The organism is Planktothrix mougeotii LEGE 06226 (assembly GCF_015207485.1).
Taxonomy (GTDB): Bacteria; Cyanobacteriota; Cyanobacteriia; order Cyanobacteriales; family Microcoleaceae; genus Planktothrix.
The window spans coordinates 1-57671 of sequence record NZ_JADEWU010000023.1 but is presented as its reverse complement, the minus strand read 5'-3'; the positions used below and the strand labels follow the sequence as shown (position 1 = coordinate 57671).

General features: G+C 38.3%; 41 protein-coding genes and 1 pseudogene (1 of these 42 running past the window's edge). 15 read left to right on the top strand and 27 right to left on the bottom strand.

Annotation, left to right across the window (positions count from 1 at the left end; genetic code table 11):
• The 3 genes from IQ236_RS12225 to IQ236_RS12215 form a co-directional block, all read right to left on the bottom strand.
• Positions 1–118: the beginning of a Uma2 family endonuclease gene (locus IQ236_RS12225; RefSeq protein WP_193869510.1), read on the bottom strand. 494 nt of this gene lie to the left of the window's left edge; only the first 118 of its 612 coding nucleotides appear in the window; the start codon lies at positions 116–118; the stop codon falls past the left edge of the window.
• Between the two features lie 129 nt (positions 119–247).
• Complete coding sequence (locus IQ236_RS12220) at positions 248–697, bottom strand: DUF29 domain-containing protein (RefSeq protein ID WP_193869509.1); 450 nt, start codon at positions 695–697, stop codon at positions 248–250.
• Positions 698–730: 33 nt separating this feature from the next.
• The gene (locus IQ236_RS12215) at positions 731–1348 is read right to left on the bottom strand and encodes an aspartyl protease family protein (RefSeq protein WP_193869508.1); all 618 of its coding nucleotides are present in this window, start codon (positions 1346–1348) and stop codon (positions 731–733) included.
• Between the two features lie 223 nt (positions 1349–1571).
• Here IQ236_RS12215 and IQ236_RS12210 point away from each other — a divergent pair, with 223 nt between their 5' ends.
• The 3 genes from IQ236_RS12210 (at position 1572) to IQ236_RS12200 (ending at position 7371) form a co-directional block, all read left to right on the top strand.
• Positions 1572–2117 carry a hypothetical protein gene (locus tag IQ236_RS12210; RefSeq protein ID WP_193869507.1) on the top strand — a complete coding sequence of 182 codons (546 nt, stop codon included), beginning with the start codon at positions 1572–1574 and terminating at the stop codon, positions 2115–2117.
• Positions 2118–2264: 147 nt separating this feature from the next.
• Entirely contained in the window at positions 2265–4685 is a 2421-nt protein-coding gene (locus IQ236_RS12205; protein ID WP_193869506.1) for a tetratricopeptide repeat protein, read from the top strand.
• Between the two features lie 64 nt (positions 4686–4749).
• Entirely contained in the window at positions 4750–7371 is a 2622-nt protein-coding gene (locus IQ236_RS12200; RefSeq protein ID WP_193869505.1) for a glycosyltransferase, read from the top strand.
• A gap of 89 nt (positions 7372–7460) precedes the next feature.
• Here IQ236_RS12200 and IQ236_RS12195 read toward each other — a convergent pair whose 3' ends face one another.
• Complete coding sequence (locus tag IQ236_RS12195; protein WP_193869504.1) at positions 7461–8396, bottom strand: NAD-dependent epimerase/dehydratase family protein; 936 nt, start codon at positions 8394–8396, stop codon at positions 7461–7463.
• Positions 8397–8549: 153 nt separating this feature from the next.
• Here IQ236_RS12195 and IQ236_RS12190 point away from each other — a divergent pair, with 153 nt between their 5' ends.
• On the top strand, positions 8550–9260 hold the full coding sequence (locus IQ236_RS12190) for a class I SAM-dependent methyltransferase (RefSeq protein ID WP_193869503.1): 711 nt from the start codon (positions 8550–8552) through the stop codon (positions 9258–9260).
• Between the two features lie 93 nt (positions 9261–9353).
• The gene (locus IQ236_RS12185) at positions 9354–10973 is read left to right on the top strand and encodes a tetratricopeptide repeat protein (protein WP_193869502.1); all 1620 of its coding nucleotides are present in this window, start codon (positions 9354–9356) and stop codon (positions 10971–10973) included.
• Between the two features lie 129 nt (positions 10974–11102).
• On the opposite strand, the gene IQ236_RS12180 is transcribed toward IQ236_RS12185, so the two are convergent.
• The 10 genes from IQ236_RS12180 to IQ236_RS12135 form a co-directional block, all read right to left on the bottom strand.
• Positions 11103–13640 (bottom strand): glycosyltransferase, encoded by a 2538-nt coding sequence (locus IQ236_RS12180; RefSeq protein WP_193869501.1) that lies wholly within the window; start codon positions 13638–13640, stop codon positions 11103–11105.
• A gap of 7 nt (positions 13641–13647) precedes the next feature.
• On the bottom strand, positions 13648–14217 hold the full coding sequence (locus IQ236_RS12175; protein WP_193869500.1) for a Uma2 family endonuclease: 570 nt from the start codon (positions 14215–14217) through the stop codon (positions 13648–13650).
• Between the two features lie 44 nt (positions 14218–14261).
• On the bottom strand, positions 14262–15014 hold the full coding sequence (locus IQ236_RS12170; protein ID WP_193869499.1) for an SDR family NAD(P)-dependent oxidoreductase: 753 nt from the start codon (positions 15012–15014) through the stop codon (positions 14262–14264).
• Positions 15014–15346 (bottom strand): type II toxin-antitoxin system PemK/MazF family toxin, encoded by a 333-nt coding sequence (locus IQ236_RS12165; protein WP_193869498.1) that lies wholly within the window; start codon positions 15344–15346, stop codon positions 15014–15016. The genes IQ236_RS12170 and IQ236_RS12165 overlap by 1 nt, the downstream gene beginning before the upstream one ends.
• Positions 15324–15527 carry a hypothetical protein gene (locus tag IQ236_RS12160; protein ID WP_193869497.1) on the bottom strand — a complete coding sequence of 68 codons (204 nt, stop codon included), beginning with the start codon at positions 15525–15527 and terminating at the stop codon, positions 15324–15326. Before IQ236_RS12160 ends, IQ236_RS12165 begins: the two co-directional genes overlap by 23 nt.
• Positions 15528–15576: 49 nt before the next feature.
• Positions 15577–16203, bottom strand: a complete 627-nt coding sequence (locus IQ236_RS12155; RefSeq protein ID WP_193869496.1) for a Uma2 family endonuclease — start codon at positions 16201–16203, stop codon at positions 15577–15579.
• A 281-nt stretch (positions 16204–16484) separates the two neighbouring features.
• The gene (locus IQ236_RS12150) at positions 16485–17438 is read right to left on the bottom strand and encodes a phosphoglycerate dehydrogenase (RefSeq protein WP_193869495.1); all 954 of its coding nucleotides are present in this window, start codon (positions 17436–17438) and stop codon (positions 16485–16487) included.
• Positions 17439–17444: 6 nt separating this feature from the next.
• Positions 17445–18122 (bottom strand): acylneuraminate cytidylyltransferase family protein, encoded by a 678-nt coding sequence (locus tag IQ236_RS12145; protein ID WP_193869494.1) that lies wholly within the window; start codon positions 18120–18122, stop codon positions 17445–17447.
• A gap of 20 nt (positions 18123–18142) precedes the next feature.
• Complete coding sequence (locus tag IQ236_RS12140) at positions 18143–18784, bottom strand: cyclase family protein (protein WP_193869493.1); 642 nt, start codon at positions 18782–18784, stop codon at positions 18143–18145.
• A complete protein-coding gene (locus tag IQ236_RS12135; protein ID WP_193869492.1) occupies positions 18768–19748 on the bottom strand; it encodes a glycosyltransferase family 2 protein in 981 nt (326 codons plus the stop codon). Before IQ236_RS12135 ends, IQ236_RS12140 begins: the two co-directional genes overlap by 17 nt.
• A gap of 94 nt (positions 19749–19842) precedes the next feature.
• Here IQ236_RS12135 and IQ236_RS12130 point away from each other — a divergent pair, with 94 nt between their 5' ends.
• Together IQ236_RS12130 and IQ236_RS12125 are read left to right on the top strand one after the other, a co-directional pair.
• On the top strand, positions 19843–21567 hold the full coding sequence (locus tag IQ236_RS12130; protein ID WP_193869491.1) for a tetratricopeptide repeat protein: 1725 nt from the start codon (positions 19843–19845) through the stop codon (positions 21565–21567).
• A 44-nt stretch (positions 21568–21611) separates the two neighbouring features.
• A complete protein-coding gene (locus IQ236_RS12125; RefSeq protein ID WP_193869490.1) occupies positions 21612–23099 on the top strand; it encodes a tetratricopeptide repeat protein in 1488 nt (495 codons plus the stop codon).
• Between the two features lie 86 nt (positions 23100–23185).
• On the opposite strand, the gene IQ236_RS12120 is transcribed toward IQ236_RS12125, so the two are convergent.
• Entirely contained in the window at positions 23186–23647 is a 462-nt protein-coding gene (locus IQ236_RS12120) for a DUF29 domain-containing protein (protein WP_193869489.1), read from the bottom strand.
• A 49-nt stretch (positions 23648–23696) separates the two neighbouring features.
• Positions 23697–24171 (bottom strand): annotated as a pseudogene (locus IQ236_RS12115) (hypothetical protein); the annotation flags it as partial.
• 190 nt (positions 24172–24361) lie between these two features.
• Between IQ236_RS12115 and IQ236_RS12110 the strand changes: the two are divergent.
• On the top strand, positions 24362–25999 hold the full coding sequence (locus tag IQ236_RS12110) for an FkbM family methyltransferase (protein ID WP_193869488.1): 1638 nt from the start codon (positions 24362–24364) through the stop codon (positions 25997–25999).
• A gap of 12 nt (positions 26000–26011) precedes the next feature.
• Positions 26012–27709 carry a glycosyltransferase family 2 protein gene (locus tag IQ236_RS12105; protein ID WP_193869487.1) on the top strand — a complete coding sequence of 566 codons (1698 nt, stop codon included), beginning with the start codon at positions 26012–26014 and terminating at the stop codon, positions 27707–27709.
• A gap of 354 nt (positions 27710–28063) precedes the next feature.
• On the opposite strand, the gene IQ236_RS12100 is transcribed toward IQ236_RS12105, so the two are convergent.
• Entirely contained in the window at positions 28064–28273 is a 210-nt protein-coding gene (locus tag IQ236_RS12100; RefSeq protein ID WP_193869486.1) for a tetratricopeptide repeat protein, read from the bottom strand.
• A gap of 28 nt (positions 28274–28301) precedes the next feature.
• Positions 28302–29891, bottom strand: a complete 1590-nt coding sequence (locus tag IQ236_RS12095) for a tetratricopeptide repeat protein (protein ID WP_193869485.1) — start codon at positions 29889–29891, stop codon at positions 28302–28304.
• 103 nt (positions 29892–29994) lie between these two features.
• Between IQ236_RS12095 and IQ236_RS12090 the strand changes: the two genes are divergently transcribed.
• Positions 29995–31065 (top strand): glycosyltransferase family protein, encoded by a 1071-nt coding sequence (locus IQ236_RS12090; RefSeq protein ID WP_193869484.1) that lies wholly within the window; start codon positions 29995–29997, stop codon positions 31063–31065.
• A gap of 42 nt (positions 31066–31107) precedes the next feature.
• Complete coding sequence (locus IQ236_RS12085) at positions 31108–33354, top strand: sulfotransferase (protein ID WP_193869483.1); 2247 nt, start codon at positions 31108–31110, stop codon at positions 33352–33354.
• An 84-nt stretch (positions 33355–33438) separates the two neighbouring features.
• Here the strand turns inward: IQ236_RS12085 and IQ236_RS12080 are convergent, their stop codons facing one another.
• Complete coding sequence (locus tag IQ236_RS12080; RefSeq protein WP_193869482.1) at positions 33439–34710, bottom strand: tetratricopeptide repeat protein; 1272 nt, start codon at positions 34708–34710, stop codon at positions 33439–33441.
• A gap of 175 nt (positions 34711–34885) precedes the next feature.
• Here IQ236_RS12080 and IQ236_RS12075 point away from each other — a divergent pair, with 175 nt between their 5' ends.
• Both IQ236_RS12075 and IQ236_RS12070 read left to right on the top strand, forming a co-directional pair.
• Positions 34886–35887 (top strand): STELLO glycosyltransferase family protein, encoded by a 1002-nt coding sequence (locus IQ236_RS12075; RefSeq protein ID WP_193869481.1) that lies wholly within the window; start codon positions 34886–34888, stop codon positions 35885–35887.
• Between the two features lie 69 nt (positions 35888–35956).
• Positions 35957–39427 carry a tetratricopeptide repeat protein gene (locus IQ236_RS12070; RefSeq protein WP_228041577.1) on the top strand — a complete coding sequence of 1157 codons (3471 nt, stop codon included), beginning with the start codon at positions 35957–35959 and terminating at the stop codon, positions 39425–39427.
• Positions 39428–39463: 36 nt separating this feature from the next.
• Here the strand turns inward: IQ236_RS12070 and IQ236_RS12065 are convergent, their stop codons facing one another.
• The 8 genes from IQ236_RS12065 to ctpB all read right to left on the bottom strand — a co-directional run bounded on the left by IQ236_RS12065 (position 39464) and on the right by ctpB (position 53967).
• Positions 39464–40150, bottom strand: coding sequence for a methyltransferase domain-containing protein (locus IQ236_RS12065; protein WP_193869479.1), 687 nt, complete (start codon positions 40148–40150; stop codon positions 39464–39466).
• A gap of 75 nt (positions 40151–40225) precedes the next feature.
• Positions 40226–43684: a tetratricopeptide repeat protein gene (locus tag IQ236_RS12060; RefSeq protein ID WP_193869478.1), complete on the bottom strand. Its 3459-nt coding sequence runs from the start codon at positions 43682–43684 to the stop codon at positions 40226–40228.
• A 163-nt stretch (positions 43685–43847) separates the two neighbouring features.
• Positions 43848–45812: a glycosyltransferase family 2 protein gene (locus tag IQ236_RS12055; RefSeq protein WP_193869477.1), complete on the bottom strand. Its 1965-nt coding sequence runs from the start codon at positions 45810–45812 to the stop codon at positions 43848–43850.
• A gap of 341 nt (positions 45813–46153) precedes the next feature.
• Entirely contained in the window at positions 46154–48679 is a 2526-nt protein-coding gene (locus tag IQ236_RS12050) for a tetratricopeptide repeat protein (RefSeq protein ID WP_193869476.1), read from the bottom strand.
• A 141-nt stretch (positions 48680–48820) separates the two neighbouring features.
• Entirely contained in the window at positions 48821–51592 is a 2772-nt protein-coding gene (locus tag IQ236_RS28200) for a tetratricopeptide repeat protein (protein ID WP_193869475.1), read from the bottom strand.
• Between the two features lie 118 nt (positions 51593–51710).
• Positions 51711–52079: a type II toxin-antitoxin system PemK/MazF family toxin gene (locus tag IQ236_RS12040; protein WP_193869474.1), complete on the bottom strand. Its 369-nt coding sequence runs from the start codon at positions 52077–52079 to the stop codon at positions 51711–51713.
• 2 nt (positions 52080–52081) lie between these two features.
• A complete protein-coding gene (locus tag IQ236_RS12035; protein ID WP_193869473.1) occupies positions 52082–52312 on the bottom strand; it encodes a hypothetical protein in 231 nt (76 codons plus the stop codon).
• 356 nt (positions 52313–52668) lie between these two features.
• Positions 52669–53967 carry a carboxyl-terminal processing protease CtpB gene (ctpB, locus tag IQ236_RS12030; RefSeq protein WP_193869472.1) on the bottom strand — a complete coding sequence of 433 codons (1299 nt, stop codon included), beginning with the start codon at positions 53965–53967 and terminating at the stop codon, positions 52669–52671.
• A gap of 427 nt (positions 53968–54394) precedes the next feature.
• Here ctpB and IQ236_RS12025 point away from each other — a divergent pair, with 427 nt between their 5' ends.
• Both IQ236_RS12025 and IQ236_RS12020 read left to right on the top strand, forming a co-directional pair.
• A complete protein-coding gene (locus IQ236_RS12025) occupies positions 54395–55294 on the top strand; it encodes a hypothetical protein (protein ID WP_228041576.1) in 900 nt (299 codons plus the stop codon).
• 321 nt (positions 55295–55615) lie between these two features.
• Complete coding sequence (locus IQ236_RS12020) at positions 55616–57427, top strand: response regulator (RefSeq protein ID WP_193869471.1); 1812 nt, start codon at positions 55616–55618, stop codon at positions 57425–57427.
• Positions 57428–57671 lie beyond the last annotated feature (244 nt).

The window sequence follows — 57671 nt, the reverse complement described above, 5'->3', positions numbered from 1 at the left end:
TTCCTAAAGGCATTTCTACAATTCTTCCATTGTGTAGTTCATAGTTGCAGGTTGTATTTTCTGGATACCAGACCACAAATTCATCAAAGGAGATAGGTTTAGTAAGCGTCTGAATCATAATTCTCCTTAATCGTGGGATTCAAAAATTTATTTTATATTGATTTCTGTAATTAACCTATTGTATCATTAATTTTCAAAAATGGTGTTCATCGGGTAGAGACGTGCCATGGCGCGTCTCTACCGGGGGTTATGGCAAAAAATCAGAATCCAACAACTGATCAGCTTTAAAAGGACAATATTCAGGAAATATTGCAGCCGGAAGATCGGTTTTTTTAATCACTTGCTTTCGGGCTTTGGGATAAATTTCTTCCATCTCCTGCAAAAAATAATTATACAGGGTTTTGGACTTTAATAATAATTCTAGTTCAAACCGAAAATTATCAATTTCAGTTTGCCAACCTTTACCACAACGCTCTCGTTCTGCTTCCCAATATTGGTAAAGCAATAAATGAATTAGTAATTGTCTCAAATAACTAGAAACCTTGCGCTTTTGTTCATTCCCCAAAGCCAATATTTCCTCCATTAAATGTCTTAAATCAAGTCCATTTATGTCTTTTTTTTCTAACTTTTGATAAGTGTCTTGTAACCAGAGATAATAATCTTGTTCATAAAGACTATAATTCTCGATATTGTTCATGGAATCACCTTTATTTTTGGGATTATTAACTACTTATGCTTGACCGCCACGCCATTTAAAAATGATCGTCTCCTCAGCCTGCTTAAACTCGATATCAAACAAATCAAACACTACCTCTCTACCCAACAAAACTTCTTCACAAAAATCACTTTGTATCCACGCCACAGGAGCCATAAAACGATGACCTTCTATCTCTATTTCCACCTGTCTTAATAGATATTCAATACTGCCACCAATTCCTTCACCACTACCCAGATTTTCTCCCTCTCCTTTAGTGTAGCCTAATCGCTCACCAAGCTGTCTAGTAATTAAGCTAAAATCAGCCCCAGAGTCCACTAAAATTTTGACTTTTTCTGTGTTTTGAAATTTTAAAACTAATTCATACTTTGGCTGCCAATCGTGAGCTTTTAGCGATCGCATTCTCACCGGATAAAACTTAGCGGGTTCAATAAATTCACTTTCATATATCCGCTCAATCACATAACTTAATTTAGGAGTATCAGAGGGGATAGCATCTATCATTTTTCTGAAATCTCGATCATGACTAATTACCCCTTTATTAGTATAAGCGATCCATTGACCCCGATATATTTTTAATTTAGGGCGATTGGCTTTATACCAATCATTAGTTGTGGTATATTCGGGTTCCATTATTAATACTCTCCCTTGAATAAGATCCAGAAAAAGTTGAATACTTGAAGATGATAAGCTAAGATTAGCATATAATTAGGTTAATGGCATAGTCGCCTTGTCCCAAAGCCAGAATCCGATTCAGTCTATAGTAGTCAACACAATTTGGCTTTGATCTTGCCCTACAATTAGGTAAAATAACAAGATCAGTTTTGACGACTAACTAAGGATTTAGCACCCAGACATGAAAAAACTAATTGATATTTTAGAAGTGATTAATGTTCCTCTCATCGATTGTCAAGGGTTATTGGCGTTTAATCTGGACGCACCAGAAACCGGAAGCCAAATTGATGCAGATGCGGTTGAGTTTCGAGGTTGGGTTTTAGGGAAAATGTCTCCGGCGATCGCCGTTGAAGTTGTAGCTCAGGGGAGAGTGATCAAAACCATTGCGGTGAATGTTCCTCGTCCTGATGTTCTGATTAGTTATCCTCAAGTAGCAGAAGCAGGAATTAGTGGGTTTCGAGCCACCCTAGATTTGAGTAAAATCATTGATCAGCAAGACCAGTTAACAATATATGGGATTTTACGGGATCAGAGTTTGGTTAAGATGGCAGAAGTCAGGGTTAAATTGGGATCAGACTCCTCTATTATGGGGGTTCCCTTACCTCAACAGGATGCTGACTCAGGGTTAGAGGGCATACAGTTGAAGTTACAACGAATTCAAGCGGATTTAGAGCGTTCTAAGGTGTTTGTACAGACGGTGAAGACCGATTTGCAAAACCGTACATAGCTAAATGGTTAAAAGTTGGGAACTTTTCAGGCTGTGAATTGTCCTGTAGCAAGTTCCTCCTCTCCATTTTAATGTTGAGATTGTGATACGATACTTTAAGTTTACCAACCCCCTGGCAAGCAACCCTTAGTTTTTAGAGTGAAATCTATGACGGTGACAGCCTTTCAGCAAGCAAATCAGTTGTTAAGAGAAGGAAAGTTAGAAGAAGCGGTGGTCGCTTATCGTCAAGCGATTGACGAGAATCCGCAATTTTATGGAGCTTATCAGAATTTAGGTGAAACGTTGGGGCAGTTGAGGCAGTTTGAGGAAGCAAAACAAGCATTTCATAAAGCTATTGAGTTAAAGCCTTCTGCTGCTTGGTCTTATTTTAGCTTAGGTAAGGTATTAGAGCAATTGGGGAAACAAGAAGAAGCCCAGGTTTATTTCCTGCAATCTGTTAATTTAGATCCAAAACTTGATAGTTCAAAGTCTATCCCCTTACAAAGTATATACTTCCCTGAAAAATTACAAACCCCAAATTTAAGTTCAACTGGACAATCCGATGAAAATTTCTATAACTTAGCACAGACTCTAGTTAAAGAAGGAAAATTAAATGAAGCGGTTACTTATTATCAAAAAGCGATTCAGATTCATCCTGAAAACCTAAATTGTTACCAAGATTTAGGAGATTTATTCAAAAGACTAGGAAAGTTAGATGAAGCAATTAATGCTTACAATCAAATCATAACTTTAAAGCCTGATAGTAATTTGTTGGTTTACAAAAAATTAGGTAATCTATTATTAACAAGGAATGAATTAACTGACTTATCAACATCTCCGGAGAATAATAATCACTCCATTAACCATCCAGAAAATAAACAAAAGAATGACATTAAAAATAATCCAGAAGTCAAAATCTCCTTTGGAATTAAGACAAATAGAAAAAATGAGTTCAAAACAATTGCTGTTATTTTTAGTATTTTATCTCAAAATATCAACTCGGAAAATTTTGAAATTTTAATTACTGGAGACACTGACTTTAAGTATATTCCTGAGACCATATTTAAATCTTATAAAATCAGACTAATTAAAGATATAGAGTCCGCCAATAACGGAAAATTGGCTACAATGTTAAACACGATAGTTAGAGAGGCTAGATACGATTATGTATGCTCCTGCGATGATGACATTATATTTACAGACGGGTGGTACCAAAAATTATGTATTTTTTTAAAAAACAATCCTTCTTCAAAGATTATCAGCTTTCCAATTAAAAATACAGATGGTAGTCGCTTCTGGGACTGGGCGTATAATGATAGCCAATCAGGGTCACAGCTAGCCAACTTGGGGGAGAAATCAAATCAAGTTTATGTTACGGGGGGAATGGTTGTACTGCACAAGCAGGTTTGGCAAACAGTTAAGTGGGATGATAGTAAAGGATTCTATCAGAAAGAGGATGTTGATTGGTCAGAACGAGTCAGAAAAGCCGGATACACCATAGAGTTTTGTACCCACGCTAGCGTCCTTCATAATGACTGGCGTTACTTTCAAAGTGGAACAAAAGTTATTAAATCTAAAAAGCTGGAAGAAATTTTAGATCACACTCCCCTTGCTTTTCAATTTGGGAGTTTAGCAGCCAATTCACCTAGTTATACTTCAATAGAGGAAAAGGGAAGATGGCCGATCGCTCCTGAAAGGATTTTAGGACTGAAAAACAAGTACAAAAATCAGAGATGTTTTATTGTTGGTAATGGGCCCTCTTTAAATTTGCATGACTTACGGCTTTTAGAGTCGGAAATAACATTTGGTGTGAATGGAATTTTCTACAAGACAGATGAAATGGGTTTTAAGCCAACCTTCTATGTTGTAGAAGACAAAGCTGTCATGAGAGATAATGTAGATAAAATTAATCAGTATAAAGGGGTCATCAAAATTTTTCCGACTGATTATTATGATTTGATTGACGACGATAATAAAGACTCTGTGATTTGGTTTAAAATGAACCAAGGATATTATGAAGGAAAAAGTCCAAATTTCCGTGTTCCCCGATTCTCTACTGACAGTTCAGAACGGGTATTTTGTGGCCAAACAGTCACCTTTATCAATTTGCAGCTTGCTTACTTTATGGGGTTTTCAGAAGTGTATTTAATTGGGATGGACTTTTCTTACCAAGTTCCCCAAACAACAATTATTAATGGAGGTGTTTATCTGTCTACAGGTGATGATCCCAACCATTTTCATCCTCAGTATTTCGGCAGTGGTAAAACTTGGCATGATCCCAAGCTAGATAGAGTTGAACGTGCTTATAAGCTGGCTCGATTAGTTTACGAAAGTAGTAATATAAAATTATATAATGCCACATTTGGAGGTAAATTAGAAGTCTTTGAACGAGTAGACTATAATGCACTGTTCGGCATACAAACATTATCTCATGAAAATTATGATAACTTTCACGAAGATATGTACTTAACGTTATATCCTGACGTGCGAAATCTGATCGAGAGAGATAATGGTTACACAGCGATTAAACACTATGAGAAACATGGAAAATATGAAGGCAGAATTTTCCCTAAAAAAGTAAATTTTTAAATTTACGAAGAGCTTTTATTAAAATCACTCACAGCGTAATATCGTACAGGACAATAGATGAATTATGAAAGATAAAGTATTTCTTTGGTTTGGTCGTTTTCAAAGTTCAGTCGGTTATGCTGATGCAACCCGGAATCATTTTGAATCGTTAAAGCAGCAAGGTTGTTACATTTATGGGATTGATATTGAGAAGAATCTTATTTTTTCTCCTAAACCTCACCCTCAAGTTAGTTGGGAAAAAGATGAGAATTGTGTCTATTTTAAATCAAATACGATAGGGCTTAAATTTATAGCTATTATTCAAGAAGTTCCCCTTCGTTTTTATCAATTATCGGCTCAGGGTCTAGTTAGAACAATTGGTTATTCATTTTGTGAAGTTACAGGGGTTCCAGAGAAATGGATATCATCCATTAATTCTAACGTTCAGGAATTTTGGGCTTCATCACATCACTGTAAAGATGTATTTGTTAATTCTGGAGTTCCAGCAAGATCTATAAAATTAGTACCTTTGTGCCTAGACTTAGAAATTTATACGAATGTCCCCCCAATTAAGGTCTTAGAATTTACAGATCTTTTAAGCAAAGAAGTTTTTTCTTTAGATATAGTTGAAACAACTATGTTTTTAATGGTGGTTTCTAACTTTAATAGAAAAGATATAGCAACAGCTATTAGAAGTTTTTTAAAGGAGTTTGAAATTGATGATCGTGTTTGTTTTTTGCTGAAACTTCCCGCTAATACTTCAGAACATAATTTAAAAAAATTCATTGATAACCCTTTGCAGGAAATTTGCCATACCGATAAATTTAAAAAATTAGTTAAAATTATAGGAGGTGATTTCTCTTTTGATCAAATGCTTAATCTCTACAATTCTTGTAGTGTTTATGTATCTACTGAGCGAGCAAAAGGATGGGATTTACCTTGTATGCAAGCAATGGCTTTGAGTAAAGCCTGTATTGGCATAGACTGGTCAGCCAATGTTGAATTTATGAACTCTTCAAACTCAATATTAATTAGTCATAATGGTCGCCTAGTCTATACAGATCCACATTTATATGGTTCTGATGAACTTTATCTAGGTCACAAATGGGCCAGTGTAAATGAGGATGAGCTTTCGACTGCGATGAGGAAATTATATGAAAATTTAGAGTTAAGAAATTGGCTAGGAAAGAATGCTAGACAATACATTTATGAAAACTTTACCACTCAAGCTGTGGGAAATTTAATTTTATCTTTGGTTGAAGATTATGGAACAGAAGACTATTTATCCGATACTGAAGCATCTGTGAAGTGGATGTGGAAACCCCATCAGATTACTCAAACAAATTCTAGTGTTTCGCCAAGTTTAGATCAATTTAAACTTTTGTTTAATACAAGCCTAATTGATGAAGATGGTCACCCATCTGAACAAGCTATAAAAGATAGACTTTCCCTTTTAAGTCAAAACAACTTTTATATTCCTTTATTTGGCAGTGTTCATAACAGAATTGAAAAAATATCGTTGATTTATTCCGGATCAATTTCAATATTAGAAAAATTAAGCTCTATCACCAATATTGTTAATAACAGTGATTCTCATTCATTTGTTTCTCAATTTGATAGTATTTTTCTCCTAGATGAGTGTGGTTTTGAATTTTATGATAATTCACATGATACTATGTTTTGGATTATTGGTAATCCAAAATACTTGTTAAAACTATTTGATATGATGAATGGCAAGAAAGAATATATCAATCAATTTGATTACATTTTTATCCCGATACAATTCTATGGTTTAATACCTGATCACTCAAAGTTTATCTGGATTAATGTTCCTCCTAAAGTTGACAATAGTTGGAATCCCACTTATCTAGACTGCGCTTCTTGTGTTAAAGGAGGTTTTGTCTCTTTATCTATAGCGTTACAACTTTCCGCTTATTTAGGGTTTGACCTGATATATCTTCAGGACGATTGGAAAACATGGGAGTATGATACTACCATCAGTATTTCTTCCGTTGATGTGCACCGAGTTGTTGAGAAAAGCATTAAATGTGCTGAAATAGCTGGATCACAAGTTTGTACACTGCAAAATTCATTAGAATTATCGACATCTATTCTTGGTAAGAATTACCTTTGTAATCAGCCTACAAGCAAGAATAGAAAATTAGTAGAGTCAACAAAAACTTATTCAAAATCTATTTGGTTTGATGGGGAGAGAAATTACTGTTTTAAAATCAATAAAGACAATCTGAAAAACTTAACTATAGATATTAAATTAATGAGCTTTTTATTGGGTTCAAATGAGTTTAATAAAAAGTTTCCCAAGATTATTTGCTCGTGGGAACCGATTACAGTTTTTGAGTTTTTTGATAAATACTCAATCTATGTAAAATCTATAAATCAACACTTCTACATCACCAGAGATCCTATTTTTCAAGCCTGGCAACATCTTATAGTTGTTATTGATAATCTCAACCAAATCTTAGTTTATTCAAACGACCAGCTTGTCGTTAATCAAAAATTACAATCCGTGTTAACGCTTGAAAATAATCTCTATATTGGTAAAGGTTCACCTGACTTTCCTAGTGGAAGAATATGGAAGGGGTGGATTCAAAGTTTTAATTGTTACTCGATTTCACTAACTCCGGAAGCTCTCAGTAATTTTTCAAGACAAAATCGAACCCAAGATAGTTCAATTTTTCGCTTATAAAAATTTACCCCAACTTTTTCACTTTTCAGAGCCTATAAAACAGAAGATTAATTGTTGGAAAATTAAATCTGGAACAAAAGTTTGGGAAATTAATTAGTCTTACTCTTTAAACTTTTAAATAACTGAGATAAACCTTCCTGAAGTGTGATGTTCGCTGTTATATTGAAGTTATCCTTTGCTGCTTTAGGATTACCGATGGAATAACGAATATCTCCTTCACGGGGATCTTGATGTAGGATCGGTACAACTTGTTCTGCAACATTCATGGCTGTTTGAGCAAGTTCATGAATTGAAATTCTCTCTCCTGTGCATACATTAAATACAGGTGCTTCAGTTGTTGCCTGATTTAAGGCTGCAATCAAGTACCGCACAACATCGCTAACAAATATAAAATCACGGGTTTGATTTCCATCTCCAAAAATGGTAATTGATTGATTTGAAAGGATGCGATTAGCAAAAATGGAAATCACTCCAGAATAGGGAGAAGAAGGGTCTTGACGAGGGCCATAAACGTTGAAGAATCTCAGACCACAAGTGGGTACACCATGAATATTGCCAGCTACTTTAGCGTGAAGCTCACAACCTAGTTTATCGGCTCCATAACCAGTCAGAGGTTGTTTGGGGTAAGATTCATCAATAAGATTCTCCTCTGTGTTACCATATACAGCAGCAGAGGAAGCGTAAATAACAGGTATAGGTCTTTTACCTGTTCTACGGGCGGCATTGAAAATGTTAATCGTTCCTGTTAGATTAACTTGGTGGGTTCCTACCCAGTCTTGATTGGAGCTTTGAGTTGACGCGATCGCTGCTAGATGAAAACAAGCATCTACGCCTTGCATAGCTGAGTCTACAGTTTTGACATCAGTGATGCTACCGACCTCGAGTTGAACTTTGGGGTTAACATTCTCCAACTTTCCGGTAGATAAATCGTCTAAGACTTTCACTTTGTGTTTTTGATTCACCAGGGTGTCAACTAAATGAGAGCCAATGAATCCGCATCCACCAGTCACTAAAATTAAGCTCATATTGGGTTGCAAATTTTAGGGTATTCTGGTATTATAGCTAATTAGCGATCAGTTTAATGATACTAACTAATCATCAACTGATATTTTTTATTTTGTTTAATAACGAACCCATTTCAATTCCTTGTACTTGTCATGACAATACCCATTGAGACTTTGAAAGAGCAAATTAATCTACTAAGTCCTTGGTATCACAAAATCGATTTTGGCTATAATATCGTAACCAATGCACCTGCAGATCAATCTAAAGTTTTTGAAATTATTGCCCCCTACCTGCCAGAAATTCAAGGAAAAAAAGTTCTAGAACTAGGTTCAAATGCCTCGGCTTTATCCCTGGAGTTTATAAAAAGGGGAGCTAAAGTTACAGCCGTTGAAATAAATCCTAAATATGTAGCTCAAGCTAACTTTGTCAAGCAGTATTTTGGTCTTGAAAATCTCACAATTATTAGTGAGGATGTTTATAATATTCATAATCTAGGACAGTTTGATATTGTTCTTTGTTTGGGCATACTTTATCATGTCCGCTATCCCCAGTTACTCCTTGATTTATGTCAATATGTATGCAACGGAGTTATGATACTTTCAACTCAAGTTTGTGAATCAGACGATTTTGTAATGATTAATAGATGTTCAGCAACAAATCACAATACAGAACAAAATACAGATTTGCTCGGATGGCTTATCAATGAAAAAACTGTATTTAAAATGCTTTCGTCTGCTGGATTTAGCAATATTGAGAAAATTTTAAATAGAAAAGACAAAAATTATAGTATATCAACAGGAGCACATAATGACCTTTATGTCATCGGGGAAAATAGATCCATTAATAGGTTACCTGGCTTTATTAAAATTCTAAAGAACAGGTAATAAGCTATGAAATTAGATATACAAGTAATTATAATCTTTTTTTATTATTTCAGTGTTTTTTGATCAATCAATATTAACCTGATCAACTTTTATATGAATCAATGTATCAAAATAAATTATATAAAAAAGGCTAATCGACTTAAACAGGAAGATAAATTAGAAGAAGCGATTGCAACCTACCGTATTGCAATTGAAACAAACCCTAGTTTTAGTTGGTACTATAATAATCTTGGAGAATGTCTAGCCTCCCAAGGAAATTTTGATGAGGCTGTTACAAATTACTACAAAGCAATTGAGCTAAATCCATCATTAGGTTCTTTTTATTATAACTTAGCAGAAGTATTTTCCCAAAAAGGTTCTTTAGAACAAGCTATAGCTTGTTATAACCAGGCTATAGAAATTACCTCTATTTCCCTATATGAAAAAAAATTAATAAATGCCCTCATAGAATATGATGATTTAGGTCAGATATTATTAAATGATTTAAAAAAAACTCCTGTTACAGACTCTAATTTACTCAATAATAATCAAGACAATTTATTTAAAAAATCAATCAAAGTGACTGAAACTAAAGAAAAATTGGGATTTTTGTATTTTAAAATTGGGCAAAGATTATACCAAAAAGGTTTGTATCAAGAATCAAATTTAATATTAAATTCCGCTATAAAACTCAATAATAATTTGCACTGGGCACACCATTTATTGGCTTGTATTTTCAAGGAAAAGCATCACTATAAACAGGCAATAGATCATTTTAGTTTAGCCATTAAGGTTAATCCTCGTGAGTTTGGTCATTATTGGCGATTAGCACAAACTTATACGAAACAAGGAGATATTAACTCAGCGATAGAAACCTATAATATGACTCTAACTCTAAAAAAAGATGATCGAGTTAAGCAAGAATTAGATTCACTGTTAATGCTTCATCTCGGCAATAATTTTGATTTTCCTTTATCAATAAATCATTTAGCTAGTTTTAATATAGAAAACATTATTAATCAATATCTGGATCGTCCTGATATTCTAACAAAGTTAGGAGAATTTTATAATAAAATTGGCAAACTTAATGAAGCTAATCGCATTCAACAAGAAGTTAGTATTCACTTTGAACTAGCCTCATCTAGTCAAGTATTATTGATTATTTTTTCTTCCAGAAATGACATTCATGCGAACATTCAGTTTCAATTTCGTAAATTGTTATCTCAAGTAGATGTTAAAAAAATATTTATCCGTGATGTTCATGATGCTTGGTACAATAAAGGTCTAAAGAACATTGTTGATAGCATAGAAGGTATAGCTGAATATTTGAAAGAACAGATTGAGCAGATCAACCCCAGAAAGTTAATAACTTTAGGTTCTTCCTCCGGTGGGTACGCCGCCTTGTTGTTTGGTTTCCTGTTAAATGCAGACAAATCTATAGTTTTCAGTCCTCAAACAAAAATACCACGCCCCCGACCTTTTCCTGATGAAAAGTTGCTTGTAGGTTGCGACTCGAGGTACTTTGATTTGCTTGATTTGAGGTGGGAAAATTCCAAAACCATCTGTAGCATTCATTATAGCGAAGATTTTCTTTCAGATAGAGATGCTGCGATCAGAATGAAAACACTTGATAATTTTAGGCTTTGTGGCTATCCGGCAGGAAACATTCACAATATAGCGGGATGGCTCAAAAACCAAGGTAAGTTAGAGCCAATACTTTTAGAAGTAATATAAGTAATTGAAAAAAGGGAAGTTATTGACTTTCTTTTGTCACTCTCCGAAATAATCCAGTAATAATATGAAATCCCTAAATGTTGGCTATATATGGATTTGTTTTTAAGGCAGCAGAGCGTATCATTTGTATCATCTATACTGGGATTTCCTATGGGTAAGCAAAACCCTTGCCCTTTTTTCCAAAGGAAGCATCCACTTCTTCACCTCCCCATCTCCAAAAAAATTATCCAGTAACTTGTGCATATTTTCAATCCATTTCTCAGACTTGTCAACCTCCGTCAAGTCCCCACCCTCACAAACAAACTGACGTAACCACACCGCGACACAATGTCGCAAACCCAAACGCAACACCACATCAATCATAGCCACCTGCCAATACTCAAACTGGCTATCAAAACCACCCAAAAGTCCCAACTTGTCGCGACGAAACAGAATGATACTCTGACGGAAACCTCGCCACAACCGCCAGAACTTCCAAACATGCAAATCTCCTAAATCTGGTAATTCCTCCCAAGGAATACCATCTCCTCCAGTATCAGCCCCTATGCTATCCCTCCCAGCAAATACTATATCCACTTTCCGTTGTTGGGCGCAACTTATCAGTTGGGTTAATCCCCCAGAAATCAAAAAACTATCCCCAGGTAGAAATAAAACAAAATCCCCTTCAGCTAAAGCCAAACCCTGATTCCAAGCCGATAAAATCCCCTGCTTATCATGCTGAACATAACGGATGTAGGGTAACTGCGACTCTAAGACCTGCTGAGTATTGTCCGCAGAACTATTATTAACTACAATAACTTCATAATTAGGGTACTGCTGATTCAACACGCTGGCTACAGTTTCTTTAATCGTTACCGATTGATCATCTCTAGCAATAATAATGCTCACCCTGGGGCTAGTTTGCAACTTTACATCAATCCCTGAATCATCCTTAAAAAATAATTCTCGATAATCTTGCTTAGGAAAAACTTGGCACTGTCCATCTAAAGTAGCATCAATAATCTGACGATTATTTACCTTAAAATAATCATAGGCAATTTTATAATGATGTTCAGAAGTTGCTAAATCAGGTAAATGCCATTTAGTGCCTTTACCAAAGTAATCAGGATGAAAATGATTCGGATCATCACCAGGAAAAATTACTTCTTTATGGGGTTGTCCTTGAGTTACAAAATGATGATCAACCCCAATTAAAATTACAGTTTCAAATCCCATGTAGTAGGCTAACTGCATGGCTATATAGGTGACTGTACTGCCTTCATTTAATCCTTGAGTGGGATCAGGACTGAAAGCAATATCAGGCGGAGGGTTAGTTTTAATAAAGAAAATATCATCTTGGGGTAATAGATAGGGAATTCCTCGGTTACTTAAAAACTTAGGACAAGGAATATTTAAAATTTCCTCAGCATTTTGTTCAATCACTAAGCGGTTAACTGAAACATAATAAGTAGGAATAAATCCCCATTTTTCAAATCCTAAATAAATTTTGTTTAATCCAAAACAAATTTCATTTTTAAGAAAGGATAAATCCATCTGGTTTAAACTAGGGCCATTACCAATAATAACGCAACGCTGTCCCTTATGCTTATCTTTAAAGGCTAATAAACGCTGATTAGAATCTTTAAGAACTGCTAATTCTTGTTCCGGTAAATAGACGTTATTAATCCAATCCTCAAACTCATTAACCTTACTAATTGCTGGATGCTCTGCTGGGATTTTAGATACATAGTTGGTTCGATAAATCTCTAAACCCTTTTGAAACTGTTGAATATTTTCTCGACAAAAATCTAAAACCACTTGACCGATCTTAGGGACTTTTCTATTTAGCTCTAGTTTGAGTTGAGCTTGGGCTATCGATAACAAACTAACTTGATCTAATTCAGGATGTGCTTTTTCTACAGCTTGCATATAATTTGGAAAAGGAAACCTAACAAAATAGGGGCAATAATCAAATGTATAGGAATCACCTCGACTTCCACTATAGGCAAGTCCTCTCAAAATACTTCCCCAATCAATGGTTGTTACTTGTAATTGTTGGGCAATTTCATAACATAATATTTTTGCACATCCACCTAAAGAAATAAAGACTGTATCAATATTATATTTCAGAACTAAAACGAGGATATCTAGTTTAATTAAATCTAAATTTTCCTTTAAATTATTACCCTGATCACGAGGTTGAAGAAAAAAAACAGAGTTTTCCTTAGGCCAAAACTTTTGTGTCAGTTTTCTATAGTCTTCATCTTGGTAAAGTTTCTCTAGGATAGCTGCCTCAGAACCCACAATTAAACAGCGTTTTCCCAGTAAATAATCATGGAGTTTATAATAAGTCCAATCTCTAATTAAATTTCCAGTTTTTGGGTGATTATTGATATAAGTTTGAGAAGCGATAGATAAATTAATTCTAGGGAAATTTTGCCTATTGTAGTCTTGATTCATGCAAAGATCAAGATAACTACAGTTTTGATAGGAAATTACAAGCCTTTCATAATGGCATGGATCAAGACCTGTTAACTTCACATCCCTTGAATTCATTAAATAGCCCAACTCCCCATCCCCCATTCTGAGGTATGAGGTTTCACCACCTCGTCCTAAAAATTGGTGTAGGTGTTCTATAGCTTGAGAACGTATGTCCTTGGGGGTTAATTCAGAAGACAATTGACTCATTTTCCGATCATTCAATATTCAACCAACTAAACATTTCTGTCACCGACAATTTCATATCTTTAACACTTTCTAAAACAGGTAAAACTTCTTGCTCTGATTTGATGTCAGGAAATTGATTAGGCTGAAATATAATGACTGATTCATCTTTAGGATCAATTAACCATCCCAATTCTGTTCCCTGCTTCAGACAAAAAATAATCTTTTTAATAACTTTGTTAGGAGATTGTTCGGGAGATAGAATTTCAATGACCCAATCAGGATAAATTTCAAAGCGATTTTCAATTCTCCCTTGTTCTGTTTTCGGGATGCGCGTCCAAGTAAAAACAGCCAGATCAGGTACTAGAGAACGTCCACCAAAAGTACACCTTAATTCTGTAAAAGCTAAGGCTGCTTTATTTGCTTTTCCGACTTCATTAATCTTTGCAGATAAATAAGTTTGAATCAGACTATGTTCTCCCTGGGGCATGGGTTTTTGTTCTATTTTTCCATTAATATATTCACTAGAAGGTTTAGTTTCAGGAAAGACCAAAAAATCCTCTAAGGTGATTTTTGTTTGAATTTGATTAACCGCAACCATTTTTTACCTCCTAACAACGTTTGGTTAGTATAGTGCTTTATTTTTTACTCTGTACTTAACCGACAGGTTGCACCCCCATCCACGACTAAGGCTTGACCCGTCATAAATGAAGATCGGTTATTATCAGCTAGAAAATAGATCGCCTCAGCAATTTCTTGAGGCTGACCCACACGACCCATAACGTGCTTAGATCCCAACTTTTCTAATAACTCTACCACATTGTCTGCCTGCAAATGCCCACGACTCAACCCCGAATGTAACATCGGTGTATCTACAGCACCAGGAAGCACCGCATTGACTCGAATATTATCAGAGGCTAACTCAATTGCCAAGGCTCTCGTTAACGCTAACATCGCCCCTTTACTAGCAGCATAAGCCGCTATATTGGCAGAAGTAGCGATCGCATGAACCGAACTGACATTAATAATTGCTCCGCCTTGAGATTTCATCAAAGGGTAAAGCTGACGTATTCCCAAATAAACAGATCGAACATTTACTGCCATTACTCGATCCCACTCCTCCGGTGTAGTCTCGACCAAAGGTTTACAAACTTGAATAGCAGCATTATTCACAATAGCTGCTATATTTTCAACCTTTTCTGACAGTTGGCGAGCGATATTTTTCCAAGCCAAAGTATCAGAAACATCAGCCTGAATAAACAAGTCAACCCCTGTTAAATCAGGGATAACTTCACCGAGATCAACGCCTACCACATACCAGCCATTTTTTTTAAACAACTCAGCAGTAGCCCTACCAATACCACCTAAAACCCCAGTAATTAAGATAACTTTACTCATTAAATTAACCCTAACCAATATCGCAACGACTGCTCTAAGTTGTCTGCATCCCCATCAGATAACTTGCCAATTACCTTAATAATTAAGTTCTCATGGACTGTATACAAACCCCGCTTTATTACTGTGGCTACATTTAGCCCTGCTTTAGACCAATCCGAAAGCAAAAACTCGCCCTCAAGTAAAGATTCTGTTCTGCTTGTTAGAGGGACAATCAAAATATCTTGAGATGGATGGGGCGCATTGACAACAACCGCAGGTCTGACTTTTGAACTCGACAGGTCTGAAAATGGATAACGAACCAGAATGACATCATTTTTTGAGCAACTCGGCATAAACATCATCCTCAGCGTTATCCCAAACTGCATTTAACGAAATCTGACTTGCTTGAAGCCAAAATTCAGATTCATGATCAGGAATCAGAGTGATTAGCACTTGCGTTCCTTCGACTAACTCTGATGGCTCCAGCAATTCTATTTTGCCTTGTTTAACTGTACCCCAAAACGTCTTTAACATACTTACCTCTTCTAACTCATACCCCACGATAACATTAACCTGAGCGGAATTATTGCCCGACTTCAAATATTTGTTCTGCCATTAAGTTGAATTCAGGGAAAGTTGGCGATCGCAAGAAATCTTGACCTCTAAATAAATTGACCCTATATTCTCCATTAACCCAATGATAAATCAAAATTGTTGGTTGTTTCGGGTCTCCAATATAACGCCGACCTCCTAACCCCAAATAATCAATAATCCAATATTCGGTAATTCCAAATTTCTCATATTCTCCGAGCTTCATTAAATCATCATCTTGCCAATTTTTATTAACAACTTCTATGACTAATTTAATGCTCGTACCTTGAGTAATCGTTGAACGCTTTTTCCATAAAGGCTCATTTTCTAGTGCCTTAGAATCCAAAACCATCACATCAGGAATATAAGCCGATTTCTCCGAATCTATGGCTTTAATTAGTCCCTGTCTAGGAATAAAAAAAGGCAAGTTCAGACGCTCAATATAAACCGATAATTTTGATGCCAGAAAACCAGCAACTTGTTCGTGAGTTCCCGTCGGCTGCATTTGAATAACCACTCCATTATGCAATTCAAATCGACCCTCATAACCATCAGGATACCAGTCCAGAAACTCCTCTAAAGTCAATGAAGTTTTCTGTTCTTCTGTCTGGATAAACATATAAAACCTCCAATTTAAAGGATGATTTAACTCATCAAAAAACTCTGTTCTATCCAAAAAATCCTGTAAAGACGACAAATGATTTATTCATCTTAAATTTTTGATCCGAGTTCTGTTGCTATGATATAGAAGAAATTTTTGAGATAATTAAGGCTGACACAAATTAAATCCGTTTGAAGCCAGCCTATTTTTAATGTTTTTTTAAATTCAGGAGATTGTAGTTGAGCATAATCTCCGTGAAACTTTTATGTCTATATCCATTAGCTGAATTACATTATTAATCATTTTTTGATTTCCTCCTTAATTCCTAATCCCTGTAATAAATTCTGAATCGCCATTTCATTCACCCGAAATACAGCTTCCTTGGTATGGGAACTATTATGAGTTCCAAAAATACATTGATCAAATTGACGTAAGGGACTGTTCATCGGTAACGGTTCTACTTCAAATACATCCAAAGCAGCCCCCGCCACTTTCCCAGATTCCAAGGCAGCAACCAACGCCGTTTCATCAATTAATGGCCCCCGTGCCACATTCACCAAACGCACCCCAGGTTTCATTAACTCAAATTGCGGATGACTTAATAGGTGATGATTTTCAGGTGTTAAATTACAAGATAAGGCAATAAAATCCGATTCTTGTAATAACTCCTCAAAAGAAACGGACTGAACCCCGAATTCAGCTTGAACGGCATCAGAAATGGGCATAATATCATAACCCAGAATTGACATTCCCACCGCCATACCCCGCTTAACAATTCCCCGTCCAATACTCCCCACACCAATAACACCCAAGGTTTTACCCCGTAGCGTCATCCCTGGAAGTTGTAGCCATCCTCCTGAACGCACAGATTGGTCTAATTTATGCAGGTGTCTAGCTAATAGGATAATATAACCCAATGCCACATCCGCTACTTCGTCAGAAAAAACATCCGGTGTATTCTTAACCGCAATTCCTAATTCCTTTGCCGCCTCTCGGTCAATGGCATCCACACCAATACCCCATTTGGCAACAATTTTAAGGCGTTTTCCCTGTTCCAAAACTTTAGCGGTAAAGGGATCATCCCCAGCAATGACCCCATCAAATTGAGCAATAATTTCTAACAGTTCAGCTTCACTCATTTGCTGCACAATATCAGGAACCACAATCTCTATATTTCGTTCTGCAAAAAAAGAACGATAGTGTTCAATGGTTTTTTGTAAATGGGGACAAGTAATTAAAACCTTTAAGTTCATATCCGGTTATTTTTGATTGACTTCTTTATACAACAATTCAGCCACTTTAAAATCTAATTCTTCATCAATATCCACCGCTTGTAACCGTTCAATTTCAAACATAAACGGTCGTTCTCCAATGCGATTATGTTTAGATTCTAAAATCTCACGAGTGAAGATATATAGACAAGAATTTTCTTCGTAAATTGGGGGTAAATCTTGGGTTCTTAATAAAATCGCTGGATTATGATTAACTGCCCTAGCCAAACTATCCCACAGACGAGTTTGTAAGCGAGTTACCCCAAATAGAGAATCATACATGGGATAATTGTTTAAGAACGTTTCAACGGCATCCGTAATTGTTTCTGCCTTTAACAGAGGGTTTGTACTGTGGGTTTGCAGATAAAAATCCGCCTCGACTTGTTGAACACTATTGAGCAGAACATCATTCATCGGTGTTGTTCCGGCTCTTAAATGTTCGGGACGTTCTAAGAGTTTAACCTGGGGAAAATATACGGCTGCATCCTCCTGAATCTTAGGACTATCGGTATCAATCACTACTTCAGAAATTAAAGGACAAGCTAACAGATTCCTAACAACACAATGATATAACGGTTGACCCGCAAAATCTCGATAGTTTTTACCAGGAACTCGTTCACTGCTATGTCGCATCGGCACAAAGGCGACGATTTTGGGGGAGCTCATATTGATATCAATCCCAGAAATTAATGATCTTTTTCAAGTAAAACGGCTCTGGCAGGTGCGCCATCAGACCCAACCAGTTTCAACGGTAAACACACTAAATCATACAACCCAGGGGTGACATCCGTTAAGTTTAATCCTTCTACAATCACAACCCCAGCACCCAGGAGGATTTCATGGGTTAAGGGACTATCATAATAGCGTTGTACGGAAAGGTAATCAACCCCAATTAACTGAATCCCTTGATTGACAACCCATTGGGCAGCATCGGCTGTTAAGGCAACAAAATCCGTTTGAAATTCCGAGACTTGATTAGCCCACAGTTGGGAGTTGCGGGTTCGTAGCAGCAGGCGTTGAGTATTGGGGGGAAGTGCCAACGCTTCTAAATCTTCAGGAGTCACCGCATTTATTTCGGGTAAATGGGCAACAACAGCAGTCCCAATTAATACCTCTAAGGATAACTGTTCAACGGTTTTACCTCCAGAAACAAAATGCCAAGGAGCATCAACATGGGTGCCAATATGAACATCTGTTTCTAGTTGGGAAACGTTAGCCACTTCTCCGGCATCCATTCGCATCGTTTGAAACAAGCGAAACCCTGGACTTCCTGGCCATACTGGAATTCCTGAGTGTAATGCAACTGAGATATCAATGATGTTGGGCAACTTCTGTCTCCTTGGGCAAACTGCTGTAGTCAATCACACGATGGGTTTCGTTGTTATCGGTTTCGCCAAGTTGGGAACGGATCAACTCATTGGGATAATAAAACCTTTGTTTGAGTTGATTGCTGAGGCGTCCTTGTTGCCTAAATCCTTGATAAGTTCCCCAGAATTGCATGAAGCGAAAGCTGAAAATTTCATTGATGTTATCCCAGAATTGTTGATCGTGCCAAGCATGATAATAGTCACTCAACAGATTACCTGTAAACAGTCTTAGAAAATCAATGAAATGAAAGTGTTCTTGGGGGAAAATACGTTTCAGAGCGATCGCTTCTCGACGATAGCGGTTATAGATTTTATTAAAGGTTTCTTCATGAACATGGACAATTTCTGCTTCTGCCACATAAGCGAGTTGATAGCCAAGTCCCAGTACCCGTTTTGCCCAATCTAAATCTTCTAAACCTGTTAGGGTTTCATTATAGGGCAGTTGTTGCCACAGGGAACGGCGAATGGCAGCGTTAGCATTATTGCAGAAGGGATGGTCTTGATACCAGTGAGACTGATCGGGAAACCATTTGGCAAAGACTTGATGTTCAGAATATTTCGTTTGTTGATTTCCCCGTTGTTTACCGTAAGTTAAGCCGATTTTTGGGTCACGGAAGGGAACTAACAGTTGTTCGAGCCAGTCCCGATAAACCGGGTAAACGTGGGCGCTGGCAATCACAATGATATCCCCTGTGGCAGCTTGACACCCCAGATTCAGCGCTCGACCAAAGGAAAATTCCTGGGGCTGGATTGACAAAAGTTTGATAGGATAACGGCAGGCGATCGCAACGGTGGCATCGGTGGAACCTGAGTCTACAACGATGATTTCATAATCTTGTAGAGTTTGTGCACCGATACCACTCAGCAGACGTCCTATATGTTGTTCTTCGTTGTAACATCGGATCACCAGAGAGCATTTTACCATGTTTTTTGTCTATGTGTAGTTTTTGCTGTTAGGTTAACATTATTTGGGGACTGGATGGAGCCAGTTTTTGTTTCGTAAAGAGGAGATTGGGTTAATGTCGGAAGTTCAAAGTGGAGCTAATAGCGTTTTTCAAAGGGCGAGAAAGTTGCAACGGGAGGGGAAGTTGGAGGAGGCTGTTGTTGCCTACAATCAAATCTTAGAAACTCCTACAAAATCTGCATGGACTTACAGCAATTTGGGAGAAACATTGGCAAAACTTGGTAGTCTTGATGATGCCATTAATAGCTATCGCCAGGCAATTGAGTTAAATCCTAATCGAAGTTGGTTTCACTATCAGCTAGGAACTTTGCTATTGAAAAAAGGTGAATTACCGACAGCGGCTTCTAGCTTGGGAAAAGCAATTGAAATTAAACCAAAAAAATATTTTTTATACCACCAATTAGGAGAAGTTTTAGAGAAGCAAGGTAAGTTGGATGCTGCTTTGGGTTGTTGGCAAAAAGCGGTTGAGCTTAACCGCGAGTCTAGTGGTAGTTACCATAAAATAGCGGAAGTTTTCTCCAGACAACAACAGTGGCAAAAATCTGTCGAAAATTATCGTCAGGCTGTAAAGATTAATCCTAGCTCGTTTTGGTCTTATTTCGGATTAGGAAAAGCGCTGCAAAGACAAGAAGAATATTCGGAGGCGATCGCTGCTTATGAACGCGCCAGCCAAATTAATCCCAGTAATGCAGAGGTTTATCATTGGTTGGGCGAAGTTTTCGTAAAAGTTGGTCGTTTTTCCGAAGCAGTTAGCTCTTATCAAAAAGCGATCAATATTCAACCAAAAGCATGGTTTTATCGTGGTTTAGCCGACGCTTTGAGAATGCTGGGAAAAGATAATGAAGCGATCGCTTATTACCGTTTGGCGCTTAATCTTAAGCCAGATTACACTGTAGCTCAAAACAACATCTGGGGAATCCTGGCAGAATTTAGTCAACTAGACGAAGCAGTATCTAATTATCGCTCTCTTCAGGGTAAATTCTCTAAAAGTAGCGGTGCTAAAAAAGGACTGAATTGGCCTGAAAAAACTTTTATAGTCGATCGCAATTATCGTTTTGTTTATTGTCCAATTCCTAAAGTTGCCTGTTCCAGTTTTAGAAAGTTGGCAGTTGAATTAAGCGAAACCGCTAACAAAGAAGAAGTTATGAGCCTGCCGCTAGACCAACTTCATGCCTATGTAAAAAAGTATTTTACTCTATCAAACTACAACTACTCAGAGGCTTGCAAAATTCTAGAAGGTGACGAGTATTTTAAATTTGTATTTGTTAGGAATCCTTGGCATCGCCTAGTCTCTGCCTATTTAGATAAATTTGTTAAGCGTCAACCTCCTGCCCACTATGTCAGAGATGTTATTAGAGCAGTTTATAAGCGCAAAAATCAAGCTCCAGATTATGATAATTCAATAACATTTAAACAGTTTGTAGAAGATTATTTGATGATAACACCGGATGAGGACTTAAACGAACATTGGCAGCCTCAAAATTGCTTTTTAGGAAATGTAAATTTTGACTTTATTGGAAAATTTGAAAACTTGGCAGAAGATTATCAATTTATAAAAAGCAAGCTGAAAATATCCCTAGATTTACCGTGGTTAAACAAAAGCACTAGCCCCAAAAATGCTGCTGATTCGAGTGAAAATTTATCAGACTTTTACCCTAGTGAATTGGGGAAATTACCCGCATCACCAAATTACAGACAATTTTACTCTGACAACTTAATTGAGGTAGTCAGAAGCAGATATAAACAAGATATTGATAAATTTGAGTACAAATTCGATTAAAAAATTTATTGACTAAAATAGATTGACACTTACCAGGATTAAAAATGGATAAAGCAGAATTTTTAACTATTTTTCCCACCTTTGAGAGATTAGAAGTAGTCCAGAAAACCTTACCTAGTATCATTGCGGAAACTAAGCGCAATAATGCCCGCTTAATTGTTCACGATTCCAGCGTCGATGGGCAAGCTGAAAAATGGGCTTATTTGCAGGAACTTAACCAGAATAATGATTTCTTTTTGATTTTGTCTGACAATTTGTCGATGGCCCACGCTCGCAATATGTGTTTGTCTTTGGGGCAAGAACTCTACGGGCCTGATTATATTTGCATGATAGAGGACGATCATGGCTATAACTCTGGGTTTATTGTCAGTGTTATTGAGGCAATGAAGCAATATTACGGCAAATCTTCTCCTGTTGGCGACTTGAAGTATGGACTTTTTACTGGTTGCAGGGTACATAATCGCCATCTGACTCAAAAGCTGCCAGATGGTAATGCTTATGTCGATCCAAATTCACCGCCAGAGCAAATGGGAAGAGCAAATAGTTGTTGTCGCTGCGCTCCGACTTCCCACTGGAATAATGTACTCAAGGGACTGGATACGGATGAGTATTTGATTTCTTATTATCAAACTAAGCATCTAAACCTCAGAAATTATCATAAGGGTTTTACAACTTTGCTGGTGGCAAACGGGGAGAAGATGTTTGAGATAGAGTCGGCAGGTAGGGGAGATAGTATTAAGTCAAAAATTAGGATGTGGGACGATAATTACGCGGCAAGCGACCCTAGAAGTGTGTTTTTAGGAAAACCAGATCCGTATAAATCTGAACCGTGGAAGCGTATAAATTCCAGGATTAAACTAGAGATTAGTTCTGATAATTCCGAGGAGTATCGGCGTTTGGGGGATTCTTTGTTTAAGGAAAGTAAGTTTGATGAAGCTGCTGCTTATTATCAACGGGCGATTGCCTTAGATGATAAATCGGTTTGGGCTTATTTTGGGTTGGGTAAGAGTTGGCAACGCTCTGGCAGGCTACTGGATGCGATCGCTACTTATAAAAAAGCTATTGAATGTGACTCCTCGAAAGCTGATATTTACCATTGGTTGGGAGAAGCGTTGGTTTTGGCGGGGGAAGCCAAAGAGGCAATTATTGCTTATCAAAAAGCGATCGAGCTGAAACCTAATTTAGCTTATCCCTATCGCGGTTTGGGTGGTGCGATGATGGAAATGGGAGATTTGGAAGGGGCGATCACTCTCTTGAGAAAATCCACAGAAATCAACCCCAAATACCTCGCAGCTTACAACCAACTGGGAGAAGTCCTAGCTGCTCAAGGCAACTTTTCTGAAGCGGCCACCTGTTATCAAAAAGCCATCGAATTAAACCCGAAATCCTTCCTACCATTCGGTCAACTTGCAGAAATATTTGCAGAACAAGGAAAAATAGAAGAAGCCCTGAACTATTTCCAGCAAGCTATTCAACTCAACCCCAAGCATCAAGCCGTACATACTGAGTTAATCGCAGCGTTGTCTAAGTAGGACAGTTCTAACACTTACGCGGGAGATCCTTCGACAGATCAGGAGGTTTCAAAGCATGAGAAATAGCGATCGCTATATTTCAGAAATTATTCCCAATCTTGACGAGTATCACAGATAAAACTATCTGCGATAACTTCCTCAAACTTGTATGGACATTGGGCTGGAAAAGTTCTCAAGGGCAAGTTTGTGTCTCGGAGTGCTAGATCAACTCCTGCCTCAAAGCCATCTTCTAAAGCATCAACGACGCGAGACTTTAAGCTAGGATTACGATGAAAATGGCGATTAATTGCGCGACGTTGTTCCCTGATGGTCAAAAACCAACTGCGAGAACGGTTTTCTGGCTGATATTCCCATTTGAGGAGATGACCTAACAAAACACTCAGACGGCTTACCAATTCTCGATACTCCTGTCTCCCCAAAGCTTGTATTTCCTCTTGTAAGTTTTGCCAGTCCAATTCTGATATTTGTTTCTCTGCTAATGCTTTGACTTGCCACTGTGTCCAGCCATAAAAATCTTGTTCGTATTGTGAAACCGTTTCAGAATTCATAACATTGATAGTTAACGATAAGGACAAAAGCAGTTATTAATGGTTTCTATCGAACTCGTTTAATTTGTTCTCTTTGATAGAAATACAAATCGTAACTTCCTACTAACCGTAATCGTCCAATCCCTTTTTTGCCAGTAAAGGTAATGGCTTTACGGGTTTCCCAGTCTAATTTCCATCCACATTGTTTGTACTCAACTGAACGGCAATTTTTCTTGAATTTAGGGAAGCCTTTTTTGCCGGGTACTTTCTTTTTGCAATTGTCGTAAAATCGGGCGATGGCTGACCAGGCTCTCTCTGCACTCGACTGTCTCGCGTAGAGACGTAGCATGCTACGTCTCTACTGCAAATTTAAACTCATGAGGTAATACTCGACAATATTTATTCAGGTCATATCGTCCTACCCCTTTATTATCCATCCAATATCTTAAACATTTATTTTGGATGAATTGGGCAGTCCGAATTGCTTCATCTATTGCGTCGTACTGATGTTTTTTAGCTCTAACTTTAAATTCTAAAACAAGCATTTATGTCACCGCTATCGACCTAAATCTAGGTTAGCACAAGTTTCCTTTTTTGTGTCAAGATTTATATGTCGTGCTTCGCTGTTTTTATTGCTCGGTTTTTCATCTCTCCGCCAAGCTGCGCGCTCGGCGGGAGTCTTCAAACCGAGATTTATGATAAAACTCGAAAGCTTTCAACTCCAAGCGCCCCTCCATGAAACTCGACTTCTCCAACCTTTGCCAACAACACAGCATAGCCCCACGCGGGATTATTTTTATTGGTGCTTCCGATGGTAAAACCCTTAAACGGCTTAACCTTCCCGACACGGTTAAAACCCTGATCATCGATGCCAACCCCAAAACGGTTGAACGACTGCAAGCTAATTTTGCCGATAGTCCCAATATTCAAGTTGTTCAAGCTGCCGTTAGTAACCACAACGACACTGTAACTCTACATCTGACTTCTCTTGAGTCTAGCAGTTCCATTTTACCCTGGAAACAGTACAGCGAAATTTACCCAAATATCAAAGAAACTCAACAACTCACCCTCCCCTCCCATACTTTGGATAGTCTTCTCGAAGAACTACATCTGTCTCCCGTTGACTTTAATATCCTGATTCTTGATATCCAAGGCGCTGAACTTTTGGCCTTAGAAGGTGCTAACCAACTTCTCAATACCCTGGATGCTATTTATACCACCGTTCATTATCAAGAACTGTTTGAAGGGGGTGCATTAGCAGAACAAGTTGATCAGTTCCTTGCTGATTATCAATTTCAACGGGTAGCAGAAGTCAGTCCCTACCATCCCGCTTGGGGAGAAGCCTTCTATGTCTGTCAAACCGTTGAGACTGAGGACGTTGTTCATCCGGTTAAACCTTTATCCCAAACCTCTCAACTTCTTCAGGAAACCCAAGAACAGCTAGAAACTTTACAGTCCCAGTACCAAGAGGTTTTGGTCACGTTGGAGCAGACTCAAGTTCAACTACAACAGAGTACAGAAAATTTAACTGAGTTACAATCCCAACGGGATCAAATGTTAGTCGAGTTAGAACAGTCTCAAACCGACCTCAAACAATCTCAAACCCAACAGGAACAATTACAAACTCAACTCCAACAAACCCAAACCGACCTCAAACAATCTCAATCTCAACTCCAACAATCTCAAACTGACCTCAAACAATCTCAATCTCAACTCGAACAATTACAAACTCAACTCCAACAAACCCAAACCGACCTCAAACAATCTCAGTCTCAACACCAACAATTACAAACTCAACTCCAACAAACCCAAACCGAACTCAAACAATCTCAGTCTCAACACCAACAATTACAAACTCAACTCAAACAATCTCAAACCGACCTCAAACAATCTCAGTCTCAACAGGAACAATTACAAACTCAACTCAAACAATCTCAAACGGAACTTAAACAATCTCAATCTCAACTCGAACAATTACAAACTGACCTCAAACAATCTCAGTCTCAACAGGAACAATTACAAACTCAACTCAAACAATCTCAAACGGAACTTAAACAATCTCAATCTCAACTCGAACAAACCCGAAAAGAATCTGATCAGTCTCGTTCAGAACGGCATGAAGTTCGAGAAGAATTAGAGTTAACTCAATTTCAACTCGATGAAGTTCAGGTTGAGTTAGAACAATATGTTGCTCAGTGCCATCAACAGAAAGAAGAACTCACTAAACTGCAAACCGAACTCGAACAAACTAAAATGCTCTTAACTCAAGCTCAACAACAACCAGAACCAACTGTTGCTAAAAAATCAAAATCCGATAATGCAGCAATGGTTAAACTATTGGCAAGAGTTCTCGCAGAAACCCTTGAAGATTAATCAGGAGCAATTGTGACAGCTACCCCTTTATCAATTTATCCTAATATTCAACCCACGTTAACAATCACGATTTTTGCAGTCCCTAAACCGTTTCGAGGTCAGATTCGGATAATTCAACGGAATGCTATTCAAAGTTGGACAAAGTTGCAACCGCAACCGGAGATTATCTTATTGGGAACTGATCAGGGAACTCAAGAAACGGCTAAAGAGTTCGGTTTACGTTATATTCCTGACATCAACGTTAATGCTCAAGGAACGCCTCTATTAAATAGTATTTTTTTCCAAGCTTCCCAACAAGCCACTCACCGAATTTTGACTTATGTTAATTCGGATATTATTTTAACGAGGGATTTCATACCAACGGTTCAACAAGTTGTCAGCCAATACCCGCAATTTTTAATATTAGGAAGACGTTGGAATTTGGATATTACTGATTCCATCGATTATAATAATCCTAATTGGGAACAAAATTTACGCGATCGCCTTCATCAAGCTGGAACTTTCAGTGGTGTAGGCGCATTAGATTATTTCGTTTTCCCTAAACCTTTATTTTCCCAACTTCCAGAATTTGCCATTGGACGAGCAGGTTGGGATAACTGGATGGTGGGGGAAGGACTCAAACAGAATATTCCGGTGATTAATGCCAGCCAGATAATTACTGCAATTCATCAAAATCATGACTATCATCATCTACCTGGACATCGTTTAGAAGCGTTTCAAGGAACCGAAGCGCAACACAATCAAGTTTTTCTTCAAAATCATTTTGCGGGAAATAGTGCTGATGCGACAATTTACCTGACTCCCCTTTCTTCTAACCTTAGTCCTAAAGTGAGTGTGATTATTCCCACCACCTGTGTAGAGACGCGCCATGGCGCGTCTCTACCCGCCACCATTGATAGTGTTTACCAACAAACTTTTACAGACTTTGAAATTATTGTTGTTGATGATAATAATTCTATAGGGGAAATGCGATCGCTATTAACCAGAGAATATCCCTTAATTCGCTATATCCATCAACCTTCTTCAGGAATTGTAGCCACTTATAATCAGGGTTTGGAAGTTGCGGAAGGGGAATTTATCACATTTTTGCATCCTCCAGAAGTGTTTTTACCCAACAAACTCGCTCAACAAGTGGCTTGCTTTGAACAGAAAGCAGGGTCTTTAGAAATGGTTTTCAGTTCTTGGAAAACCCCGTCTAGTTTTCGAGATCACAACATCAACCTCCTTGCCTTTGGGTCAGTATTACAAGGACGAGAAGGCTTGCACGGCGTTCATGGCTGGATGTTACCGACGCTGTGGCAATTTATCCGCACTAGCACGATTTTATTTCGGCGCAGTTGGGTACAGCGTTATGGTGGCTTTAATCCCCAACTGTCTGAACAAGCTGCTACCCTTGATTTATTGCTGAATTTATCCTCACGGGGGGCTGCGGCGGTTTGTTTGGAACAACCGACAATTTGCAGTTTGGAACCTAAACCGTTAACGGTTGAAAGGATTCATCAAATGGCAGCCGAGTCAGAACAACTGCTACAAAGCTATTTTTCCCGTCCCACCGTTAAACCTTGGATGCGTCCTCTGGAGTCTCTAGCTTATACTCAAACTTTCCAATGGTTAGCCAGTTTAATTTCTGATGAACCCCAAAAGGCAAAATTCATTCATTGTTATCACCGCTATTTTCAGCAGACCCAACCTTTCAGGGTTAACGCATAAAATCATGTTTTTGTCAAGTCTCGAATTTTGTCTTAATCTTCCGTTACAAAAACTCGTGCATCGGGAATTGAGAATCGAGCCGGAATATTGTAAATTTTGCTTAATCTTGAACGAAGTTATAGCCTTCTAGCCGTCATTTTTACAAATAGACAGACTAACCCCTTGGGTAGTGTTTTTTCAAGCTTACCACAACCCCCATGATTTCGTCAACTATTTGAAAATAATTTTCAATAAAAAATCCGGTTGGAGTCTCTTAATTTTAAAATTTAAAAGGATCATGAATTAATTATAATATATTCTTATCAATAATCCCTAGGAATAGGAAGACGAAAAAAATTGTCCCAGAGTCTCCCTTCAATGATGACTGGTACAGACGCGCCATGGCGCGTCTCTACTGATTAATGCTTCTCCCAAATTCCGATAAAACCATAAATGAATCGGTTCTCCTTGTTGTTCTATCCCTTTTTGATAACAATCAATCGCTTCTTTCAAATAGCCTTGACGATGTAATTGTTGTCCCAACTCCTGATAAATCTCAGGATTATTGGGACTATTTTGTAACATCTCTCGATATCGGGAGAGGGGATCTAAATTAACGTTGTTTTTTTTTTGAAATTACACGGCTAATCCCTTCATAAGCGAGATCAAAATCCGGTCTGAGATTAATGGCTTTTTGGAAATAAGCAAGGGAATCTTGATAATTTCCTTTTTGTTCTAAGGCTTCTGCCCAGTGTAAATGAATATCCGGTGATTGGTCATAAATCTCACAAGCGCGACGATAACAACTAATCGCTTCATCCCACTTTTGCAACATCGCAAAGGTATGACCTAAAAGATGATAAGCAACGGGAGATCCAGGGTTAAGAACACAAGCGCGACGTAAAGCGACTAACGCATTTTCAATGTTGCCTTGTTGTCGGAGAGATTGTCCTAAATTTTGATAAGATTCAAAGGAATCAGGAATAAACTCTTGATTCCGACGATATTGAGCGATCGCTTCTTCAAATTGGCGTTGTTTGCCTAAAAGTTGTTGTAACCCAAACTCAATGCTGCTCTGATTTTCTGGATTCAGTTCTAAGGCTTGACGATAGGCAGAAATCCCTTCTTCCCATTGATAAAATTGGGCTAAAGCTTGTGCTAATTGCTCATATAATTCGGCTGAGGCAGTTCCTAAATCACAAGCTTGACGATAAACGGTAATCGCTTCTTCTAAATGATGAACTTGAACCAGTGCTTGAGCTAAACTTTGTTGATTTTGAATAGAATCAGGATTCAGTTCAACACAACGACGATAACTTGTTACGGCTTCTTGCCATTGATTTTGTGCAGCTAACACTTTTCCTAACTGTTGATAAGCATCTGCAAAATTAGGATTCAATTCACAAGCGCGATGCAAAACGACTGTTGCTTCTTCCCATTCTTGCTGTTGAACTAATGCCGAGCCTAAATCATAATGAGCTTCCGCCGAGTTAGAATTAACGTGACAACGGCGACGACAAAGATTAATGAGTTCTTGCCATTGTTCTTGACTGTTTAAAATATCTTGCAATCGCTGATAAGCTTCGGTTAAATTCGGATTCAGTTGACAAGCACGACGATAGTTACTCACGGCTTCATCGGCTTGATCTAGTTGTTCTTGAATCACACCTAAACCCAAATAACACTCCGGCCAATAAGGATTAATTTGTAACGCTTGATGATAGGCAGAAAGAGCATCTTGCCATTGATGTTGTTGAGCAAAAGCTTGTGCTAAATAATAGTAGGTTTCCCCGTTGTTGGGTTTAAGCTCTAACGCCTTCTGAAATTGAGTAACCGCTTCTGTAAAATTGCCTTGTTGGGTTAAGGCAACGCCTAAATTCGTGTAAAATTCATGAAAGCTCGGATCTTGGTCGAGGGCTTTGCGGAAACAAGTGATGGCTTCGCTATAATTACCCTGCTGAGTCAACACACTGCCTAAGCGGTCATAAAACCAAGGGGAATTCGGTTGGAGATCAATGGCTTTTTGGTAAGCTGCCATCGCCTTTTGGACATCTCCCTGTTGGTTGAGGGCTTCCCCTAAGTTATAGTAACTCCAAGGGGATGTCGGATTTTCCTGTATCGCTTGTTCATAGGTTTCAATGGCCTGTTCAAACTGACTTGTCCGTAACGGTTGATGGGCGGTTTCAAAATAGCTAACACTCATGCCTGTATTCTCGGTTAATTTTAAGATTCAATAAGAGTTGAGGGCGACTTCAGGGAAGTTAAGAATTACAATAAAATACCTGTTTTGGATTGTACAGGAATTTATGCAATTTCATTCCTCCAAATTACAACAAATTAGATATCAGCTAGAGCGATCGCAATCTTGGCTACAAGAAATTGAAGTCAAAATGAACACTTGGCAGTCTCCCTCAACTCTGCCTCTACCTGGACGTCAGTCATTTTTATTTTACCGAGATTATGGAGGGTTCACAGGGGGACATTTAAAAGTTTGGGATTATTTTAATCATGTCCAATTTTCCCAACGCTATTCTCCCTTGATTTATTTTACGCCTCAAAGCAGTTGGGATGCTAGTAATCCTTGGTTAAATTTAGAGCGAAAATTGATATTATCGCAACCGTTAGAATATTCTGATATAATTTTTATGGAAGGGTTAGATTGGCAGTTCCTCGATGAACGCTATAAAAACAATTCTCCCATTCCGATTATTAATTTAATTCAGCACGTTCGACACGCTTATCCTGATAATCCCCGTTATCCTTTTCTCAAGTATAAAGCGATTCGGATTTGTGTCAGCACAGAGATCAAAACGTATTTAGAAGCCACTGATCAAGTGAATGGAGAAATATTTGTTATTCCTTGTGGCTTGGATCTGAACTTAATTCCTCAAGGAATAGATTGGCATCAAAAAGAGGATAAAATTTTAATTGCTGCTTTAAAAGAACCGGAATTGGGACAAACCTTAAAGATAGAATTAGAAAAAATAGGGAAGAACGTGGAACTCCTGACGACACAACTTCCCAGAACCGAATATCTACAAAAGCTAAACCGTGCCAAAATCACCTTGTTTCTCCCCAACCAAACAGAAGGGGAAGGGTTTTACCTTCCGGCCTTAGAAGGGATGGCAGTGGGGACATTGGTGATTTGTCCAGATTGTATTGGCAATCGTTCCTTTTGTCATTCAGGTAGAAATTGTTTACGTCCTGAGTATACCATAGAAAGTTTATTGAATGCGCTCCAACAAGCCTTACAATATTCTCAAATTCAAATTGGGGAAATGTTAACCCATGGGAAACAAACCGCCCATGAACATGATCTCCTTAAAGAGCGTCAAGCTTTTTTAGAGATTCTCGATAATATTCATGAAATTTGGTAAACCTTAATCCTCAACTCTCACCCTTTAATTTATTGGAAATCTATGCAAAAGCAAAACCCAGAACAAACTGCTTTCATTATCACCGGAATGCACCGTTCAGGAACTTCCTTAACCGCATCTATTCTTCAGAGCGCAGGGGTTCATATAGGCCGAAATTTATTAGGTGCAGATCACGTTAATATAAAAGGTCATTTTGAGAATATTGACTTTTATCACCTTCACATGAATATTCTTGACTCACAAGGAGCCAGTAGTGCAGGTTGGACATTACAGGACAATTTGGAAATTAAAGAAGAATTTGTTGACCGAGCTAAAGAACTCATCGAACAAAATGCTTTAAGTGCTGTCTGGGGATGGAAAGAACCTAGAACTACTCTATTTTTAGAATTTTGGGCAAAACTGTTACCCGAAGCCAAATTTTTATTAATTTTTCGTTCTCCTTGGGAAGTTGCAGATTCCCTGTATCGGCGACAGGATGAAATCTTTCAAACTCAGCCTGAATTAGCCATCAAATATTGGCAGCATTATAATCAAAAAATCCTGAATTTTTATAATCAAGAGCAACATCGTTGTTTGCTAACCAATTTATACACAATTATTCAAAACCAAACTGCCTATATTGATACTATTAATCAAAAGTTTAACGTTGAGTTAAGTTATCCAGCACCCACTGCTTACGAGCCTTCTTTATTAAAAACTGAGATTTCTTCAAACAGTCAGAAACCGACTTTAATTGACTATTATTTTCCTGAAGCCATTGAACTATATCAGGAACTTGAAGGGAGAGCATGGCATCCTGAACAAACACCAGACTTTTCTTGGCAAGACTTATTAAAACCATCTCTGTATCGCTCTTGGGCCTTTCAAGATTGGGCGAATGGGCGTCGATTAGAACAGGAAAATAAATCCTTAAAAGCTCAATTGCAAGACCAACAAGCTGAAGTCCAAGAAGCTCAATTAATTAAAACTGAGTTAGAGCAAACAAAAACTCAATTAAAAACGGCAGAAACTTTATTAGATCAATCTCAATCTCAATTACATGAAACCGAAACGGTTTTAGAAAAATCTCAATCTCAATTACATGAAACCGAAACGGTTTTAGAAAAATCTCAAGCTCAACTAACAGAAACCCAAACAGCTTTCCAAAAATCTCAAGCTCAACTAACAGAAACCGAAACGGTTTTAGAAAAATCTCAAACCCAGTTACAACGCACCGAGTCAGTTTTACAACAGTCTCATACTCAACTCAACCAAACTCGGACTGAATTAGAAACCGCTAAAACTCAACTGAGTCAAGCTCAATTTGATGTAATGCGGTATCAATCCCAATTACATCAAACTCAAGAAGAATTAGAATATTATGAACTAAACTGGCCTCAAGTTCAGGACGATTTAACACGGTATAAAACTCAACTTGGGGAATCTGAAGTTAAGATTTATGAAGCTGAAGCTTTATTGAGTCAATTAATGATGCAGTTACAACAAACCCAAAAGCGAGAAGAACGCTTTCAAATTCAACTGCATCAAACCGTAAAAGAACTAGAAGAAAAAACAACTCAACTGCACCAAGAACAAGCAGCTTTGCAACAAGCAACTAATCAAGTTAAACAACTAAAACGGGATTTAAAACGCTCAAATTCCCAACTGTATCAAGTGCAAGGAGAGTTGGATTTATACCATTCTCAATTAGAACAATCGGTATCTCAATTAGAAATAGTGCAAACGGAATTGACTCAAACTCAGTCACAATACGAGCAAACTAAACGAGACTTCAAACAAAAACAAGCTCAAATTCATCAACTACAAACTGAATTGAAGCGATCGCAAGCTCAACTACACGAACTGCAAGTTGAATTAGCTCAATCCCAAGCTCAATTAGAACAAATGCAGGAACGGCAACGCCTAGAGCAAACAATGGCTGAAGATCCCAAACCAGAAAGCGAAATCAACTACAACCTATTAATTTGGGATGCTTGGAATGCTTACCGAAATGGTAAATTACCTTTAATGAAACAGCATCTTCAGCAAGCGTTGAAATTAACTAAAACCTCTCCAAGTGAAACAATTTTGACTTGGTTAGAAACCTTTTCTAAATTATCCTTAGCCCAAGGCTTTGAACTAGATTCCCAAAGCTTAACCGATTCTGAGGAATGGCAACAGTTAATGGGCCAAATGATGGTCAAAAAACCAATGCCATTACCTTTAATTAAACCTTATCTATCCACCCCAGAACATCCTGAGTCTGAACCAATAGCTCTGAGTGGGGCAGAAAATCCTAACTTAAATTAAGCTCAGACTGCTCCCGTAGAGACGTTTCATGAAACGTCTCTACCCAGGCGGCACATTAAGGCTGAAGTCCGGGTTTTACGGCTCCTAGACGCGATGGTAACAAAGTTCGGCTTCTTCCGTTTTCCCCAGTTGAGTTAAAACATCCCCCAGTAACTGGTAGGTAGATACCCAGTTCGGATTTAATTCAAGGACTCGGCGGTAACATTGGGCTGCTGCTTCTAAGTCCGCTTGAGCAGCTTGGGGAAGAGGTTGTAAGGGGGAACGATTTTGCAACGCTTCCCCCAAATGTTGGTAAACAACATCAGATTCGCTGATATTTAAGGCGCGACGGTAAGCAGTAATGGCTTCATCCCAACGTTGCAGTTGAGCCAGGGCAAACCCTAAATGATCTTGAGCTTCCAAGGAATTTGGATCAAGTTCAACGGAATGGTGATAGGCAGTAACCGCCTGTGGCCACCGTTGTAAGGTCGCTAAAGCATCCCCCAAATGTTGGTAAATAATCGCGGCATCAGGAGCCAGTTCCAATGCTTGATGATAGGAGGTAATTGCCTCTTCCCATTGGTGGGTTAGGGATAAGGTATGTCCGAGAAAATGATAATAAATGGCGAATTGAGGGTCAATTTCTGTGGCTTTACGGAAATCGGTAATCGCCTCTTGCATTTTGCCTTGATTTCTGATCATCAAGCCTAACTTATAATGAGTCCAGGATGATTTGGGGTTTAGTTTAATCACCTGTTGATAAGACTCAACGGCTTCCTCAATTTGGTTTAGAGCTTCTAACGCTTCTCCCAACTGTTGATAAAGTTCCCAGTTGTGGGGACTGACTTCAAGGGCTTTCCGCAAATAAGCAATGCCTTCGCTTCCCCGTCCTTGACGAGCAAAGGCTTCCCATAAATAGTGATAACAGGAGGTTGCATCGGGTTCCAGTTCAAGTGCGGTTTGTAGGGAACTGATGGCTTCTGAAAAATGTCCTTGTTGGCAGAGCAATTTTCCCAGGCTTTGCTGAAACTCATAAAAATCAGGATTGAGTTCCACAGCGCGGCGGTAGGCATCCGTTGCTTCGGGGATTTTCCCCTGTTGCTCTAGGAGTTCTGCCAAGTTATAGTAAGACCAAGCCGAGTTGGGATTCAGTTCGCAGGCTTTTTGGTAACTTGCGATCGCTTCCTCAACCTGACCCAGTTGAGCCAAGGTTTCCCCTAAGTTGTGGTGATACCAGGAAAAGTTGGGTTTTTCAGTGATAGCATGACGGTAAGCAACCACGGCTTGATCGAATTGACGGTGCTGCTGGTACTGATTTGCTTGCTTAAAACAAGAATTTGCGTCTTGTAGAGAAGTGAGTTGGAAATTTGTGTTCATGTCTTGTCAATTCTGCCACTCAATATTATTATAGCATAAGCAATAAATGGCTTCTTTAAATAACTGTTTTATGACTCCTCAATTATGTAATATTAATTTGAGAAACTCAAAACAGACCAGCATCTGATCCGATCTGGAACAAGTCAAGTCTAGCCGAGTAAAAACCAGAAAAATAATGATCAAAGCTTTTGTTTTAACAACGATTAACGACCCAACAGATGCGCTCTTCAAATATCGAGATATTCTTTTAGATTTAGGCTGGAATATTATTATTGTTGGAGATAAAAAAACACCATCCACCTTTGAATTGCCTGGAGCAGAGTATTTAAGTATTGATCGGCAATATGACGAATTTGGAGAAATTGCATCTCTGATTCCTGCCAATCATTACGCTCGAAAAACATTAGGATACCTATATGCCTTAAAAAAAGGCGCAGAGATCATTGCTGAATCCGATGATGATAATATTCCTTATCTGGATCGGTATCCTAATTTTTTACCCAGTCAAGTCAAAACGCCGATCATGGAAGCACGGGGAGTTTATAACGTTTATTCATACTTTACCTCTGAAAAAATATGGCCTCGCGGCTTACCCCTGGATGCAATTAAAAATAAAATTGATCAAACCCTAACAGACGAAAAAGAAGTAACTTGTTATGTTCAGCAAGGGTTAGCTGATTTAGATCCTGATGTGGATGCCATCTATCGATTAACAGCATCCGAAGCAGAAATTATCTTTGATTCTGGCAAAAAGTTAGCGTTGGGAGTAGGTTGTTATAGTCCCTTCAACACTCAAAATACTTTATTCTACAAACCTGCATTTCCTCTGATGTTACTCCCCATTGGAGTCCATAGTCGTGTAACCGATATCTGGCGGAGTTATATAGCTCAACGGTTGTTATGGTGCATGAATTCTTCTGTACTTTTCTTATCTCCTTCTGTTTACCAACTCAGAAATGAACATAATCTTTTAAAAGATTTTGAAGCGGAAGTTCCTTTGTATACAGAAGTTAAAATTTTTATTAGTCTTTTAGACAGTTTTTCATCTAAATCTAGCCAAGCCAGTGAACTAATGATAGAACTTTACACCCATCTTTACCAGCATAAATTTTTATCTGAAATTGACCTTAAACTTTGCCAATTGTGGAGTCAAGAAATTAGTAAGTATATGGGGTGAGGAATAACCAATATTCCTAATAACATCAAGCTTCATTAATTATAGAGCAACATACAATCAAGTTGAATTATGAGTGAAAGTCTGAAAATGAATGAACTGAAGACCTGGGAAGATTACTATAAATTAAGTCAATCTTCCTTTGAACAGGGAAAATTAGCAGAATCAATTGGGAGTTACCGTCGAGCACTCATGCTCAACCCTAACTTGACTCAACCGAGTTTTCTAGGACAGTTACCTGAATTAAACACGATTCATATTCCTGCTAAACAATTAAATATTCTTCCTGATCCAAAAACAATAGAAACCTCAGAAGGTTTTGTTATTAGTTTAGCTGGAAATCAAAATTTTGTATTTTACGGCCCTTATATTGATATTCCTGATGGATTTTATCGAGTTCAAGTCCAGTTTGATTTCCCCGGTTTTAATTCTGAGCAAACCGATGTCTCTAATGAGCAAAAAGGCTTCAAATTTGATATTGCTGCCCCTTTTCCTTCCATTATTTATGAAACTGAAGTTGCTATAGGACAGAATCAGTTAGATTTTTATTTAGATTTTGTTAATGGTGAAAGGACAGAGTTTCGCTTTTTTTCGTTTGGTACATCTTTTTTGGTTAAATCGATCAATCTGACTTTAGTTTATTCGCCTCAAAACAGCTTAGATACGGCTTTAAATTATTATTTTGATCTAGCGACTTTTTTTGTGTTAAAAAATAAAACTGATAAAGCCTATATCGCCTATACAAAATGTATTGAATCGGATTCATTAGATCTAAAAATAGAAGATTTTTTAGCAAATTATCAAGTTTTTTTGACAGATGCTGAATGGGTTAATGCTTACTCAAATTTAGGGGAAATTTTTCAGCAAAAAGGAGAAATAGAAAAAGCAATTAGCTGCTATCATCAATTGATTAAACGAGTCCCTACTCAATCTAGTGCTTATGAAAGTCTAGCCCTGCTTCTAGCAGAGCAAGGTAAAATTCAAGAAGCTGTAGCTGTGTTTCAAAAAGCTAACCCAACATTCCAAAAAACAGAGATCTACGATAAAATCTGGAAAAATATCAATATTTGTGGTAGTTTAAGTGATAATTTTGAGGAAAGTCGAGAAATTAGCCTAGAAAAAGCTGATCAATACTTTAGACAAAAAACCAACTCGTATACCATAATTAATGTCAATGCCTTGGATGAGGAAAACAAAGCTTTTCTTGAGCATTCTCAAATTTCTTTATCCAATTTAAAACTGATTCAGCAGGAAAATATTAGTTTAGAAGAAATCTATATTAATATTGATAGTAAAAATAAAAATCAAAGATTAAGTAAATTAGTTAACAAAAAGTCTGGGTTCACTTGGGAGCTTCTTAACCCTAAACATTTCCAACAAAGTATTATTGAAACCGGATATATTTATACGGTTTGTCCTTTTACAGGTGAGGTTCTCAAAAGCAATCAATCCTTCTATATTCAAGACAATGGAGTTGTTCCTTTATGTTTCTATCGATTCCAAGGAAGAGAAGTATTTTATTTAGTTGTCGGTGCTTGGAGTGGAGGAAAAATCGCTGTTTATTTTCCCAAAATAGAACTCTTGGTTTTGATCTCAAACGAGTGGGGAATGTGGTTAAAACATGAGGAATATCTCAATAAATTTAAAGCTAATTTAGTCAGTAATTGGCAAGATGTAAAATCTTATATTTCCTTAGAGAATAAAAACAAAAAAATCACCTCGATTTCAGGAGTGATTGCTAATTTAGGTCACTATTTCTGGAATGAATTAACAGCGATTCAATATTTATATGATAATCAAATATTGGATCGAGTTGATCAATTTCTAACAGGATCAGATAGTCGATTAGACCTTCATGATCTCTTTCCTGAAATTTCTCCAGATAAAATTCATAAAGTCGAGAATAAACAAGATTTTTTTCAAATTATCCTGAAAAACAATCTTTTTGCTGTTCGATTAACCGATTTTTCTATTCAGGAAAGTTTAATTAAACGGATATACAACGCAGCTATCAAAAATTGTAATGAAGCTTTTTTGCAACAAATTGAAGAAGCTAAAACACGTTTTCCTTTAATCTGGATCAATCTTCGCGGTCATAATAAATCTTGGATTTCTCAGGTAGAGGGCTATGCCAATATTATTTCTGAATTGTCTAAAGAATATCCAAACCTAGCCATTATTTTTGATGGTTTCCCCACAGAAAAAGATACTATGGAGAAAATCATCCAGCAAGTTCCATCAACAGTCAAAATATATGATGGCTTAAACTGTTCTATACAAGAAACTTTAGTATGGGCATTTGCCATAGATACTTATATTTCTATCATTGGATCGGGATTAACGTTAGTGACCTGGATTGCCAATAAGCCCGGTGTTGCTCACTCTGATCGCGCCCACTATTCTCAAATTCAGATGTGGGCAGAAGCTCGTGATAATGCGATCGCACCTAGTTATGTACCCATTGAGTCTATTGTAGATATACAAGACCGACGGGAAGGCTGGCTCAACTATGAATGTGATTGGAAAGTCATCTATAATGAGATCGTTAATGTAATTCGTAGTTTAAAACAATCTTCAGAGCAGGATAAACCAGAAATGAAAACTGAAATCGAACAAGAAATGTCAGAATTAGTATTAGAAAAACACCCTGATTTGACTCAAGCCAAATTACCAAATAGCCCACAGGATATAATAACGCTTCAGTCTGAATTAGAGCAGACTAGAGAAGAGTTAGAGCGTTCACAATCACAGTTAGATGAAGTTTTAGCAGAACTCGAACAAGCACACTGGGAACTCCATAAAAATGAAGAAAGTAAAAATCAAGAAAATAAAGTTGAACAAGCTGTTCCCACTCCATTACAAGAACAAAAATCAAGTTCATCTGAATATTTCAAACTAGACTTGGGTTGTGGTGGAAATAAAAAACCAGGAACGATTGGTTTAGACTACTGCGAAATTCCTGGGGTTGTTGATCATGTTCTTAACTTACAAACGGATAAATTACCGTTTCCAGACCGCAGTGTTGATTATGTTTACTCGGCTCATTGTTTAGAGCATCTAACTGAATCACCTGTTCATTTATTTAAAGAAGTGAGTCGAGTTTGTGTAGAAGGTGCTCGACTAGAGTTTTGGACTCCTTATCTTTGGCATAACTCAGCATTTATTTACGGGCATACGACTTACTATCAAGAAGATAATTATATGCACCTTTGTGTTTGGTTTCCCGATTTCTGGGCACCCGGTTTAGGGGCAAGATGGTATTTAAAAGAACTGGTGTATGTTATAGAGCCACAAATTTTAGTTGAACTCTATAAACAAAAAGTTCAACTAGATTTTGCAATTCGATATTATAAAGGAGTTGTTCATGAACTTGGTGCTATCATCGAAGTTAGTCATGAAAACAAAGGACAGATTATCTATCCTCAACGTAGTTTTACGACAAATCGCTCTGCCCAACGTTTCTTACTTCAACAGCAATCTCAACCTGTTGATGAAATTGAGCTAACTCAAGCGATCAACTGGTTTAATACTGCATCCAGTTGAGCCAGAGTTTTTAGCTTGAGAATTTCAGGATTAGGATTAAGGATTTTGAGTTTTTTTGAGAATACAGATAAACTCAAAATCATTTTCTTGAAATTTTTCTAGTGTAAATGGAAAACCTAATTTTCCTTGGCAATAGGATAGCATTTCTAAAAAGGAATCAGGTTTCCAAACATGGAAATGAATACTGTAGTCCATATTTAATAAAAGTTGCACACGAGCAGCAACCTGTTCTTCTGGAACTTTATCTACTAAACAAACATATTCCTGATAATGATCTTGTTTAGACCATTCTGGCCCTTCCTGATAATCTTGAACGAGATGATCCAAATCAGTCAAAGGACGATCTAAATCAAAGGTGTGACGTTTATCAGGAACCCCCATATACAGGATTCCTCCTTCCTTAAGTACCCTAAGAAAGTTTTGAATCGCGTCAATAGGGTTTTGACAATGCTCAATCATGTGATTAGCAATAACAAAATCCCAAACGTTATCCTGAATTTTGGATAGTTTTTCACCATCATCAACAATGTCAGGATCAACAAGATTTACTGCTGATAATTCTGGATATTGTTTTCTGAGATCAGTGGCAGACATTCGATCAACATAGTGAACTTTTGTGCCTTCAGGAACTTCTAGAGGAGCATGAAGTGCACCCACTTCAATGCCTTCCCCACTAATATATTGAACAGCAAGCTCCTTGCGGACTTGATAAACATCAACCATCAACTAACTCCTGAATTCAAGCCTTAAAAATCCTAACTTAATCTAGCATAACTCTTAAGGCTTGAGATTCATCATTTAGACTTTGATTCGATAGTCTTGAAAATCCCGGCTCAAATGAGGGCTATAGTAGGGATCGTTATCAATATACTTTTGCCAACGACTTTCCATAATTTTGGATTCTCGGTTTAGACGTTCTTTCTTTTCTGGGGTATCTTCATAACCCCGACTTTTGGATTCATGGTGATAAAGTTTAACGTGAGGTAAGTACAAATTACGATAACCTTTATCTAGCATTTTCAAACACAAGTCTACGTCATTATAAGCCACGGTTAACTGTTCATCCAAACCTCCAACTTCTTCAAATACTTCTCGCCGACACATTAAACAAGCACCTGTAACGGCTGAAGTATTATTTAACCCAATCACATTACTAAAGTACCCTGGAGTTTGGGGCATATTGTAATAGGGATGACCTGCTACACCCCCTAATCCCATCACAACTCCAGCGTGTTGAATCGTGTTGTCAGGAAATAGCAATAAACCGCCGACTGCTCCAATAGCAGGTCTTTGAACTTGCTCAACCATGGCATTAATCCAGTCAGAGGTAATCACTTCTGTATCATTATTTAAGAACAGTAGATAATCTCCAGTCGCTTGACTGACCCCATAATTATTGATTTTAGAAAAGTTGAAAGGAATATCTAATCGATAGCATTTAAACCGTTCTTTTTCCTTCTCAGACCAGTAATTAATAATTTGTGCCGTATCCTTCTCGACACTACCATTATCAATTAGAATCACTTCATAGTTTGGATAAACAGTTTGAGTAAAAATAGAGTCCAAACAGCGATCAAGAACTTGTCCTAAATCCCGTGTCGGAATAATAATACTAACTCGTTTATATTCACTAATTTCATAGCGGACTGAATGGTGTCCTAAAAACCCAGGAATTCCCAGAATTTCACCCTTTTCACCCCGACGATCAACTGCATCTTGTAAGGCTTTTTTAGAGGCTTCATAAGCATAAGGTTTAGCTTCTGTTCCCCCCGCCGCCGATCCCGGGTGCATCCGCCAATGATAGAGAATTTTGGGAATATGGTAAATTTTTTCGGTTTTTTCGGTAAATCTTAATACTAAATCATAATCCTGCGCTCCCTCATAACCCACTCGCCAACCCCCCATTTCTTTAATAATTGAATGTCTGTAAGTTCCTAAATGACAGGTATACATTCGGGAGAAAAAGGATTCGGGAGACCATTCTGGCTTAAAGAAAGGACTAATAAGTTGCTCATCAGGACTTAATTTATCTTCATCAGAATAAATCATATCTGCATCAGGATAACGGTTGAGCAATAATACCACTTCATACAAAGCATCTGGGGTAAGTGTATCATCATGATCTAATAGGGAAATAAATTCACCTGTTGCTAACTCTAATGCTGAGTTAGAAGATTTAGAAATATGACCATTTTCAGTCCGATAAATTACTTTAATTCGATTATCTTTAGCAACATATTCTTCTAAGATTTCTCGAACATGAGGTAGGGTTGACGCATCATCTGCAATACAAAATTCCCAGTGAGGATAGACTTGATTTAAAACAGAATCAATGGCTTCGCGTAAAAAATAAGCAGGCGTATTATAGACGGGCATAATAATACTAATTAGGGGCTTATAACTGAAAATTTCTAAGGTTTCAGCCATCTTTTTGAGTTCAGCTTCTCTGGGAAAGTTTTGAGCAACCCACAAGCTATATAAATGATCAGCAACTAGGGCTTTTTTAAGTAAAACATCTTGAATGCTTTTGACATCAAAAATAAATAGAGGATCAAGTTCACTTGCTCGTCGATAAGCTGCAATAGCTTCTTCGATTTTCCCTTGTTTAAGCAGTGCTGTTCCTAAATTTTGATACGACCAAGCAAAATGAGGATTAATTGCAATTGAGCTTTGATAAGCAGCAACAGCTTCATCTAAGCGATCAGGTTGCTCAAGCAACATATCCCCCAAATTATGATAAGACCAATGAAAATTCGGATTTAATTCAATGGCTTTTTGGTAAGCTGAAATCGCTTGTTCAAATTTCTTTTGGCGTTGTCGAATATCCCCTAAATTGTGATAGGAACCAAAATAGTCAGGATTTAATTCAATGGCTTTTTCATAGGTTTTGGCTGCTGCTTCCAGTTCACCTATTTTTTCAAAAGGTTCCCCTAAACGATGGTAAATATCCGATGAATTGGGGTTGATTTCTAAAGCTTTATGATAAACTGCGATCGCATCTTCAAACTCACTCATCCTGACAAATGCTTCTCCCAACTTTAGCAATAGTTCAAAGTCTTGGGGTTGAGTATCTTTAATTTTTTTATAATAAGTTAGTGCTTGTTCACGCTGATTTTTACTCCATAATAAATTAGCATATTTCCAACATAAATCTAAGTTATCTGGCTGATAATTTAATAACGTTTGATAAGCATCAATATCATCGCCATTTAATTCAATCGCTTTTTGATAATATTGATTTGCTTTTTGTAAATCCCCTGGGGTTCCTCGGTGCTTAAAAGCCTCTGCTAAACAAGGGTAAATATTGGTTAAATTAGGATTTAATTCTAATGCTTTAGAATAGGAAGCGATCGCAGCATCCCATCGTTCTAATTTGGCTAAAACTTTAGCAAAATCATGATGACAATCGGCTGATTCAGAATTCAATGCGATCGCTTGGGAATAAGCAGAAACGGCATTTTCCAATTGATTGAGTTGAGCAAAAACGTTACCTAAACTGTGATGAAATATGGCTACATTGGGTTTAATTTGAATAGCTTGGGAATAGGCATCAATGGCTTGATCAAACTTTTGAGAATGGAAATAAATGTCTCCCAGTGCATGATAGATTTCAGGCGATTTAGGATTAAATTCTAGGGCTTCTAATAATATACTTAAGGCTTGATCAAACAAACCTTTTTGAACTAATGCTTTGCCTAATATTTGATAAGCATCTCCTGAATTTGGATTGAGATCAATCGCTTTTCGACAAGAATCTATTGCTTCATTTAGTTGACCCCGTTGAGCTAAAGCTTCTCCTAAATATTGATAAGAAATGGCATCTTCTGAATTAAGTTCCAGAGCTTTTTGATAGTAACTAATTGCTGGTTCTAATTCCCCTTGTTTAAATAGAGCTTTCCCTAAACTGTTATAAAATTCAGTTACATTAGGATTAATAGCGATCGCAACTTTTAGTGCCTTAATTGCATCAGGTAAATTACCTAAATTTAATAAAACTTCTGCTAATTGATATTGCGACCAAGCCGAATCAGGATTTAATTCAATCGCACGCTGGAACGCTTGCATTGCTTCCAATAACTGATTATTTTCTGCTAATGCTTCTCCTAAATTATGATAAATCCAATGAAAATTAGGGCTTAATTGTGCCGCTCTACGATAAGCAACAATAGCAGCTTGCAATTGACCCGATTGTTTCAATTGATTGGCTTCTTCTAGTAAATTTGTAGATGTTTTGAAATTATTGGATTGAGATAGCATTTTTGATATTCCCTGAATATTCTTAATGTAAATTAACTCATTTATTGGTGATCTGTTAAATCTGTTTTGGTGCGTGCGCTTTCGCTTACACACCCTACATTTAACGGTTGATTTTTAGTTAAATCTGTTTTGGTGCGTGCGCTTTCGCTTACGCACCCTACATTTAAGGGTTGATTTTTAGTTTGACTTTTCCAAATGTAGCATAGTTTCCATCCTTTAGAATAGCTTGGAGTAACAATTCGGTTTGTTCAGATAAATTTCTGAGTTCAATAGTTTCGCAAAATCCACAAAATTCCGAATGTGGGTTTTCAGGATGTAGAGTAGCAACATCAGGACGGTAAAAATTAGCGGGAATTTCCTTAATAACTTGACCGTGATTTCCTATAATTTGAACAGCAGTTATTTTTTGCTGTTTCCCCAGTACCCAACCTTTAAAAGTAATTTGGCTGATTCCCCAAGAAGTTTTAATTTTAGGTTCATCTATTGCACAATCCTGTAATACTCTATCATCAAACTCTATGATAATATCAAAAATTTCTACTTCAGCAAATAGCCTTAAACTATAATCCGATGCGGATAACGTTAAATTAGGATTATAACAGGGATCATAGTCAACATAACGTTGCCACCTTTGTCGCATTATTGTTACTTCCTGCATAAATAGTTGTAACTTATCTAGTGTTGTATCATAACCTCGAGTTTTGGATTCATAATGATATAAAACAACATGAGGTAAATAGATATTCCGATAGCCTTGTTCAACTATTTTTAAGCATAAATCGACATCATTATAAGCTACTGCTAACTGCTCATCAAACCCACCCACTTGTTCAAAGACTTCTCGGCGACACATCAAACAAGCCCCCGTCACCGCCGAATAATTACTGATAGAAATAATTTGACCATAAGATCCGGGGTTAGTTTCCGATGCCATCTGGTGACTATGACCAGCAAAATGACCCATTCCTATCACAACCCCAGCGTGTTGAACCATTTTATCATGATACCTTAATAATGCACCCACAGCACCAATCGAACACCGTTGGGCTTGTTCTACCATAGCATCAATCCAATCAGGATGAATGACTTCAGTATCATTATTTAAGAATAACAAATAATCCCCAGTAGCTTTACTAACAGCATAGTTATTAATCTTAGAAAAATTAAAAGGGATATCTAAAGTATAATATATAAACCGATTTGGTTCTTGTGCTTGCCACTTCTCCAAAATTTCCTGAGTTTCTGCTTCTATACTGCCATTATCAATCACAATCACTTCATAATTAGGATAGATGCTCAGGGTAAAGATAGATTCCAAACAGCGATTTAAAATTATTCCTAAATCCCGAGTCGGAATAATAATACTTACCCGTTTGTAATCTAAAATTTTATAGCGGATTTGATAGTGTCCTAAATAAATCGGAACATCTTTAACAATTCCAGGTTCTCCCCTACGGTCTATTGCATCTCGCAACGCTCGTTTAGCAGTTTCATAAGCATAGGGTTTTGCAACGGTTCCTGATGTGACAGAACCGCTATGAATGCGCCAATGATAGAGAATTTTAGGAATATGAAAAATCCGATCTGTTTTTTCAGTAAATCTCAAGACTAAATCATAATCTTGACTGCCTTCATATCCGGTTCTAAAACCTCCAATTTCATTAATAATTTGCCGTCTATAAACTCCAAAATGACAGGTATACATTCGAGATAAAAACGAATCAGGACACCAATCGGGTTTAAAGAAATGTCCTGTTAATGCTCCTTTTTCATTCAGTTTATCTTCATCGGAATAAATCATATCCGCTTCAGGATGCTGATTCAGTAAGGAAACCACCTCATACAACCCATCGGGAGTGAGAACATCATCATGATCTAATAACCCAATAAATTCACCTGTTGCTAACTCTAAGGCTGAATTAGAAGTTGCTGAAATATGACCATTTTCAGTTCTAAAAATGACTTTAATTCTGCTATCTTGCTGTTGATATTCTTCTAATATCGGTTTGACATGGGAAGCCGTCGAAGCGTCATCTGCAATACACAATTCCCAATTAGAATAAACCTGATCTAATACCGATTGAATAGCTTCCCGTAGAAACGTTTCAGGGGTGTTATAAACAGGCATAATAATACTAATCAGGGGTTGATATTTGAAATCTTTCGTAGTAAGCCCTTCAGGGCTTTGAGGCGTGAACGCCTCACTACTTGTAGTAAGCCCTTCAGGGCTATAAGGCGTGAACGCCTCACTACTTGTAGTAAGCCCTTCAGGGCTATACGTGAACGCCTCACTACTTGTAGTAAGCCCTTCAGGGCTATGGCTATAAGGCGTGAACGCCTCACTACTTGTAGTAAGCCCTTCAGGGCTATAAGGCGTGAACGCCTCACTACGAATTGAATTATATTTCAACCATGCCTGATAGAGTTGTTCATATTCAGATTGAGATTGAGAGACGGAAAAGTAGGGCGTTAACCTAGCTTTTTTTTTTCCACAATTCCCTCCAATTTCTCCATCACTTCGGGATGCTCTGGGTCTAATTGCAATGCCATTTGATAGAAGACAATGGCCCCATCCAAATGATCATGATTGACTAAGGTATTTGCTAATTGAATATACAATTGAGGATCATCGGGTTTAATCTCAATGGCTTTATGATAAGCAGCAACGTGATCAGGGTTTTCTTGAATCACTTGATAATAATATCCCAAGGATTCCTGTAAATCTAATTTAGCTCGATTTCTCAACGCATCGGCGAGTTTTTCCTGAATATTGGGTAAATCAGACTGAACTTTGATTGCGCCTCGATAAGCTACAACTGCTTCTTCCCACTGTTCTAATTGAGTTAAAACTTCCCCTAAATTATAGTAAGACCAAGGAAACTGAGGATTGAGTTTAATGGCTTGTTCATAAGCAGGAATTGCCTCTTCGCAGCATTCTAATTTAACTAAGGCATCGGCTAAACTATTGTATGACCACGAATAGCTAGAATCTAAAGCGATCGCATTTTGATAAGCTGAAATTGCATCTTCCCACCGTTCTTGTTTAAAGAAAATATCGGCTAAATTGTTTTGTGTCCAAAACACAGTTGGATCAATTTCAATAGAACGATTATAAGCAATAATGGCTTCTTCAAATCGTTCCTGATCTCGCAGTAAATCCCCTAATTTTTGATAAACTTCGGCATTATTACTATCAAGTTCAGCAGATTTTTGATAAGCTTTAATTGCCTCTTCTCGTTCCCCCATTTTGGCAAGTGCATCTCCGAAACCTTTATAAGCTTCTGCATCTCCACTGGGATTCATTTGTATTCCTTGGCGCAACACTTGAACAGCATCTTGCCAATTTTCTTGTTTAACTAAAACTTTTCCTAATCCATAATAGGAAGATACTAATTTAGGATTTAAAGCAATGGATTTCTGATACAGGTTAACGGCTTCCTCTAACCGCCACTGACGATTAAAAATCTCCCCGACTTTATAATAAGCAACGGCTTGATTAGCATCTAATCCTAAAATTTGGTTATAAACTCTGATGGCATCATCCCAACATTCTTGACGGCTGAAGAAATCCGCAAATCCATAATAAAATTCTAAGCGGGATGGTTCTAATTCCAAGGCTTTTTGGTAAGCCTGAATCGCTGCATCTTGTTCTGCTTTTGTAGAATATAATTGACCTAACTGATAATAGGCTCCCGCTAACTGAGGATTTAATTTCAAGGCTTGTTGATAAGCGGCGATCGCTTCGTCTAATCGACCTTGTTTAAAGCGGGTATTTCCTAAATTAAAATGTTCTTCGGGTGTGGCTTTTTCCGGTTCTAAACTGTAGGCTTTTTCCAAGCATTGTGAGGCTTGTTCTAACTGCCCCATCTGGGTTAAAACCTTGGCAAAATTGCGATAAACCCCAGCAAAATCCGGTTTTAAATTAACCGCTTGTTGATAATAAGAAGCGGCTTTTTCTAACCGTTCTTCTTGAGCATATAAACTGCCTAAATTCGCATAAACTTCAGGATATTGGGGTTGAATTTCTAAGGCTTTGGAATAACAGCGAACCGCCGCCGACATTTCCCCTAAAATTTGCAGGGCATTGCCTTGAATTTTATACGCTTCCGCTAAATCGGGTTTTAATCGTAACGCTTTTTGACAAGCTGCGATCGCTTGATCCCATTCTTTTAAGGCACAATAAGCTTGAGCTTGTTTCAAATAGGTTTGAGGATTACTGGGATGATTCCCGACAGGTGTTGTCCCATTTTTCCCTATTGGTTGTTGCATCGCTCCGGCTAAGGTATCTTGAGGTGAAGCGACGGTCACGGTTGTTCTGGCTGTGGCAGCAGCTAAGGTATCTGAGGGAGCTTGAGGAGTATTTAACTGAATAGCTTGGCGGTAGATTTGTGTGGCTTCCTGAGCTTTACCTTGCCCTTGGAGCAGGGTTCCCAAACTTTGATGGGCTGCGGTTAAATTAGGATTGAGTTGAATTGCTGTCCGATAACAAGCTTCTGCGGCTTGTATTTCACCATACTCTGCTAACTGATGACCCAAGTTCAAATAATCTTCGGGTGACTGATTCGGTTCTAACGTAAAGGCTTGATATAGGGCTTGTGCTGATTTTTTCGGTTCGTTGAGTTGTGTCCAAACTCTGGCTAAATTTCGATAAGCGCCTGCAAAACCTGGTTTTAAGGTGACAGCTTTCTCATAACACGCAATTGCCTGTTGCCATTGTTGCGCTTTGGCGTACAGACTTCCCAAATTCCCGTGAACTTCGGCCCAATTCGGCTGAACTTGCAACGTCCGGGTATACCATTGCTGCGCCTCTTGCAGTTTCCCTTGTCGGAGTAAGATATCCGCCATCAGTTTACAACCGGGTGCATAATCAGACTGAATCTGCAACAACTGGTTGCAAGCCTTCAGCCCATCCTCGAATTGTCCTTGATTAAAATAGATTTCTGCTTGTTGATGGAGAAACTGTACACTGCGGGCGCGAATTTCGTTAGGTAACATAGTTGGTTTCAGTTCAGACACTCAATCGGGATCTTCCCAAAGCTAATTCTACTGGGTTTTGGGTTTTTGATATCAAGTTTTTGAGATTCGACTGTTAAATTTTGAGAGTGATAGCTGTACTCTACTCCTTGTCCCATACCCCTAAACCTGTTTTCTTTGTACAAATAACAGTTCTAATAACCGTTTTAAAGAAACGAGATTGACCCAAATATCCTCCGTCAAGGAATTTTGATACATTAACTCCCGTAGGGGATAGCAAGAAAAACCCTCTCCCGTTAAAGAATAATGTTCTAACCCCAAATATTGACTAATCACCCAATAATAATGGCGATTATAGTGGGGAGACACCCACTCAATGACTTGGGTTCCCGGTTGACAAAATATAATATTAGTTAAACCACTTCCATGGGCGCCCATAATCACTTTAGCTTGAGAAAACAGAGCCACTTGTTGGGAAAAGGACATGGACTCCAGTTGCACCACAACAAACCCCCAGGGATGCAACAATTCAATCACTTCGTTTTCATTCAAAACCCGACGATAGCGGGCATCTCCTCGACTAATATAAATGCGTTCAGGATAATTCATACCCCCCTTGTCATTCCTCGGCAAAAACCAACGTCGCAAGGTATCAATAGCCCAAGGTTGTAACCATCCCATATATCCAGGATATGAGGGAACAATTAGCTGTTGGGCTTGGATATGGGGAAATTGATCACTTTCTAAGATTTTAAACGTTGGAATTCCCAAACGAGTTAAGGTTTCTCGTTGAAAACTGGCTTGTTGACTATTCACTAAAAACCAATCAATTGTGTTGAAATCAATTCCACTTTGACGCAACAATTCCACCCGTGGCAAAATATCTACCATCCAATGAAAATAGACATTTCCTGACAACCCCGACAACACGGCTACTCGTCCCTCAATTTGCTGTAGGGGCGGTAATTGTTCGGTTTGAAACACTTGATGCTGCATCGGATCATAACTGGGACAACCGGGAAGAGGCGCTGGATATTCCCGTGAAACATCTGCTAATAATTGGTTATCGGGTGTGATAATGGCGATCGCTTTGCAAACCATCCAATAATTTTCTTGAGGAACAATCCAAGCTCGTCCATTGGGAATGATCGCCACAAACAAAGATGTTGAAGTAATATTGTTCTCTGATATTCCACACTTTTGAATTCCATGTCCCAAATTCTTCCAGGGGAAAGCTTCAAAGACACGTTTGAGACAAGGTTGACAGTCTAACCCCCCGCATTCTGTCGGAATTTTACCGGGATTTTTCTCCCCATTCTCTAAACCTTGGCTATTTTTTCCCTCAGAAGTCAATAATCCTGATAGAAAATAATAATGACTATCTTGTAAATTATGGTTTTTTAGCCAGATTAAGGTTGAATCACATACTTTTTGGGGCCGATTTATGACTTCAGTTCTTGCCCAGTCTTGCAGTAACCTTAATGTTAAAGGATAGTTGGAAAGTAAAGATTGAAAACCGGGCTGCTGTTGTATCTGTAAAACGGTGTTGTAGTAGTTCGCAGCCGCGTCCCAATCTTCCTGTTTTTCCAGAATTCTTCCTAATTGCAAATAAACTTCCAGCTTCTGAACAAGGGAAACCTCTGACCCCGATTTCAGTAACGTTCGAGCAATTTGATAAACGGTTAATGCAGCATTCAGTTGCTGACTTTTGAATAAACTATTGCCTAATTTTAGGTAAATTTCAATAAATTGGGGTTGAATTTGGGCAGCTTTTTGGTAGTAACTGACCGCTAGATCAAACTTGCCATAGGTTACTAACGCATTTCCGAGGTTAAGATAGGTTTGAATTAGAAAATTATCAATCGTTGTAGAATCTTTTCCGATTTCTCCATCCCACTGTTTTAAAGCCATGAGAAAATGAGCACAAGCTTGTTGGGCTAAGGACAATTCATCATCACTTGAATGTTCTTTTACCCTCTGACAATAGCCTGTTATAAATTGATGCTCTCGTAAAATAACGTTTTGAAAATACCGCAAAGCTGCATCAATTCGACCTAATTTCAGTAAGGAAGCTCCACAATCGGTGTAGGCAAATCGATTATCGGGATCTAATTCAATAACTTTTGTAAAACAATAAAATGCTGTTTCGTGTTGGTTTTGTTGTTGATAAAGTTTACCTAAATTATTATAAATAAGAGGAAAATCATCCTTGATTTTTACAGATTTATAATAGGATTGAATGGCTTCTGTAATTTTATTTTGAGCAGCAAAGACTTGACCTAAATTATTATAAATTGAATAATTATCTTTTTCTTTTTTATTATATTTTAAGGCATTATTCCAGGCTTCTATTGCTCCCGCAAAATCATCTTTCGCAAACAATAAACATCCTAAATTATTATAGGCATTCGCTAAATCGGGTTGTAACTTAATAATATATTGATAAAGGGCAATGGCTCGTTCCGTTTCTCCTAATCCCCCGTAAGCTATTGCTAAGGCAAAATAGGCATAAACATGATAGGGGTTTTGTTCTAAGGTTTTTTGATAGCAGCGAATCGCTTTTAGAACATCCCCACTCCAGGAATAAGCTTGACCTAATTGAAAATATAACGCTGTCCAATCTGGACGCAGACTTAGAGCTTTTTTATAGCAGAATAAGGCGCGATCAAATTCCCCGGTATTGCGATAAACCTGAGCTAAATAAGCATAAGCTTCAACAAAATTTGGCTCTAGTTTAATTGCCTTTTGATAAGCAGAAATGGCTTCTGGAAATAAGCTTTGAACTTCATACAAATCCCCTAAAATTTTATAAGCTTTAGCACAATCAGGATCGAGTGCGAAAATTTCCGAAAGTGTCCCATGAGCTTCCCGAACATTTCCTGCATCTACATCTGTTTCGGCTGACTGGATTAAGGTTTCAAGGCTTGAATTCACAGTTTTTTGCTGAGTATTTAAAAATGGGGATAGAAAGTTTCCACAATTATTATAACTTTGGGTGCGCCCCACTAAGCGTTGGATTTCTCCAAAATTTGTTTGAATTAAGGACGGGGTTTTAAACCCAATTTTCTGATAAATCGTATCCTAACGTTATCAAAACGACGGCTTCTAATTGGGTAATTGTTTCAGGACTAAGCTGCCCTAACTTCCGAACTAGCCGAGTTTTATCGAGCACTCGCATTTGAAAACATAGGGCTACTGAATCCTCTAGTAATCCGCCATCTCCTTGAGCAATCGCCATACAAATTGGTAATGTGGCGCGGCGTTGATTCGTTGTTAGGGGAATTGCAAGGATTGTTGTGGAGAACTGAGAAACAATATCATTTTGGAAGATGATGACAGGACGAATACCAGCTTGTTCAGAACCTTGAGTCGGATTGAGATTTGCTAACCAAACTTCTCCCCGTTGAATCAGTTTGGTCATGCTCACGCTTCCTGAGTCAGCATTGCGACATAATCATCCATTCCGGCTTCTGCAAGATTACGGTCTTCTTCGGCAAACTCAATTGCCAGGGAAACAAGTTGATTCGGGTCAAGGGCGACACGATGGCGTCGATCTCGAAATTTTAGGAAGGCAATAAAGTCAGCAACAGCATGAAGTTGCTCGTCGGTGAGACTATCGATGTCTTGCTTAAGAACGTCGCTAGTGATTGCCATCTTTGTTGAGGTCAAAGGATTTTAAACGATTGCTCAATTTATAGAATCTACTCATATCCTAGCACAAGGGTTGGAGTGCAGGGAAGTTGGGTTTCTTCTGGGCTTAGATTTTGTCCTAATGGGACTTAGACATTTTCTGGCTCTGTTCGGGATGGAAATGCTTCTAGGTTAAGAAAAAAGGTAGATCAGCAAAAACAAGCAGCAAACCCTTGTCACTATTGGGTTAATACCCATTCAAGCTGAAATCCCTTTTCTCTATCGGTTTGAAGCTATTTTTAAGGCGATTTTTGTCGAAGTCCCCATCGGACGATAGTGAAAGTAAAAGCGGATATCTTTCGGGGTGAAAGGGATTACTGTTACTTAGACTCGTTAATAGCCAGGGGGCGATTTCCTGAACCTGCGACAAGAATGGAAATCGCTTTGGCGTAGAATGGATCTTGGGCTGTCCCCACTAATTTTGGATCAGTAGCCAATTGTTTTTTCTGATCATCAGAAATATCAACTTTAATATCGGGGGTGACACCTTTATGACTAATATCCGTGCCATTAGGCGTATAGTAATGGGCAATGGTCACCGCCAATCCTGAACCATCGGAGAGGGAAAACACCGACTGTACTAAGGCTTTACCAAAGGTTTGAGTTCCCATAACCACGCCCCGTTGATTATCTTTCAACGCTCCTGCTAAAATTTCGCTGGCGCTGGCAGAATTTCCATCCACTAAAACAACAACGGGCAAATTGGTGATGGCGCTGCGGTTATTACGAATTTCCTGACTTTTGCCATTGCGATCAACGGTACTCACAATTGCTCCAGTATCCATCCACATCCGAGCAATTTCAATACTGCTACGCAATAGCCCCCCTGGATTTCCGCGTAAATCGAGGACAAATCCTTGAACTTTTTCTTTGTTTAAGGCTTCAAGGGCGGCTTGCATTTGTTCGGCTGCATGGGAATTAAATTCCCGCAGTTGAATATAACCAATTTTGCGATCGCCTTCGGTATTCAGACGATAGGTAACCGTTTCGAGTTCAATTCGGGCGCGGGTCAGCTTTAAATCAAATTCTTTGACCCCTTCGCGTCCAATGCGTAAACTCACATCGGTACCAATGGCCCCCCGAATTTTATTGGCCGCCTGTTCAACGGTCATTCCTGTAGTGGAGACTCCATCAATCGAGAGCACCTGATCCCCTGGCAAAATTCCCGCTTTCATGGCTGGAGAATTTTTAATCGGCTCAACAACCGTAACCATGCGGGTTTCTTCATCTACAGTCAGTTGCATTCCCACCCCCGTCAGTTCCCCGGCGGTTTGATTGGTTAATGCTTCGTACTGTTTGGGATCCATGAAGCGAGTGTAAGGATCTTTGAGCTTTTCCAAGGCTTTTCGGAGTTCCGCATAAGCGGCTTCACGGGAAGTATAGTTCTTACTGAGAAGTTCTTCCCGTTGAGCTTGCCAATCGACTTTGTTAAAGCTGCCATCGACAAACTCTCGATTCACAATCTGCCAAGCTTCGTCCAATACTGCTTTCGGGCTATCTTTGAGGGTGGCATTGACGCTGCTACTCCAAGCGGGCATCATGAAAGCGGTAACGGTGGCGAGTGCGCCTGTAAACAGGGCTTGACGGAACGGGGAAAAGCGTTTCACGTTCTGGTTCATTGAGTCTCCCTATATCGCTTGAGATCCTTGACTTCCAGTTTAAGTCAGGGATGAAAGCCTTGATTAGATTTTAAAGTGATCTGCTGATCAATGGCTCAGGTAAAAGGAAAAAACTGTTAAAATTAATGACTTTTACCGTTTACCTGTGGAAATTTTCTTAATTTGAGGGGGATTGAGAAAGACAAATCGGGTCTGACTCGAATCCTCTGGGTTGCTAAAATTCAGCTTTTTCAGAACTGTTGTAGCCCAAAAACCTCTAACTGCTCCTTCATTTCAGTATGTGGATTTTCCTGACTGAATTGTTTTGGTTCCAATTATAGCTTGACTGACAATGGAACGGGTAGGGTTGTCGTTACTGATGATCATAAAAATTCAGTCCCCCTGACCGATATCCTGATTCAGTGTTAAACGAGAGTTTATCAAACTCTTGTCAATTATTTATGATATAATTATAAAGGCGCGATCGATTCTGAAACATATTGTGGTTCATCTTCCAGCTAAGTTGGCTTTCTCAAAGGACTTATCCATCTTTGCCCCGATTGCGGTTGCCGGAGTCGCGTTAGCTAGTATTGTAGGACTGCAACTTTATGCTCCTGGTGGTTTAAACATTTCTGGTGTTCAATCAAAACCATCCGAGCGGATTTCGACTTCCGCAGCCCAGCAAGCCCAACAACAGGAATTAGCCCGGTTAAAATTACTGAAAACCTTACCCACCCTAGGTTATAATAACTTACTAGCTGATTGGGTTTTTTTAGGCTTTCTGCAATATTTTGGGGATGATCCCGCTCGTGAAAAAACCGATTATGAACTGTTAAATCATTATTTTGATGTGATTGTTACCCATGATCCCCTGTGGGTAGAAATGTATAACTTCCTATCTACATCGGTTTCTTTTTACCAAGCCCGACCTGATTTAACGGTTAAGTTGATAGAGCGTGGACTCAAATCCCTTTCACCGGAAAAAAATCCGAGTTCTTGGTTAGTGTGGCGAATAAAAGGCGTTGATGAATTATTATTATTAGGAGATACTCAAGCTTCGGTGAATTCTCATCAAATGGCAGCAAAATGGGCTGAGAACACACCAGATCACGCTTTTGCGCCTCGTCTACGAGAATTTGCAGAACAATTAAGTCAAGATCCTGATAATAAATTCATCCGAATTCAAAGTTGGTTGATGGTTTATTGGGCGACAGAAGATAAGTTAGTTCGCAAACGAGCCATTCAAGAATTAATGGAGTTAGGAGTTAAAATCAAAACTCAAGAGAATGGGGAATTAGAGTTTATAATTCCTCCTGAATTCCTAAAACAGCAAACAAAAAAGAAATAATTTAGAAGGGAACATGGAATTACGAATTACGAATTATGAATTACGAATTACGAATTACGAATTACGAATTACGAATAGGGGTTAGAAAATAGGGAATAGGTATCCGATAAGTAGCTTTAGTCAAAACCGTTAAAGATTGTATATTAATTTATCATTTAGAGTTTCCAGGAATCTCATGGGGGTAAGACCCTGGGGGCGATCTGAGTTAGGGAAATTTCCTAGGTTGAATCCTTAAGAATTTATGGTTAAGATCAATGATGAAATACCCTAGAGTTATAGCCCCGGTAAGAGTGATGAAACTCAGCAACGGAGGGAATATTAATGAAAATTTTGTTGGTCGAAGATGACCCCCTCACCAGTGCCGCCTTAGCTGAAATTCTTCTGGGTCATCAATATACTATTAATACGGCAACAGATGGCTTAACCACCTTAGAACTGGCTGAGAGTTTTACCTATGATTTAATTTTATTAGATATTTGTATTCCTAAACTAGATGGGATTAGTGTTTGTAAACAACTCCGCATTAAGGGATATCAAAGCCCTATCCTGTTATTAACGGCTAGAGATAGCAGTACAGATCGGGTGATGGGCTTAGATGCGGGAGCCGATGATTATGTGGTGAAGCCCTTTGATCCCGATGAATTAATGGCAAGAGTTCGGGCTTTATTGCGTCGGGGAAAATCCGTTTCTTCGGCGGTAATGACCTGGGAAAATCTTTGTTTTGACCCAATTAACAATGAAGTTAAATGTGGAGATCAGTTAATTCACTTAACCTCAAAAGAATATTGTTTATTGGAACTCTTTTTACTCAATCCTAAGCGAATTTTTAGCCGCAGGGCAATTTTAGATCGACTGTGGGATTTTGCTGAATCTCCGGGGGAAGAAACCGTGAGTACCCATATTAAATGTTTGCGTCAAAAACTCAAAGCTGCGGGAAGTGCAGACTTAATTGAAACGGTTCATGGGTTGGGATATCGGTTACGAGAACCCTCCAACCTTTCTGAGTCTAAATCGATAGTTTCTCCGACGGACTCTCGACAGCAAATTCGGGAAAAAACCGCTCAGGTTTGGCAAAGTTTTAAAGTTAAAGTTAAAGAACAAATTGCCATTTTAGAACAAGTTGCTTCTGCTTTAGTTGAAAAAAGATTAACCCCAGAACTTCAAAAACAAGCGTTACAGGAAGCTCATAAATTATCGGGATCATTGGGACTTTTTGGGTTGCGGGAAGGCTCACAAGTGGCGCGAGAACTTGAACATCTTTTAGAACATCCTCAACTAGATATTAAAGACAGTCAATTAATTTCTGATTTAGTCGCAACCCTGAGTTTAGAAGCCAGTCGAGAAACGTTATTAATTCCTTTATCTTCAGAACCCGTTGCTTATTCTCCCTTGATTTTAATTGTTGATGATGACTTAATGTTAGCAGAACAAATTCGAGTTGAAGCCAATGCTTGGGGGTTGCGAGTTGAAATTGCGACGGATCTTGCCGTTGCTCGTAAAATGATTAGTCAAAATCCTCCTAATATTATTTTACTCGATTTAACCTTTCCTAATCCTCAAGAAAGTGGTTTAACGTTATTAGCAGAACTCAGCCATCGGATTCCTCAAATCCCCGTTATTACTTTAACTGGACGGCAAAGTTTAAAGGCTCGTGTTACGGTTGCTCGTTTAGGTGTAAAGACATTTTTATCTAAACCTTTACCGGCTTATGAAATTTTAAAAGCTGTGACGGAGGTACTCTCCTTATCTCGACGGGGAAGGGGAAATCGGGTTTTGGTTGTGGATGATGATCCTGCTCTTTTGAGCTATATGAGTAACTTGTTAAATGCAATAGGTATAACTGTTACAACCCTAGAAAACCCGGAAGCTTTTTGGGATGTGCTGTTAGATTGTCATCCCGATTTATTAATATTAGATTGGGAAATGTCGGGTTTCAATGGTTTAGATCTTTGTCAAGCGGTACGCACTGATCAACGATGGCGACATCTTCCGATCATCTTTTTTTCAGCTTATACTGAGGAAAGTAGAATTGTCCAAGCATTTGCGGTGGGGGCTTCCCAATATCTAAGTAAGGACATGGGAGCCGAAGCCCTAAGCACCGAAATTTTGCGTCGTTTGCAACCCATTCCGTGATCGATGAACGTTGAAATCAAATAATTTTGGCAATTTTATCGGCTATAGCACTATACATTACAGTTGTACAAACGGGCCTAAATCAAGAGTGGCCATAGCCTGACGGGATAACTGGCTTTGACACTCCCCGCTAGTCAAGAGACGGGGATTCTTAAGAGTTCCATAAAAGAATTCTTAAAGGCGTAGTCAATGCGCCACTACTAACTCCATCAAGATTTAATCCTAATGTTGCCGATACTTTGCG

Excerpts from the sequence above, each read along its gene's own strand:
- IQ236_RS12080 (WP_193869482.1), bottom strand. The coding sequence starts at position 34,710 with ATGAACACAAATTTCCAACTCACTTCTCTACAAGACGCAAATTCTTGT.
- IQ236_RS12040 (WP_193869474.1), bottom strand. The coding sequence starts at position 52,079 with ATGACCAAACTGATTCAACGGGGAGAAGTTTGGTTAGCAAATCTCAAT.
- IQ236_RS12175 (WP_193869500.1), bottom strand. The coding sequence starts at position 14,217 with ATGGTTGCGGTTAATCAAATTCAAACAAAAATCACCTTAGAGGATTTT.
- IQ236_RS12060 (WP_193869478.1), bottom strand. The coding sequence starts at position 43,684 with ATGCTATCTCAATCCAATAATTTCAAAACATCTACAAATTTACTAGAA.
- IQ236_RS12145 (WP_193869494.1), bottom strand. The coding sequence starts at position 18,122 with ATGAGCTCCCCCAAAATCGTCGCCTTTGTGCCGATGCGACATAGCAGT.
- IQ236_RS12050 (WP_193869476.1), bottom strand. The coding sequence starts at position 48,679 with ATGTTACCTAACGAAATTCGCGCCCGCAGTGTACAGTTTCTCCATCAA.
- IQ236_RS12035 (WP_193869473.1), bottom strand. The coding sequence starts at position 52,312 with ATGGCAATCACTAGCGACGTTCTTAAGCAAGACATCGATAGTCTCACC.
- IQ236_RS12100 (WP_193869486.1), bottom strand. The coding sequence starts at position 28,273 with ATGTTACAAAATAGTCCCAATAATCCTGAGATTTATCAGGAGTTGGGA.
- IQ236_RS12180 (WP_193869501.1), bottom strand. The coding sequence starts at position 13,640 with ATGAGTCAATTGTCTTCTGAATTAACCCCCAAGGACATACGTTCTCAA.
- IQ236_RS12210 (WP_193869507.1), top strand. The coding sequence starts at position 1,572 with ATGAAAAAACTAATTGATATTTTAGAAGTGATTAATGTTCCTCTCATC.
- IQ236_RS12205 (WP_193869506.1), top strand. The coding sequence starts at position 2,265 with ATGACGGTGACAGCCTTTCAGCAAGCAAATCAGTTGTTAAGAGAAGGA.
- IQ236_RS12055 (WP_193869477.1), bottom strand. The coding sequence starts at position 45,812 with ATGCCTGTTTATAACACCCCTGAAACGTTTCTACGGGAAGCTATTCAA.
- IQ236_RS12110 (WP_193869488.1), top strand. The coding sequence starts at position 24,362 with ATGAAACTCGACTTCTCCAACCTTTGCCAACAACACAGCATAGCCCCA.
- IQ236_RS12170 (WP_193869499.1), bottom strand. The coding sequence starts at position 15,014 with ATGAGTAAAGTTATCTTAATTACTGGGGTTTTAGGTGGTATTGGTAGG.
- IQ236_RS12090 (WP_193869484.1), top strand. The coding sequence starts at position 29,995 with ATGCAATTTCATTCCTCCAAATTACAACAAATTAGATATCAGCTAGAG.
- IQ236_RS12070 (WP_228041577.1), top strand. The coding sequence starts at position 35,957 with ATGAGTGAAAGTCTGAAAATGAATGAACTGAAGACCTGGGAAGATTAC.
- IQ236_RS12075 (WP_193869481.1), top strand. The coding sequence starts at position 34,886 with ATGATCAAAGCTTTTGTTTTAACAACGATTAACGACCCAACAGATGCG.
- IQ236_RS12160 (WP_193869497.1), bottom strand. The coding sequence starts at position 15,527 with ATGTTAAAGACGTTTTGGGGTACAGTTAAACAAGGCAAAATAGAATTG.
- IQ236_RS12165 (WP_193869498.1), bottom strand. The coding sequence starts at position 15,346 with ATGCCGAGTTGCTCAAAAAATGATGTCATTCTGGTTCGTTATCCATTT.
- IQ236_RS12095 (WP_193869485.1), bottom strand. The coding sequence starts at position 29,891 with ATGAGTGTTAGCTATTTTGAAACCGCCCATCAACCGTTACGGACAAGT.
- IQ236_RS12020 (WP_193869471.1), top strand. The coding sequence starts at position 55,616 with ATGAAAATTTTGTTGGTCGAAGATGACCCCCTCACCAGTGCCGCCTTA.
- IQ236_RS12200 (WP_193869505.1), top strand. The coding sequence starts at position 4,750 with ATGAAAGATAAAGTATTTCTTTGGTTTGGTCGTTTTCAAAGTTCAGTC.
- IQ236_RS12125 (WP_193869490.1), top strand. The coding sequence starts at position 21,612 with ATGGATAAAGCAGAATTTTTAACTATTTTTCCCACCTTTGAGAGATTA.
- IQ236_RS12065 (WP_193869479.1), bottom strand. The coding sequence starts at position 40,150 with ATGGTTGATGTTTATCAAGTCCGCAAGGAGCTTGCTGTTCAATATATT.
- IQ236_RS12120 (WP_193869489.1), bottom strand. The coding sequence starts at position 23,647 with ATGAATTCTGAAACGGTTTCACAATACGAACAAGATTTTTATGGCTGG.
- IQ236_RS12085 (WP_193869483.1), top strand. The coding sequence starts at position 31,108 with ATGCAAAAGCAAAACCCAGAACAAACTGCTTTCATTATCACCGGAATG.
- IQ236_RS12215 (WP_193869508.1), bottom strand. The coding sequence starts at position 1,348 with ATGGAACCCGAATATACCACAACTAATGATTGGTATAAAGCCAATCGC.
- IQ236_RS12185 (WP_193869502.1), top strand. The coding sequence starts at position 9,354 with ATGAATCAATGTATCAAAATAAATTATATAAAAAAGGCTAATCGACTT.
- ctpB (WP_193869472.1), bottom strand. The coding sequence starts at position 53,967 with ATGAACCAGAACGTGAAACGCTTTTCCCCGTTCCGTCAAGCCCTGTTT.
- IQ236_RS12130 (WP_193869491.1), top strand. The coding sequence starts at position 19,843 with ATGTCGGAAGTTCAAAGTGGAGCTAATAGCGTTTTTCAAAGGGCGAGA.
- IQ236_RS12220 (WP_193869509.1), bottom strand. The coding sequence starts at position 697 with ATGAACAATATCGAGAATTATAGTCTTTATGAACAAGATTATTATCTC.
- IQ236_RS12195 (WP_193869504.1), bottom strand. The coding sequence starts at position 8,396 with ATGAGCTTAATTTTAGTGACTGGTGGATGCGGATTCATTGGCTCTCAT.
- IQ236_RS12155 (WP_193869496.1), bottom strand. The coding sequence starts at position 16,203 with ATGTTTATCCAGACAGAAGAACAGAAAACTTCATTGACTTTAGAGGAG.
- IQ236_RS12150 (WP_193869495.1), bottom strand. The coding sequence starts at position 17,438 with ATGAACTTAAAGGTTTTAATTACTTGTCCCCATTTACAAAAAACCATT.
- IQ236_RS12135 (WP_193869492.1), bottom strand. The coding sequence starts at position 19,748 with ATGGTAAAATGCTCTCTGGTGATCCGATGTTACAACGAAGAACAACAT.